Below are 54,832 nucleotides of genomic sequence, written 5' to 3' on the forward strand. Positions count from 1 at the left end.
ACGCGCTGCGCACCGCGCTGGTCACGGGTGACCTGCGGCCCGGCGAGGTGTACTCGGCGCCGGTGCTCGGCGAGCGGTTCGGCGTCTCCGCGACGCCCGTCCGGGAGGCGATGCAGCAGCTCACGCTGGAGGGCGCCGTCGAGGTCGTGCCCAACCGGGGGTTCCGGGTCGTGGAGCGGGGCGCGCGGGAACTGGCAGAGCTCACGGAGATACGGGCGCTGATCGAGGTCCCGGTGATGATGCGGCTGGCGCGGACCGTGGCGCCCGAGCGGTGGGCCGAGCTGCGCCCGCTCGCGGAGGGGACGGTGCGCGCGGCCTCCTCCGGATGCCGGGCCACGTACGCCGAGTCCGACCGTGCCTTCCACCGCGCGGTCCTCGCCCTGGCCGACAACGAGCAGCTGGTCCGGATCGCCGAGGACCTGCACCGGCGCACCCAGTGGCCCCTGGTCGGGCCCGCCCCGGGGGCCCGCGGGCGGGCGGAGCTGGTGGCCGACGCCCACGAGCACACGGCCCTGCTGGACGCGCTGATCGCGGGCGACGTCGACGTGGTCCACGCCCTGGTGACCGACCACTTCCACGGCGCCCCCTGACCGGGGGGCGGGTCCGGTTGTGTTACGCCGTCGCCGTGCCCGGGGCGGGTGGGGCAAGCTGGGCGGCGAGCCAGGTGGGGACGCCGCCCAGGAGACGGAAGAGGCGGCGGGCCTCCTCGCGGAGGCGGGAGGCCTCCGGCTCCGTCTCCGTGTCGGCGAGGGAGACCAGGGCCGGGGCCGTGCCGACGAGGTAGCCCAGCTCCTCGCGGATCCGCAGGGATTCCGCGAAGCCGTGCCGGGCCTCCGCCAACTCCCCCTCGCGCAGGGAGAGTCCGGCCAGATGGCGCCAGGTGCCGGAGAGCAGCAGCGGGTCGGCGTGCGCGGTGGCGCCCGCGTGGGCGCGCCGGTACGCGGCACGCGCGGCCTGCGGGGAGCGCGTGAGGTTCTCGGCGATCAGCCCGCGCCGGAAGTCCAGCAGCGCCCGCCCCGCAGCCCCGGGGGCGATCAGCGCCGCCGCCCGGCCGAGCGCGGCCCGCGCCTCGTCCGCCCGGTCCCGCACGGCGAACAGGGTGGCGGCGTAGGCCAGGTACCCGCGTTCACAAGCGGCGGCCCCCCGCTCGTCGTCGCTGTGCGCCAGCGCCTCGGCCGTCCGCAGCGCGTCCTCGGCGTCCTCCCACCCCGCAGCGGTGTACACGCACCGTTCCACCAGCAGCGACGCCCGCTGCAGCGCCGTCTCCGGGCCGGCCGGTTCGAGCAGGGCGGCGGCGTCGGCCCAGCAGGCACGGGAGCGCAGCCGCCACACCGCCGTCCGGAGGGGATCGTCATCGGCGGTCGTTCCGTCACCGGACATGGCGGTATGCGCCACGTTGCCCTCCCCGAGCACGCCATCGAGCTGTTGAGTGGTGGCCGCATCTCAGCACGAACAGCGGGGCCCGGCCAAGAGGGTGGGTGAAGGATTTCACAAAGTCGTCCGCCAGGGGCCCGAACCGCCGGAAGGGACGCGCCGGATCAGCTCATCCGCAGCGCCAGGAAGAAGTCCAGCTTGTCCTCCAGCCGCGACAGGTCACGGCTCGTCAACTGCTCGATGCGGCCGACGCGGTAGCGCAGCGTGTTGACGTGCAGGTGGAGCCGGGACGCGCAGCGCGTCCAGGAGCCGTCGCAGTCGAGGAACGCCTCCAGGGTGGGGATCAGCTCGGCGCGGTGACGGCGGTCGTAGTCCCGCAGGGGGTCGAGGAGCCGGGCGGTGAAGGCACGCCGTACGTCGTCGGGGACGAAGGGCAGCAGCAGGACGTGCGAGGCCAGTTCCTGGTGGCCGGCCGCGCAGACCCGGCCCTGCCGGGCCGCGGCCACGCGCCGGGCGTGCCGTGCCTCCTCCAGCGCCCCGCGCAGCCCCTCCGCCGAGTGCACCGCGGCGGAGACGCCCAGGGTGAGCCGCCCGTCGTCGTCCAGACCGGCGGTGAGCGGACCGCGTACGGACTCCAGGAGCGTGTCCGCGAGGACGCCCGTGCCGGAGCCGTCGTGCTCCTCACCGCCCACCGCGGGCAGCGGGACGAGGGCGACCGCCTCGTCGCCGGTGTGGGCCACCGCGATGCGGTCGGACTGCTCGGGCCCCGTCGACGCCGGGTCGACCAGGATCTCCTCCAGCAGCGCCTGGGCCGCCGCCCCGTCCTCGGCCTCACCGCCGTCCCATTCGACGCGGGCCACCACGACCTGCCAGTGCGGCGCGCTCCCGAGGCCGGGCAGCAGCACCGGCGCGGCCACCCGCAGCCGCGCCGCGATCTCGGCGGGCGCGGCGCCCGTCTGCACCAGCTCCAGCACCTCCTGCGCGAGCCGCCTCCGCACGGAGCGCGCCGCGTCCCGCCGGTCCCGCTCCACGGCGATCAGCTGGGTGACCCCGTGCAGCAGGTCCAGCCGCTCGCCGGCCCAGTCCCCGGCGTCCGCCTCGACCGCCAGCACCCAGTCCGACAGCACCGTCCCGCGCGCGTCCCCGGCCGCCGGCGCGGTGCGCCCGCCGCCGGACACCGGGAAGAGGCTGTACGTCGTCTGGCCCACGGTCACCCGGTGCGGTACGCGCCGGCCGCCGCGGGCGGCGGCCAGCTGCTCCGCGGCGAGCGTCGCGCACACCTCGGCGGGCAGCGCCGGAGCCGTCTCCCGCTGTCCGGCCGTCTTCGGCCCCGCGATCAGCCGTCCGGTCGGCGACAGCACCCAGGCGCGCAGGTCCAGGTCGGTGCCGAGCAGGTCCAGCACCACGTCGGGGCCGCCGCCCGCCGGGCCCGAGGTCATCATCCGGCGGTGCCGGTCCACCACCGCCGCCAGGTCCCCGGCACGCTCGCCGGACACCTGCCGGACGACGTGCTCGGTGACGGTCGCGAAGGCCACCGACTCGTGCACCGCGAACAGCGGCAGCCGGTGCCGCGCACAGGCCGCCACCAGGTCGTCCGGCACGTCGCCCAGCTCCGCCGTACCGGCCGCCAGCGCGGCCACCCCGGCCTGCACCAGGCGCCGTACGAAGGGCTCGGAGTCGGCGGCGTCCCGGCGCCAGGCCAGACCCGTGAGCACCAGCTCCCCGCCGGAGAGGTACCGGCTGGGGTCCCTGAGGTCGGTGGTCATCACGCCGCGCACACCGCGTTCCAGCTCGTCCGCGCCACCGAGCAGCTTCAGGCCCAGCGCGTCGGTGTCCAGCAGTGCGCGCAGCCGCATTGTCGTCTCCGTCGTTTCATGTCTCGATACCTGCGATGGACCGGGGGAGGGTCTTCCGGTGAGGGCCCGTCGGGTGGCTGATCAGCGATGTCGGCCGTGTCCTGGACCGTGGCCCCTGCTTTCCGGAGGAAGGTGAAGAGGCCGCGTGGGGCCTCTGTTCATACGAATCTACAAGATGCCCGCGTTGGCCAGCCAACTCCTTCATGGTTTCCGTGACTGACCAAGCGGGGCACACGGCGGTGTACTGGCCCCACCCCGAGTGAACCGCGCACCGACGAGCCGGGCCCGCCGCACACGGATTGGCTCAGTCCGAACGCCCATCGAGAGGAAGAAAAGAGCCGATCATGGAATTCCTACGCCCCGCCAGCTGGGAGGAGGCGCTCGCCGCGAAGGCCGAGCACCCCGCCGCTGTGCCGATCGCGGGTGGCACCGACGTGATGGTCGAGATCAACTTCGACCACCGCAGGCCCGAGTACCTCATGGACCTCAACCGCATCGGCGACCTGTACGCGTGGGAGGTGGCCGGGGACACCGTACGGCTCGGCGCCTCCGTCCCGTACACGAGGATCATGGAGGAGCTGCGCGCCGAACTGCCGGGCCTCGCCCTCGCCTCCCACACGGTCGCCTCCCCGCAGATCCGCCACCGCGGCGGAGTCGGCGGCAACCTCGGCACCGCCTCCCCGGCCGGCGACGCCCACCCGGCGCTGCTCGCCGCCGGGGCCGAGGTCGAGGTGGAGTCGGTGCGCGGAGCGCGCCGCATCCCCATCGACGACTTCTACACCGGCGTGAAGCGCAACGCGCTGGAGCCCGACGAGCTGATCCGCGCGGTCCACGTCAAGAAGGCCGGAGGACCCCAGCAGTACTCCAAGGTCGGCACCCGCAACGCCATGGTCATCGCCGTGTGCGCCTTCGGCATCGCCCTGCACCCCGGCACACGGACGGTGCGCACCGGAATCGGCTCGGCGGCCCCCACCCCCGTGCGGGCACGGGCCGCGGAGGAGTTCCTGAACGCGGCGCTGGAGGAGGGCGGCTTCTGGGACAACGGGAAGATCATCACCCCGTCCGTCGCCAAGCGGTTCGCCGACCTGTGCGCCGGCGCCTGCAACCCCATCGACGACGTCCGCGGCACCGCGGGCTACCGCCGCCACGCGGTCGGCGTCATGGCCCGCCGCACGCTGACCTGGACCTGGGAGTCCTACCGCGGCGCCGGCCGCACCACGGAGGGAGCCGCGTAATGCGCGTCGAGTTCACCGTCAACGGACAACTCCAGCAGGCCGACGACGTCTGGGAGGGCGAGTCCCTGCTCTACGTGCTGCGCGAGCGGCTCGGCCTGCCCGGCTCCAAGAACGCCTGCGAGCAGGGCGAGTGCGGCTCGTGCACGGTCCGCCTCGACGGCGTGCCGGTGTGTTCCTGTCTCGTCGCCGCCGGCCAGGTGGAGGGCCGGGAGGTCGTCACCGTGGAGGGCCTGGCGGACCACGCCGCGCAGCGCTCCCGCGGCGCCCGCGCGTGCGGCACCCCGCTGGACGAGGCCAGGGCCTGGCAGGCCAGGGGCACCGACCCGGGGGCCGGCGAGGACACCCCGCTCTCCCCGGTCCAGCAGGCGTTCATCGACGCCGGCGCCGTCCAGTGCGGCTTCTGCACCCCCGGTCTGCTGGTCGCGGCCGACGAGATGCTGGAGCGCAACCCCGACCCGTCCGACGCCGACATCCGCGAGGCCCTCTCCGGCAACCTCTGCCGCTGCACGGGCTACGAGAAGATCATGGACGCGGTCCGCCTGGCCGCCGCCCGCCAGTCCGAGGGGGTCTGAACATGCCCACCAACGGTGTTCCCACCAGGATCACGCAGGGCTCCGGGACCAGGGGCGGCATCGGCGAGTCCACCCTCCGCCCGGACGGCACCCTCAAGGTCACCGGCGAGTTCGCGTACTCCTCCGACATGTGGCACGAGGACATGCTCTGGGGCCAGATCCTGCGCTCCACCGTCGCCCACGCCGAGATCGTGTCCATCGACACCGGCGAGGCGCTCGCCGTGCCCGGCGTGTACGCCGTGATGACGTACGACGACCTCCCCACCGAGGTGCGGAACTACGGCCTGGAGATCCAGGACACCCCGGTCCTCGCGCACGGCAAGGTCCGCCACCACGGCGAGCCGGTCGCGATCGTCGCAGCCGACCACCCGGAGACGGCCCGCCGGGCCGCCGCCCGGATCAAGGTCGAGTACCGGGAACTCCCCGTCGTCACCGACGAGGCCTCCGCCACCGCCCCCGGCGCGGTCCTCGTCCACGAGAACCGCGACGACCACCACATCGGCCACGTGCCGCACCCCAACATCGTGCACCGCCAGCCCATCGTGCGCGGCGACGTGGCGTCGGCGCGGGAGCGCGCGGACGTGATCGTCGAGGGCGAGTACACCTTCGGCATGCAGGACCAGGCCTTCCTCGGCCCCGAGTCCGGGCTCGCGGTCCCCGAGGAGGACGGCGGGGTCCACCTCTACATCGCCACCCAGTGGCTCCACTCCGACCGTCGCCAGATCGCGCCCGTCCTCGGTCTGCCCGAGGACAAGGTACGCATGACCCTGGCCGGCGTCGGCGGCGCGTTCGGCGGGCGCGAGGACCTGTCCATGCAGATCCACGCCTGTCTGCTGGCGCTGCGCACCGGCAAGCCCGTCAAGATCGTCTATAACCGCTTCGAGTCCTTCTTCGGGCATGTCCACCGCCACCCGGCCAAGCTGTACTACGAGCACGGGGCGACGGCGGACGGCAGGCTCACCCACGTCAAGTGCCGCATCGTCCTGGACGGCGGCGCGTACGCCTCCGCCTCCCCGGCCGTGGTCGGCAACGCCTCCTCCCTCGGCATCGGCCCGTACGTGGTGGACGACGTCGACGTCGAGGCCGTCGCGCTCTACACCAACAACCCGCCCTGCGGCGCCATGCGCGGCTTCGGCGCGGTCCAGGCGTGCTTCGCCTACGAGGCGCAGATGGACAGGCTGGCGGCACGGCTCGGCATGGACCCGGTGGAGCTGCGGCAGCTCAACGCGATGGAGCAGGGCACGATCATGCCCACCGGGCAGCCGGTCGACTCCCCGGCGCCGGTCGCCGAACTCCTGCGCCGGGTCAAGGCCATGCCCATGCCCCCGGAGCGCCAGTGGGAGAGCAGCGAGGGCGCCGACGTGCGCCAGCTGCCGGGCGGACTGTCCAACACCACCCACGGCGAGGGCGTCGTACGCGGGGTCGGCTACGCGGTCGGCATCAAGAACGTCGGGTTCTCCGAGGGCTTCGACGACTACTCCACCGCGCGGGTGCGGATGGAGGTGCTCGGCGGTGAGCCGGTCGCCACCGTGCACACCGCGATGGCGGAGGTCGGCCAGGGCGGCGTCACCGTCCACGCGCAGATCGCCCGCACCGAGCTCGGCGTCGTCCAGGTGACCATCCACCCCGCCGACACCCGGGTGGGATCGGCCGGCTCGACGTCCGCCTCCCGGCAGACGTACGTCACCGGCGGCGCGGTCAAGAACGCCTGCGAGCTGGTCCGGGAGAAGGTGCTGGAGCTGGGCCGGCGGCGGTTCGGGTCGTACCACCCGGCCTGGGCGACCGCCGAACTGCTGCTGGAGGGCGGCAAGGTCGTCACCGACGGCGGCGAGGTGCTCGCCGACCTGGTGGACGTCCTCGGCGACGAGGCGGTCGAGGTCGAGGAGGAGTGGCGGCACCGGCCGACCGAGCCCTTCGACCTGCGCACCGGCCAGGGCAACGGCCACGTCCAGTACTCCTTCGCCGCCCACCGGGCCGTCGTCGAGGTCGACACCGAACTCGGCCTGGTGAAGGTGATCGAGCTGGCCTGCGCGCAGGACGTCGGCAAGGCGCTCAACCCGCTGTCCGTGGTCGGCCAGATCCAGGGCGGCACCACGCAGGGCCTGGGCGTGGCGGTGATGGAGGAGATCGTCGTCGACCCGAAGACGGCGAAGGTGCGCAACCCGTCCTTCACGGACTACCTCATCCCCACCATCCTCGACACGCCGTCCATCCCGGTCGACGTGCTCGAACTCGCCGACCACCACGCCCCGTACGGCCTGCGGGGCGTCGGGGAGGCACCCACCCTGTCCTCGACCCCGGCGGTGCTCGCGGCCATCCGCGACGCCACGGGCCTGGAGCTGAACAGGACGCCGGTCCGCCCGGAACACCTCACGGGCACGGTGTAGCCTCCGGCCTCCGGCTCACCCGCACCCTGCCCGCACCCGCCGCCGAGGAGACCGAGACATGCTGGACATCGCCGAGGAGCTGAACCGGTGGGTCGGGCAGGGCCGCGACTTCGCGGTCGCCACGGTGGTGGAGGTCGGCGGCAGCGCTCCGCGCCGGCCCGGCGCCGCGCTCGCGGTGGACGCCGACGGCACGGCGCTCGGCTCCGTCTCCGGCGGCTGCGTGGAGGGCGCGGTGTACGAGCTGTGCGCGCAGGCGCTGCGGGACGGCGAAACCGTCCTGGAGCGCTTCGGCTACAGCGACGAGGACGCCTTCGCGGTGGGCCTCACCTGCGGCGGGGTCGTCGACATCATGGTCACCCCGGTACGGGCGGCGGACCCCGTCCGCCCGGTGCTCGCCGCGGCGCTCGCCGCCGCGGCGAGCGGGGAGGCGGCGGCGGTGGCGCGGATCACCGGCGGTCCGCGGGAGCTGAGGGGCCGCGCGCTCGTGGTCCGCCCGGACGGCTCGTACGAGGGCGGCTTCGGCGCCCACCCGGAACTGGACCGTACGGTCGCCGCCGAGGCGGGCGCCCTCCTGGACGCCGGCCGCACCGGCACCCTGGAGATCGGTGAGCGGGGCTCGCGCTGCGGCGCACCGCTCACCCTCCTGGTGGAGTCCTCCGTTCCGCCGCCCCGGATGATCGTCTTCGGCGCGGTCGACTTCGCGTCGGCGCTGGTCCGGGTCGGCAAGTTCCTCGGCCACCACGTCACGGTGTGCGACGCCCGGCCCGTCTTCGCCACCCGGGCCCGCTTCCCGGAGGCCGACGAGATCGTCGTCGAGTGGCCGCACACCTACCTGGAGCGCACCTCCGTGGACGCCCGCACGGTCCTCTGCGTCCTGACCCACGACGCCAAGTTCGACGTGCCCCTGCTGAAGCTCGCGCTGCGGCTGCCGGTGGCGTACGTCGGCGCCATGGGTTCCCGCCGCACCCACCTGGACCGCGAGGCGCGGCTGCGCGAGGTCGGCGTGACCGACCCGGAACTGGCCCGCCTCAGGTCGCCGATCGGCCTCGACCTGGGCGCCCGCACCCCGGAGGAGACGGCCCTGTCCATCGCCGCCGAGATCGTCGCGAACCGCCGCGGCGGCAGCGGAGCCTCCCTGACCGGCGCCCACACCCCGATCCACCACGACGGGCCGGGCGCGCCCGCGGGCACGCCCGGCCCGTCGTGGTGCGACGAGATCAGCGCGGAACGCCCTACTTCAGGGTGACGGTGCCCGTGAGGATGCGGTGGTCGGAGCACAGGCCGACGGTGCAGTTCTCGGAGGTGACGAGGGAGTCGGCGCTGTAGCTGCCCGGGGACGCGAGCGCGGACTCGCGGACCAGGATGAGGTCGAGCTTCTGCGCGCCTCCGCACGGGGAGTTGGTGGCGCCGGCGTTCGTGGTCGGCTCGCCGTAACCCCAGCAGTTTCCGGGGTCGTTGTCGTCGAGCTCGCGGTAGGCGCCGACGTTGTTGTCGTTGTACTGCGTGTCCACCGAGGCCGAGTAGACCGGGTTCATGGACGGATAGTGGGGCTGGACGTTGAAGTCGCCCGCGATCAGGACCTTCTCGCCGGCTCCGTGCCAGCCTTCCAGCCGGTTCTTGATCTCATTGATCTGCGTGTACTTGACCGAGTCGACGGTGGTCAGGTGAGTTGCGCAGAAGCGCACCCCCGAGCCGTCGGCGAGCGGCGCGCACAGCAGGTTGCGGCGTTCGTACAGGCTTCCGTCGTCGGCGAGGTCTATCCGCGCCGCGGTGCCCAGCGGCCGCTTGCTGAAGATGGCGTTGCCGAACTCGTCCTCGTCCTCGCCGCAGACGCCGGTGTTGGCGGCGCGGCTCGGCTCGAAGCGGGCGAAGTTGGTCTCGTCCACAGGCCAGTTCTTCGCCCTGAGCTGCTCGACGAGGGCGTCGTACTGGCCCCTGCACAGTTCGTTGAACGCGGCGAAGTCCGCATCGCGGTTCACCATCGACGTGGCGGCCAGCGACACCATGTTGGTGTCGCTGCTGCCGCGGTGGAAGGTATTGCCCGCGACGTTCCACTGCCAGACGTTGTAGGTCCCCGCGCTCGAGGCCTGGGACTGCGCCGTGTCGGCCTGCGCCGTGGCCGTCGGCAGCAGCACGGCGAGGAGCGCGCCCGCCGTTGCCAGCCACGCCCTGCGGAACTGTCGCATGAGAAGAGTCCTCCCGTTGCACGGCCGTCCCCAAGTCCGGGACTTTGCCATGTGTTTGTCTTCTTGGCTGCGTCTGTATATCACGCGTTGATCACGCTGGCCCGGTAGTTTTCCGGTGCGGCGATTGCCGTAAGACGTACGGGAGTTGCCTTCGCCGTCGCGGGGTCACGCCTGCCGGAGCAGGCGGTTCACCGCGCGTCCGAAGACGAGGCGGCCCGCCCGGGAGAGTGCGGCGTCGCCGAAGGGGGGCAGGAAGCGGACCCGGATGTCCTCCCGCCACACCACGTGCGTCCGGCCGCCCGGACCCGGGCGCACCTCGATCTCGGCCCAGCCGGTGACGAACCGGCCGCGCTTCTCCAGGCGGCAGAAGCCCGGCGAGCCGTCCGCCGGGGGCCGCCAGACCGTCACTTCCATCGGGTCGTCGAAGGCGAGCGGGCCCAGGCCCGTCCGGGCGACGAAGACGGTGCCCTCGCCCGTGGGCGGGGGAGTGGTCACCCTGACCCGGGTCATCGGCACCACGGCGCCGTGGCGCGGCCACGTGGTGAGCCTGCGCCACGCCTCGTCGAGGGGGAGGGGCGCCGTGCGCCGGAGCTGGAAGAGGGCCACGGGAGGATCCTAGGCAATCCGGCACGTCCGGGTGCGGGCCACCCGCCCGGCACCACGGGTACGGCGCTCCCGGCTCCGCCTTGCCCGCGGCCGGCAGCCGGGGGACCGCGGTGTCCTCGGTACGGTCCCGTGGCGGGCGCACCAGGGGGCCGGTGCGGCGCTGTGGCTGCGCGTGGGAGCGCCCGAGCTCCTGGCGGGTACCGTCCGGCACCAGCTCCGTCGGGCGGCCGTGGAGCCCAGGTGGGGAGGGGGCCGGCCGTGTGAGGGCCGTCACCCGGTCGGACGCCCGGGTGTTTGGGACGACCGCGAACGCGGCACCCGCGTTCCGGTGGACCCCACACTCCCGCAGGGACGGAGCACAGCCGCGATGCGCATCCTTCGTACCGAGGCCCCCCTCCCCAGGAGGACGTCCGGATGACGTCGTACGCCGTCGTGATCCCCACCCTGCTGCGGGACTCCCTCGCCGACTGCCTCGCCGCGCTGGCCGCCGCGCACGGGCCGCGACCCGACGAGATCGTCCTCGTCGACGACCGGTCCGACCCCGATCCCGCACCGGACGCCGCCGCCCACGCCCTGACCGTCCTCGGCGACCTGCGTGACCGCACCACCACCGTCGTGACCGGCGGAGGCCGCGGGCCCGCCGCCGCGCGCAACACCGGGCTGCGCGCCGTCACCGCGCCCTGGGCCGTCTTCCTCGTCGACGACGTGCAGGTGGGGCCGTACTGGTGCGCCCAGCTCGTCCGGGACCTCGAGGAGGCGCCCCCCGACACCGCCGGCGTCCAGGGCGTCATCAGCGTGCCGCTGCCCGGCGGACGCCGCCCCACCGACTGGGAACGCGGCACCGCGGGCCTCGCGCGCGCCCGCTGGACCACCGCCGACATGGCCTACCGCACCGAGGCCCTCGAGCAGGTCGGCGGCTTCGACGAACGCTTCCCCCGCGCCTTCCGCGAGGACGCCGACCTCGCGCTGCGCCTCCTCGACGCCGGCTGGCGCATCCGCAGGGGCCACCGCCTCACCCGGCACCCCGTGCGCCCCGCCTCCCGCTGGGCGTCGGTGCGGCAGCAGCGCGGCAACGCCGACGACGCCCTGATGCGGCGCCTGCACGGCCCCGACTGGTGGGACAAGGCGGTCGCGCCGCGCGGCCGGATCCGCCGGCACGCGGTGATCACCGCGGCCGGCGCCGCCGCCTGCGTCCTGGCCGCGGCCGGACACCGCAGGGCGGCCACCGCCTGCGCGGCCGGCTGGGCCGCCGGCACCGCCGAACTCGCCCGCGCCCGCATCGTGCCCGGCCCGCGCACCCGCGACGAGGTGACCACCGTGGTGGCCACCAGCGTGGTCATCCCGCCCGCCGCGACCTGGTACCGGCTGGCGGGCGCCTGGCGCCACCGGAACGCCCCCGCCTGGCGCGAGGTGGCCCGGTGAGCCCGGTGAAGGCGGTGCTGTTCGACCGCGACGGCACGCTGGTGCACGACGTCCCCTACAACGCCGACCCCGCCCTGGTGCGGCCCGTCGACGGCGCCCGCGAGGCGCTCGACGCGCTCCGCGCGCGGGGCGTGCGCACCGGCGTCGTCACCAACCAGTCCGGCATCGGGCGCGGACTGCTCACCGACGCCGACGCCCGCCGCGTCAACCGGCGCGTCGAGGAACTCCTCGGCCCGTTCGACGTCTGGGCCATGTGCCCGCACGCCCCCGACGACGGCTGCCACTGCCGCAAACCCCGCCCGGGCATGATCCTCTGGGCCGCCGGCCGTGTCTGCGCGAGCCCCGCCGACTGCGTCGTCGTCGGCGACATCGGCGCCGACGTGGAGGCCGCCCGCCGGGCCGGCGCGCACGCCGTCCTCGTGCCCACACCGGAAACCCGCGCCCAGGAGGTGAGCGCCGCGCCCCACGTCGCCCCGGACCTGCGGACGGCCGTCCGCATGCTCCTGACCGCCCCGCCCTGGGACCGGCCCGGCGCGGCCGGCCCCGGGACCGGGCGACGGCCCGAGCGGAGGCCGATGTGAAGGCGCTCGTGACCCGGCTCGACAGCTTCGGCGACGTGCTGCTCGCCGGGCCCGCCGTGCGGGCGGTCGCCGCTCGCGCCGACACCGTCACCCTGCTGTGCGGGCCGCACGGGGCGCCCGCCGCGCGGCTGCTGCCCGGAGTGGACGAGATCCTCGTCTGGGACTCGCCGTGGACCGGCTTCCAGCCGCCCCGCGTCGACCGGGCCGACATCGACGGCCTCGTCGCCGCCGTCGACGCCGACAGCGCGCTGATCCTGACCTCCTTCCACCAGTCCCCGCTGCCCACCGCCCTGCTGCTGCGCCTCGCCGGCGTCGGCTTCATCGCCGCCGACAGCGAGGATTACCCCGGCTCCCTCCTCGACGTGCGCCACCACCGCGCCCCCCACGCCCACGAGGCCGAGGCGGCGCTGGACCTGGCCGAGGCCGCCGGCTTCCCCCGCGTCGACGACGGACGGCTGCGCGTGCTCCCGCCGCCCGCGGCCGGCCCGCTGACCGGCCCCGGGGAGTACGTCGTGGTCCACCCCGGCGCCAGCGTCCCGGCCCGCGCCTGGAGCCCCGGACGGTGCGCGCAGGCGGTACGCGAACTCACCGCCGCCGGACGCCGGGTGGTGGTCACCGGCGGGGCGGGCGAGCGGGACCTGACCGCGTACGTCGCCGGCGACGCGGCCGTCGACCTCGGCGGCCGCACCGGCGCCGCCGAACTCGCGGGGGTGCTCGCCGGGGCCGCATGCGTGGTCACCGGCAACACCGGCCCCGCCCATCTCGCCGCCGCCGTCGACACCCCCGTGGTGTCCCTGTTCGCGCCGGTCGTCCCCGCCGAACGCTGGCGGCCGTACGGGGTGCCGTACGTGCTGCTCGGCGACCAGGACGCGCCCTGCGCGGGGACCCGCGCCCGGCGCTGCCCCGTACCGGGCCACCCCTGCCTGGACACCGTGACCGCGCTCGACGTCGTCGCGGCGGTCGACAAGCTCGTGGAGGCGCCATGAGGATCCTGCTGTGGCATGTACACGGTTCGTGGACCACGGCCTTCGTCCAGGGCCCGCACACCTACGTCGTCCCCGTCACCCCGGACCGCGGACCCGACGGACTGGGCCGCGCCCGCACCTTCGACTGGCCCGACTCCGTCGTCGAGGTGCCCCCGGAGCGTCTCCGCGAGGAGGACGTCGACGCCGTCGTCCTGCAGCGGCCGCACGAACTCGCCCTCGTCGACCGCTGGCTGGGCCGCCGCCCGCCCCTGGTCTACCTCGAGCACAACGCCCCGCACGGTGACGTCCCCGACACCCGCCACCCCGCGGCGGACATCCCCGGCGTCACCCTCGTCCACGTCACCCACTTCAACCATCTGATGTGGGACGGCCGCGGCACCCCCGCCACCGTCATCGAGCACGGCATCGTCGACCCCGGCCCCCTGTGGACCGGCGAGCTGCCGCACGCCGCCGTCGTCGTCAACGAGCCGGTGCGGCGCGGCCGGACCACCGGCACCGACCTGCTCCCGGCCTTCGCCCGCGCCGCGCCGCTCGACGTCTTCGGCATGGGCACCGACGGCCTCGCCGGCCACCTCGGCCTGCCCGCCGGCCGCTGCCGCACGCACGAACTCACCCAGGCCGCGCTGCACGAGGCGCTGGCCCGCCGCCGGGTCTACGTCCACCCCGTGCGCTGGACCTCCCTCGGCCTCTCCCTGCTGGAGGCCATGCACCTCGGCATGCCCGTCGTCGCCCTCGCCACCACCGAGGTCACCGAGGCGGTACCGGCCGGCGCCGGCGTGGTGTCCAACCGCCTCGGCGTACTGACCGACGCCGTACGGGACTTCGTGGCCGACCCGGCGCACGCCCGCCGCACCGGCGAGCGCGCCCGCACGGCGGCGCTCGCCCGCTACGGGCTGCCCCGCTTCCTGGACGACTGGGAACGGCTGCTGAAGGAGGTGACCCGGTGAGCGCCGGCGCCCGCCCGCGGGTCCTGGTGCTGCGCGCCCTCGGGCTCGGTGATCTGCTCGCCGGGGTGCCCGCGCTGCGGGCGCTGCGGCGGGAGTTCCCCGGACACGAGGTCGTACTGGCGGCGCCCGCCGGGCTCGCCCCGGTCGCCGCCGCCACGGGAGCGGTCGACCGGGTGCTGCCGGCCTCCGCCCCCGGGCGGGCGGTACCCCGCACCCTCGACTGGACCGGCCCGCCCCCGGACGTCGCCGTGGACCTGCACGGCAACGGCCCGCCCAGCCACCGCCTGCTGCAGCGCCTGCGCCCCCCGCGGCTGCTCGCGTTCGCCCACCCGTCGACCCCGGAGATCGAGGGCCCGCCCTGGTACGCGGACGAGCACGAACGGGACCGCTGGTGCCGTCTGCTCCGCTCGTACGGCATCGACGCCGACCCCACCGACCTGCTGCTGGCCCGCCCGCGATCCGTGTCCCCCGCGCCCGGTGCCGTCGTCCTGCACCCCGGCGCGGGAGCCCCCGCACGCCGCTGGCCCGTGGAGCGGTACGCGGCCGTCGCCGGCGCCCTGCGCGGGCACGGGCAGCGGGTCGTGGTCACCGGGGGAGCGGGCGAGGAGGACCTGGTGGCGCGGCTCGCCAAGGAGGCCCGGCTGCCCGACACCGACGTCCTCGCCGGCGGCCTGCCCTTCGGCCGGCTCTCCGCGCTCGTCGCCGGCGCCCGCGCCGTCGTCAGCGGCGACACCGGCATCGCCCACCTGGCGGTCGCCCACGCCACCCCCACCGTCACCCTCTTCGGCCCGGTCCCGCCCGCCCGCTGGGGCCCGCCCGCGCAACCCCGCCACATCCCGCTGTGGCACGGCCCGGAGGGCGACCCGCACGGCCGGAGCCCCGACCCCGCACTCCTGCGCGTCACCCCCGACGAGGTCCTGCACGCCCTCGACCGGCTGCCCACCCGACCGGACCCCGCGCCATGACCACCCCCGACCGCCACCACCCCACCCGGCCGCACGCCCACGCCCAGGAGTCCCGCCCCCGCACTCCGGGGCGTCACCCCGGCCGAGGTCCTGCAGGCCTTCGGCGGTCTGCCGGTACGGGTGGAGCGCGCACCATGACCGTCCCCGGTCGCCGCCACCCCGCTCGGCCGCACGACTGCGGTCAGGAGTCTCCGGGGCGTCACCCCGGCCGAGGTCCTGCACGCCTTCGGCGGGCTGCCGGCATGGGCGGAGCGCGTGCCACGGCCGCTGCCGGCCGCGCCGGGTGGCCGCATGTCTGCGGGCAGGTGTGCCGGGTGAGGAGGTGCGCGTCATGACCGGTGCGCGGCGCGTCGGCGTCGTCATCGCCACCCGCGACCGCCGCGACCGGCTCGCGGTCACCCTCAGCCGGTTGCGCGAGCTGCCCGAACGGCCCGAGATCCTCGTCGTCGACAACGCCTCCACCGACGGCACCCGGGAGATGGTCGCCCGGGACTTCCCCGGCGTGCGCGTGCTGGCGCTGCCCGTCAACCACGGCGCCCTCGCCCGCAACCACGGGGCCCGCGCCCTGCGCACCCCTTACGTGGCGTTCAGCGACGACGACTCCTGGTGGGCGGCCGGCGCCCTCGCCCGGGCGGCGGAGCTGTTCGACGCCCACCCCCGGCTCGGCCTGATCGCCGGCCGCACCCTCGTCGGCCCCGCCGCCCACTCCGACCCGCTCAACGCCGTGCTCGCCGGCTCCCCGCTCGGTCCCGCCCCCGACCTCCCCGGCACCCAGGTGCTCGGCTTCCTCGCCTGCGGCGCCGTCGTCCGCCGCCGGGCGCACCTCGACGCCGGCGGCTTCCACCGGCTGCTGTTCTTCGGCGGGGAGGAGACCCTGCTCGCCTACGACCTGGCCGCCCGCGGCTGGGGCGTCACCCACTGCCCCGAGGTCGTCGCCCACCACCACCCGGCGCCCTCGCCCCGCCACGGCCGACCGGCGCTCCAGCGCCGCAACGAACTCCTCACCGCGTGGCTGCGCCGCCCCGTCCCGTACGCCCTCTCCCGCACCGCGGCCCTCGCGGCCGAGGCGCGCGCCGACCAGCAGGCCCGGCGCGCCCTGCGGGAGGCCCTCGCCCGGCTGCCGTCGGCCCTGCGCGAGCGCAGGCCGCTGCCCCCGCACGTGGAACGGGCCGCCCGCCTCCTGCAGCCGGAAGGGGCGACCGTATGAGCGACCCCCGCACGACCGTCGTGGTCATCACCCACAACAGGCGCCGGGAACTGCTCCGCACCCTGCGCCACCTCGCCGAGCTGCCCGAGGCGCCGCCGGTGATCGTCACCGACAACGGCTCCACCGACGGCACCGCCGACGCCGTCGCCCGCGACCACCCCGGCGTCCGTCTGGTGCGCCCCGGCCGCAACCTGGGCGCCGTCGGCCGCAATCTCGCGGTACGGGACGTCCGCACGCCCTACGTCGCGTTCTGCGACGACGACTCCTGGTGGTCGCCCGGGTCCCTGGCCGGCGCCGCCGACCTGCTCGACCGGCACCCCGCGCTCGGCACGGTCACGGCGCGGATCATCGTCGAACCGGACGGCACCGACGACCCGATCGTCCGCGAACTGCGGGACTCGCCGGTACCCGGACCGCCCTGGCTGCCCGGACCGGCCCTCGGCTCCTTCCTGGCCGCCGCGACCGTGCTGCGCACCGGCGCCTTCCGCACCGCAGGCGGCTTCCACCCGCGCCTGTGGCTCGGCGGCGAGGAGGAACTGCTGGCCGCCGACCTGGTCGCCGACGGCTGGTGGCTCACCTACGCCGATCACCTGACGATCCACCACCAGGCGTCCGAGGCACGGGACGCGACCCTGCGCCGGAGGCACGGCATCCGCAACACCCTGTGGTTCACCTGGCTGCGCCGCCCGGCCCGGCCCGCCCTGCGCCGCACCCTGAACCTGGCCCGTACCGTGCCGCGCGACACGGCCTCCCTGCGCGCCTTCGCGGAGGCGGCCGCGGCCCTGCCCTGGGTACTGCGGGAGCGCCGCGTCCTGCCCCGCGAGGTCGAGTCCCGGCTGCGCCTGCTCGAACCCGCCCAGCGCACCTCCACGGCCCGCCGCTACACCGGCTGAGACGCACCGCCCGCCCGCCGGCGCCGACCCGCGCGCCCGCCCGTGCTAACCGGTGCCCGCGCGTGTCGCCAGCACCTGCACCAGCCGGTCCGCTCCGTCCGGCACCCGCCCCTCACGGAACGCGTCCCGCATCTGCCGGGCGGCCACCCGGCCCGAGGTCAGACACCAGTCCCACCAGCGGTCCAGCCGCCTGGCGTCCACCTGTTCGGCGCCCACCAGCGCGGGCCACCCGCAGGCCCGGGCCTGCGCGGTCACCTTGGCGCCGCCCGCGACCGGGTCCACCGCCAGCACCGGCGTGCCGACCCGCAGCCCGAGGACCAGCCCGTGCAGCCGGTCGGTGACGACGAGGTCGAGCCGCGCCAGCACCGACTCCACCTGCGCCGGCGTCGCGCTCAGATGCCAGTCGCGGGTGTCCAGCCGGGTCTCCAGCTCCAGTCGGGCACAGTCCTTCCCGGCCAGCCAGCGCGTCACCCGCTCCGACACCTGTTCGTGCCGTCGCCGCGGCCCGTACTCGTGCTGCCCGTCGGTGAGGATCACCCCGACCACGGGCCGGGCGGGCACCGCGGGGGCGCGGGCCGCCAGGTCCTCGGAGGGCTCGCTGCCGGGGCCGTCCCGCGCCAGCACGCGGTGGAAGCCGCGCGCCGCCTCCCCGTCGGGGTCGATCACCGACGTCCCCACGGCGATCCGCACACAGTGCGCGAAACGCCGGTGCAGCTCCTCGACCTGCGGCCCGTGCAGCGGCCCGCACACGAACACCAGATGGGAGTAGTCACCGGGCCGTACGTCGTCGAAGTGCAGGTCCGCCGGCCGGAAGCCGGGGCTCCAGACGACGTCGTACGCCATTCCCGCGCCGCGCAGAACCTCCTCCACCCGGCGCAGGGCCAGCACGTCCCCGGCGGTGGCCTCGCCGTCGCGGAAGCTGAACCAGCCGGTCAGCAGGACCCTTCGGGGTCCCGAACGCTCTCGTCCGTACACGATGCGCACCGAGTGCCCCACTCCGGCGCGGGGCAATCGGCCCGGCGCGGGTCAGCCGGCGCGGGGCGCCGGAGCCGGCTGCCGCCTCACCGCCGGGTGGCCGGCCGGCGCCCGCAGCGCCTGGTCCCGGGCACGCTCGGCCACCTCGCGCGCCTCGGCCACGACGTCACCGCGCTCCCGCACCAGTCCGTCGTAGACCGTAGGCCGTCGGGGGCGGGGGGAGAGGATGTCATGGGGACTGCTCCAGCCTCCGTCGCGGACAGAACCTGACCGCGAGGGCGGCTAGCGTGCCGGTATGACGAAGACGAAGCGGGGCGCCGCCCCCGCGCCGGCCGGTGTGCTCGGCGCCCGGGCACTGAACCGGGCCACCCTCGCGCGGCAGCTGCTGCTGCGCCGCTCGCCGATGACCGCCGAGGAGGCGGTCGGTCACCTCGTCGGGCTCCAGGCGCAGAACGTCAAGCCGCCCTACTACGCGCTCGCCGCCCGCCTCGACGGCTTCACGCCCGAGGCGCTGTCCGGGCCGATGGCCTCCCGCGCGGTCGCCCGCCTCGTCACCCTGCGCTCGACCATCCACACCCACACCGCCGACGACTGCCTCACCCTGCGCCCCCTGGTGCAGCCCGCCCGCGACCGCGAGCTCAACTCGTTCCGCAAGGGCCTCGCGGGTGTCTGCCCGGACCGGCTCGCCGCCCTCGCCCGAGAACTCGTCGAGGCCGAACCGCGCACGATGGGTCAACTGCGCGAGGCCCTGCTGAAGGAGTGGCCCGACGCCGACCCGGGGGCCCTCGCCGTCGCCGCCCGCTGCAAGCTGCCCCTGGTGCAGATCACGCCGCGCGGACTGTGGGGCCGCTCGGGACAGGTCACGCTCACCACCGCGGAGCACTGGCTGGGCAGGCCCGCCGAGCCCGCCCCGTCGCCGGACGGCACCGTGCTGCGCTACCTCGCCGCCTTCGGACCGGCCTCCGTGAAGGACATGCAGGTCTGGGCCGGCCTGACCCGGCTGCGGGAGGCCTTCGAACGCCTCCGCCCGCGGCTGGTCACCTTCCGCGACGACAACGGCGTGGAGCTCTTCGACCTGCCGGACGCGCCCCGCCCCGACCCGGACAGCCCGGCCCCGCCGCGCTTCCTGCCGGAGTTCGACAACCTGCTCCTCTCCCACGCCGACCGCGCCCGCGTCGTACCGCCCGAATACCGGGGCCGCCACTGGCGGGGCAACATCGCCTACCGCACCCTCCTCGTCGACGGGTTCCTCGCGGGGCTGTGGCGGCTGGACGGGGACGCCCTCGTCATCGAGACGTTCGGCCGGCTCGGCAGGGACCGGTGGGAGGAGGTCGCCGCCGAGGGGGAGCGGATGCTCCGCGTCCTGCACCCGGGGACGGCGTACGACGTCCGCCCCGGGACCGTGCGGGGGTGAACCCGGACATGGAGAGGGGGCGCTGCGGGCTGCTCGTGGAAGCTCGCAACGCCCCCTGGTCTGCCACCTGAGGGGTACTCAGGAACTCGTGGGGTCTCCGGCGTCTCAGCCGTTGACCTGTGCCGTCACATCCGCGGAGAACGTGGTGAGCCGGGTGTAGACGCCCGGGTAGCCGGCCGCCGCGCAGCCGTCGCCCCAGGAGGTGATGCCCGCCAGCCGGCCGCCGATCAGCAGCGGTCCGCCGCTGTCGCCCTGGCAGGTGTCCACGCCGCCGGAGGAGTAGCCGGCGCACACCATGTCGCTCTGCACGTACCGGGTGCCGTAGGAGCCGCGGCAGCTGGTGTCGGAGACGGTCGGCACGGTCGCGGTGCGCAGCTGGTTGGAGGAGCTGCCGCCCGAGGAGGTGGTGCCCCAGCCGACGATGCGGGCGGTCGTGCCGGCCGCGTACACCGAGGTGTCCGAGGAGGACACGTAGGGCGCCGCGGTGTACGGCATCGACGTCGACAGGGTCAGCACGGCCACGTCGTCGCCCCGGGTGACGCTCCGGTAGCTGGGGTGGACCCATATCCTGCTGACCCTGGCGACGGTGCCGTTGGTGCCGTTGAGGTAGGTGCGCCCGCCGACGACGCGCACACTGCTCGTGGTCTCGCCGGCCATGCAGTGCGCGGCCGTGACGACCTTGGTGGGGGAGACCAGGGTGCCGCCGCAGAACTGGTTCTGGGAGGCGTCGGTGATCTGCATCATGAACGGGTACGCGGACGTCGTGGTCGTCGTACCGCCGACGATGGGCTGCGGGGCGGCGACGGCGGACGGGGCGGCGATCAGCGCCGTCGCGGCGGCGGCAGCGGCTGCCGCGACGAGGGCGGCGGCCTTCTTGGCAAGGGTGAACCCAGACATGGTTCTCCTCGTGGGGTTGCCGGTGGGGGTCGCACGGGGTGGGGGGTCGAGCACGAGGGCCTCGGGGCCGGTCCTCGTGTGCCCGGCGAGCGGCACGGCGTTCACGTTAGGACCGGGAGCGGGACCGCCCCAATGAGGGAACCCCCTAGGGCTGTTGGGCAGGGATAACCCTCGGTCGCCCGTCCCGGCCGGCGGCGGCGCTACTTCGTGCGGCGGCCCGCGGCCAGACGGACGATGTCGACGCGCGAGCGGATGCCCAGCTTGCGGTAGACCCGGGTGAGGGTCGCCTCCACGGTCTTGACGCTGATGAACAGCCGGGCGGCGATCTCCCGGTTGGTGGCGCCCTCCATCACCAGCGCGGCGACCTGCCGTTCCATCGCGGCCAGTCCGTCCAGGGCGCCCGCCGCCGCGGCGGGCACGGGCTCGGCCTCCGCGGGACCGGCGGCCACGGCCCGCTCCACCTGGCGCAGCCAGGGCAGCGCGCGGCAGCGCCGGAACAGCCGGGCGGCCTCGTCGTACGCGGCCGGCCCCGGACCCTGGGCGGCCCGCAGCCGGGCCCGCGCGAAGGCGGCCCGCGCCTCCTCAAGGCCGAAGCCCAGCTTGGCGAGCCGCTCCTGCGCCGACGTCAACTGCGCGTAAGCCGCCTGGTGTTCGCCGCGTGCCGCACGCACCAGGGCCTCCGCCCGGTCGAGCACCGCCAGCACACTCGCCCGGTTCAGGCGCAGCGCGTGCACCCGGGTGACGTTGATGAGTTCCTGCGCCTCGCCCGGCTCGCCGACGCGCACCAGCGCCTCGGCGAGGTCGCCCTGCCAGCGGCCCCGCGCCGGGTCGTTGATGCCCATGCCGTGCTCCAGCTCCCGCACCCGGCGCAGCGAGCGGACGGCGCCCTGCGCGTCCCCGGCCACCAACTGGGCGTAGCCCAGGGCGGCCAGGGCGAGGGAGAGGTACAACTGGTCGCCGTCCACCTCGGCGTGGTCCGCGGCCTCGCGGGCCAGCGTCAGGGCACGCTCCACGTCCCCGCCCGACGCCTCCGCGAGCGAGGCGAGCATGGCGGAGGCGCTCTCGCCGATCCCGGAGTCCCGGGCCAGCCGCAGGCTCTCCCGGCCCAGGTCCAGTGCCCGGCCGCAGTGCCCGGAGCGCAGCTCGGTGTCGGCCAGCAGCCGCGAGAAGTGCACCTCGCTCTCCACCATGCCGCGCCGCCGCGCCTCCCTCAGCAGCGAGGTGATGGCCGTACGGGCCTCCGGCAGCTGGTCGCTCATCAGCAGCCAGCGGAACCGCGCCATCGCGGCGCCGTTGTGGTGGCTGGCCACATCGGGGTCCTGCGGCTCCTGGAGCGCCCGCCGGATCGTCGCGGGGGCGTCCGGGTGGCCCATCAGGGTCTCGGTGGACGACTGGAAGGCCAGCGCCATCAGCTCGGTGCGCCGGTCCCCGCCCCGCGCCGCCAGCTCCGCGGCGTGCGCGGCCTCCTGGCGGGACTTGGCGAAGTCGCCGTCCACCACCACCTCCCGCCAGGCGAGCTGGTAGTGGACCAGGGCGAGCAGCCGGGGATCGTCCCCGGCGTCGGCCAGCACCTGCGGGAAGACGGCGTCGACCTCGCCGAGCGCCTGCCCGGCCGCCTCGATGACCACCATCCACGCCCGCACCCGCTCCGCGGGCACCGTCGCCCGGGTCAGCACCTCACGCGCTATGTCCCGGGCCAGGTCGACCTCGCCCGCGGTGATCGCGTCCTCCGCGGCCTGCAGCCGCCGCTCGTCGGGACCCGGCTCGCCGTCGGCCGGGGTGTGCCGGGCGGCCAGCAGTCCCAGCGAGGCGGCGACCGAGGGCGCCCCCCGGTCCCGGGCCAGGGCGGCGGCCTCCGCGAGCCGGGCCGCCACCTCCGGGTCGGGGCCGGTGGCGGCCAGCGCCAGGTGCCGGGCCCGCTCGATCGGGTCGGAGGCCGCCGTGGACAGCGCCGTGTGCGCGGCCCGCCGTTCCCCCGCCGGGGCCTCCGCGTACAGGGCAGCCGAGATCAGCGGATGCGCGAAGCGCAGCGCCGGCTCCTCCGGGTCCGTCACCAGCAGCCCGAGCGCCGCCGCCCGGGCCGTCTCGGCCTCGGCGTTCTCCCGGCCGGCCGCGTGCAGCAGGGCCAGGGTGGGGCGGGCGCCCGCGCTTGCCACCAGCAGGGTGCGCCGGGCGTCGTCGGACAGCATCTCCAGACGGCTGAGGACCAGGGCCCGCAGCGAGGTCGGCACCGGCAGCGGCTCGCCCGGCCGCGGGCGGGCCGGGCTCTCGGCGAGGGCGCGGCCCAGTTCGAGGGCGAAGAGCGGGTTGCCGCCGCTGGTGCGGTGGATGTCCCGGACCGTGGAGCGGGACAGACCGGTGTAGCCGCGGTGGTCCAGCAGCGCGGCGACCTGGGGCCGGGAGAACGGGCCCAGCCGCACCGCGAGCGTGTCGGGCGGGCAGGCCCGCAGATGACGGTCGTACTCCTCGCCGTCCGTGCGGACCGCGCACAGCATCCGCACCGGACTGTCGCCGAGCCGCCGTGCCGCGAAGCCGAGGAGCTCGGCGCTCGCGGGATCCAGCCACTGGAGATCGTCGGCGACGACGAGGACCGGTCCCTCGGCGGCCAGCGCGCGCAGCGTGGACAGCACCGCGAGACGCAGCGCCAGCCCGTCCCGCTGCAGGCTGGACTCGCCGCGCCCGGTGAGCGCCGACTCCAGCGCGGTGCGCTGGGCGGCGGGCAGCCGGGCGGAGACCCTGTCGAGGACCAGACCGAACAGATCGGCCAGCGCCAGGAACGGAAGATGCGATTCGGACTCCGTCGCCGAACAGCGCAGCACCGTCCCCGACGCACCGGCGTTTTCGGCCGCAAGTGCCCGCAGCACAGTCGATTTACCTATTCCCGCGGGGCCGTGCAGCAGCACGCTGCCCCCTCGGGCGAGCTGCTCGCGCGCCTCCGCGTAGAGCTCCTCCCGGCCTATGACCAGGTCGGGGCGGCACCTGGCAGGCTCCTTGAAGTCCCGTCGCACGGTCACCGCTCCCCTCCGTGTGGCGTGTCCTGGCCAATATTAGGCAACGGGTTCCTTAATTCCGGGCGGACCGTGTAGTGAGGCAAATTACAGCGGGCCGACCCACCGTAAATCCAAAGTCCAATCGGTGGTATTGCCCGCCATGGAAAACACCTCAAACCTATGGCAACCACCCGGTCCGGCGGGCCGCGACCACGGCCTGCCCCCGGGTCCGCACCCCCAGCTTGCGCATCGCCGACCGCAGGTACGCCTTGACGGTTTCGGCCGTCACGCCCAGCCGCTCGCCCGTCACGCCGTTGGTCGCCCCCGCCGCCACACAGGCGAGGACGTCCACCTCCCGGGGCGTGAGCCGCACCGTCACCGACGGGGCGGTCTCGGCGGTGAGCAGGGCGCACGCCTGGAGCAGCTCGGCCCGCAGCGCGGGGTCCGCGATCCGCGGGGCCAGCGCCCGCAGCGCCGCGTGCGCCTCACGCACCTGCTCCCAGGCCGCTCCGGACGCCCCGGCCGCCCGTTCCGGCCCGGTTGCCGCCGCCATCAACTCGGCCGCCTCCTCCCGCACCACCAGCGCCTGCTCCACGTCCCGCGCCGCCTGCACCGCCGCGCCGAGCGTGCGGTCGCCCAGGGGCTGGGCGGCGCGCAGGGCGCCGTAGAGCACCGCCCGCACCCGACGCCGCACCACCACCGGCACGGCGACGACGGAGCGCAGGCCCTCGGCGGCGACCGGGACGTCGTACTCGTGGCTGATCTGCCGCGAGACCGAGTAGTCCGTCACCGCGCACGGCCGGGCCAGCGCCGCCGCCTTCCCGCCCAGACCGAAGCCGGAGGTCACCGCGAGCGCGCTCAGCGCGGGCGTCGCGGTGCCGCTCAGCTCGCTGATGCGCACCTGCCGACGGCCGGGCTCCACCAGTCCGCCGAAGGCGACCGGCAGCCCGGTCGCGCACCGCAGCCGGGCCAGCGCCCCGCGGATCTCCACCGCGTCGCCCGTGCTCGTCGGGTCAGCCGTCACCTGTTCGCCCCCTCGTCGCGGCTCCTGTGCGGACGCACACCCCCGTTCGGGGGTAGTGAGACCTGCATCACGGATTACACGATGGCGGAGAGCCGCCCGGCAATGGTCCGGCACGAGGAGGAGACATGACGACGGCGACGGAGGCGTTCCGCGGGGCCCGGGACTTCCTGCTGGAACACCGCGAGGACTACGCCACCGCCCACCGGGACTTCGCCTGGCCCCGGCCGGAGCGGTTCAACTGGGCGCTCGACTGGTTCGACGTGATCGCGGACGGCAACGACCGCACCGCCCTGCACCTCGTCGAGGAGGACGGCGGCGAGCAGCGGCTGTCCTTCGCCGCGCTGGCCCGCCGCTCCGACCAGGTCGCCAACTGGCTCCGGCAGCGGGGCGTGGCCGCCGAGGACCGGGTGCTGGTCATGCTCGGCAACCAGGCGGAGCTGTGGGAGACCGCGCTGGCCGCGATGAAGCTGCGCGCCGTGGTGATCCCGGCCACCCCGCTGCTCGGCCCCGCCGATCTGCGCGACCGCGTCGACCGGGGCCGCGTCCGCCATGTGATCGTGCGCGCCTCGGACGCCGCGAAGTTCGACGGCGTGCCCGGCGACTACACCCGTATCGCCGTGGGGGAGGGGGCGGACGAGAGCTGGCTGCCCTACGAGGACGCCTACGGGGCCGCCGAGCACTTCGCGCCCGACGGGCCCACCCTCTCCGACGACCCGCTGATGCTGTACTTCACCTCCGGCACCACCGCCCGCCCCAAGCTGGTCGAGCACACCCACACCTCGTACCCGATCGGCCACCTGGCGACGATGTACTGGATCGGCCTGAAGCCCGGCGACGTGCATCTGAACATCTCGTCGCCCGGCTGGGCCAAGCACGCCTGGTCCAACCTCTTCGCCCCGTGGAACGCCGAGGCGACCGTCTTCCTGCACAACTACACGCGCTTCGACGCGCCCCGGCTGATGGCCGAGATGGACAAGGCGGGCGTCACCACCTTCTGCGCCCCGCCGACCGTGTGGCGGATGCTCATCCAGGCCGACCTGACGCAGCTGCGCACCCCGCCCCGCGAGGTCGTCGCCGCCGGCGAACCCCTCAACCCGGAGGTCATCGAGCAGGTCCGGCGGGCCTGGGGCCTCACCGTCCGGGACGGCTTCGGCCAGACCGAGACCGCCGTGCAGGTCTCCAACAGCCCCGGACAGGTCCTCAAGACCGGCTCCATGGGCCGCCCCAGCCCCGGCTACCGGGTGGAGCTCCTCGACCCGGTCTCCGGCGCGCCCGGCGCCGCGGAGGGCGAGATCGCGCTGGACCTCTCCGACCGTCCGGTGGGCCTGATGACCGGCTACCACGGCGACCCGGACCGTACGGCGGAGGCGATGGCCGGCGGCTACTACCGGACCGGCGACATCGGCTCCCGGGACGAGGACGGCTACATCACCTACGTCGGCCGCGCGGACGACGTGTTCAAGGCCTCCGACTACAAGATCAGCCCGTTCGAGCTGGAGAGCGCCCTGCTGGAGCACGAGGCGGTCGCCGAGGCGGCCGTCGTGCCGGCCCCGGACGAGCTGCGGCTGGCCGTCCCCAAGGCGTACGTCGTGCTCGCGGAGGGCTGGCAGCCCGGCCCGGACACCGCGAAGGTGCTGTTCGAGCACTCCCGTGAGGTGCTCGCCCCCTACAAGCGGCTCCGCCGCCTGGAGTTCGGGGAGCTGCCCAAGACCGTCTCCGGCAAGATCCGCCGCATCGAGCTGCGCGAGGCCACGGCCGCCGGTTCCGCGAACGAGTACCGCGAGGAGGACTTCCGGTGACCGCACCCCTGTCGTACGCCCACGGCACCGGCACGACGCCGCTGCTCGGCGACACCATCGGCGCCAACCTGGCCCGGACGGTCGCCGCATGGCCCGACCGCGAGGCCCTGGTCGACGTGGCCTCCGGACGGCGCTGGACCTACGCCGAGTTCGGGGCCGCCGTCGACGAGGTGGCGCGGGGACTGCTGGCGAAGGGGATCACCACCGGGGACCGGGTCGGGATCTGGGCGGTCAACTGCCCGGAGTGGGTCCTGGTGCAGTACGCCACCGCCCGCATCGGCGTCATCATGGTGAACATCAACCCGGCTTACCGGGCACACGAGTTGGAGTATGTGCTCAAACAGTCCGGGATCTCGCTGCTCGTCTCCTCGCTCGCCCACAAGGGCAGCGACTACCGGGCGCTGGTGGAGCAGGTGCGCGGAGCCTGCCCGGACCTGCGGGAGACCGTCTACATCGGCGACCCGTCGTGGGACGCGCTGACCGGGGCCGCCGCGGCGGTGCCGCCGGAGCGGCCCGACGAGATCGCCGCCGGGCTGAGCTGCGACGACCCGGTCAACATCCAGTACACCTCGGGCACCACCGGCTTCCCGAAGGGCGCCACGCTCTCCCACCACAACATCCTCAACAACGGCTACTGGGTGGGCCGTACCGTCGGCTACACGGAGCGGGACCGGGTCTGTCTGCCGGTGCCGTTCTACCACTGCTTCGGCATGGTCATGGGCAACCTGGCGGCCACCTCGCACGGCGCCTGCATCGTCGTCCCCGCCCCCTCCTTCGATCCGGCGGCCACGCTGGAGGCCGTCCAGCGGGAGCGCTGCACCTCGCTCTACGGCGTGCCCACCATGTTCATCGCCGAGCTGAACCTGCCCGGCTTCGCGTCGTACGACCTCACCTCGCTGCGGACCGGCATCATGGCGGGCTCGCCGTGTCCGGTGGAGGTGATGAAGCGGGTGGTCGCCGAGATGCACATGGAGCAGGTCTCCATCTGCTACGGCATGACCGAGACCTCCCCGGTCTCCCTGCAGACCCGCATGGACGACGACCTGGAGCACCGCACCGGCACCGTCGGCCGGGTGCTGCCGCACATCGAGGTCAAGGTCGTCGACCCGGCCACCGGTGTCACCCTGCCGCGGGGCGCCGCGGGGGAGTTGTGCACCCGGGGGTACAGCGTGATGCTCGGCTACTGGAACGAGCCGGAGAAGACCGCCGAGGCCGTCGACGCCGGCCGCTGGATGCACACCGGGGACCTCGCGGTGATGCGCGAGGACGGGTACGTGGAGATCGTCGGGCGCATCAAGGACATGATCATCCGGGGCGGGGAGAACATCTACCCGCGCGAGATCGAGGAGTTCCTCTACGCCCACCCGAAGATCGCGGACGTCCAGGTCGTCGGGATCGCGCACGAGCGGTACGGCGAGGAGGTGCTGGCCTGCGTGGTCCCGCGCGACCCGGCCGACCCGCTCACCCTGGAGGAACTCCGCGCCTTCTGCGCGGACCGCCTGGCCCACTACAAGATCCCCAGCCGGCTCCAGCTCCTCGACACCTTCCCGATGACGGTGTCCGGGAAGGTGCGCAAGGTGGAACTCCGCGAGCGGTACGCGGTGGCCGACTAGCGGCGCCCTCAGGCCCCGCCGGCGACGTCCAGCGCGCCGGCGGGGCCCTTCTCTTGACGGCTTCGGCAGCCCTCCCTACATTCATTCCAGATAGCAGAAAATGACTTCCACCATACGGAAGAAGCTCGCCGTAGGGCGCGACGGGAGTGCGAATCCGGCAGCCGAGGCAGGAGTACCCGATGGCTCGAATGACCGCTGCCCGCGCGGCAGTCGAAATCCTCGGACGCGAGGGCGTCACCGACGTGTTCGGCGTCCCGGGCGCGGCGATCAACCCCTTCTACGCGGCGCTCAGGGCATCCGGCGGCATCACCCACACCCTCGCCCGCCACGTCGAGGGCGCCTCGCACATGGCCGAGGGCTACACCCGCGCCCGCCCCGGCAACATCGGGGTGTGCGTCGGCACCTCAGGACCGGCCGGCACCGACATGATCACCGGCCTGTACTCCGCGACCGGCGACTCCGTCCCCATCCTGTGCGTCACCGGCCAGGCGCCCACCGCGGTGCTCCACAAGGAGGACTTCCAGGCCGTCGACATCGCCGCCGTCGCGGGCCCGGTCACCAAGATGGCGGTGACCGTGCTGGAGGCCGCGCAGGTCCCCGGCGTCTTCCAGCAGGCCTTCCACCTGATGCGCTCCGGGCGGCCCGGCCCGGTCCTGATCGACCTGCCGGTCGACGTCCAGCTGACGGAGATCGAGTTCGACCCCGCCACCTACGCGCCCCTCCCGGTCTACAAGCCCGCCGCGTCCCGCGCCCAGATCGAGAAGGCCGTCGCCATGCTGAACGCCGCCGCACGCCCGCTGATCGTGGCGGGCGGCGGTGTCATCAACGCGGACGCTTCCGAACTGCTCGTCCGGTTCGCCGAGTTGACCGGCACTCCGGTGGTGCCGACCCTGATGGGCTGGGGTGTCGTCCCCGACGACCACGAGCTCAACGCCGGCATGGTCGGCCTGCAGACCTCGCACCGCTACGGCAACGCCACCTTCCTGGAGTCCGACTTCGTCCTCGGCATCGGCAACCGCTGGGCCAACCGCCACACCGGAAGGCTCGACGTCTACACGGCCGGACGCACCTTCGTCCACGTCGACGTCGAACCCACCCAGATCGGCAGGATCTTCGCCCCCGACTACGGCATCGCGTCCGACGCGCGCGCCGCTCTGGAGCTGTTCGTCGAGGTGGCGGCGGAGCTGAAGGCCGGGGGCCGGCTGCCCGACCGCTCCGCCTGGGCGGCCGCCGCGCAGGAGAGACGCGCCACGCTGCAGCGCCGTACGCACTTCGACGACGTCCCGATCAAACCGCAGCGGGTCTACGAGGAGATGAACAAGGTCTTCGGCCCCGAGACCCGGTACGTCTCCGCCATCGGCCTCTCACAGATCGCCGGCGCCCAGCTGCTGCACGTCTACCGCCCGCGCCACTGGATCAACTGCGGCCAGGCGGGCCCGCTCGGCTGGACCGTGCCCGCCGCGCTCGGGGTGGCCAGGGCCGACCCGGAGGCGCAGGTCGTCGCGCTGTCCGGCGACTACGACTTCCAGTTCATGATCGAGGAGCTGGCCGTCGGGGCGCAGCACAGGATCCCGTACATCCATGTGCTGGTGAACAACGCCTACTTGGGCCTGATCCGGCAGGCGCAGCGGGCTTTCGACATCGACTTCCAGGTCAGGCTGGAGTTCGAGAACGTCAACTCCCCGGAGCTGGGCGTCTACGGCGTGGACCACGTCAAGGTCGCCGAGGGCCTGGGCTGCAAGGCGATCCGGGTGACCGAACCCGGCGACCTCGGCGCGGCGCTGGAGCGTGCCGGGAAGCTCGCAGCCGAGTTCCGGGTGCCGGTCGTGGTCGAGGTGATCCTGGAGCGCGTCACCGACATCGCGATGTCGGTGACCAACGACATCGGCGACGTCGTCGAGTTCGGGGAGCTCGCGACCGAGCCGGGACACGCGCCCACGTCGATCAGGACGCTGAAGACCTGACCCGCGCCACCCGGCCGGCGTGTTCGGCCGGGGTGCTCAGTCCGGACCGCCGCCCGCGCCGCAGCCGGTACCGCTGCCGCAGGCGTGGGAGCCGCCGCCCCCGTAGGCGCCGCCGCGCGACGAGGAGCGGAGCAGGCCCTTGTCCCGCAGGCTCACCCGGTCGGTCAGCCCCGCCCGGAGGGCGAAGCGCGGCACCACGACGCGCAGCGCCGCCTCGCCGTGCAGGGCGACGGCGAGCAGCCGCTGGTGGTCGGGCAGTTCACGCCGGCTCGCGGGCAGCGGATACGCCTTCCGCAGGGTCTTCAGCCGCCGCCGGGCGGCCCTGGTCGGCCGGAGCAGCGGATACCGCAGCATCCCCGCCTCCGCCAGGCCCACCCGCACCTCGGCCACCGCCCAGCGGACGACCGGGTCCCGGACCAGCTCCGCCGCCTCGGACGGCTCTCGCAGACAGTGGTAGACCGCGCTCTCCAGGTACGCCGCCCGCACCTCGCTCGTGACGGCGTCCGCAGGCCCCGCCGTGTCCCCGTCCGGCGGCTCCAGCCCGACCCCCGGCGGCGGGAGCGGGGGCAGGGCCCGGCCCGCCTCCCCGTCGACCGCCCGCAGCGTGCCCGGCGCGCCGGCCTCCACCGCGCCGCGCAGGTGCAGGGCGACCAGGGCCACCGTGACCGCGGCGCGCGGGCCACCGGCCAGCAGTGCTGTCTCGTGCGGCGTCCCCCCGACGCCCGCGGTGTCGGTCATGACACGGCACCCCCTCGTCAGGGGCCCGCCGCCCCCGTGCCGGCGGGTCCCGTGTGTGAGGAGTGTGCCCGCCCGCGCGGCCGGTCCAAGCCTTTCCGGCCGCCTTCAGAGGTTCATTTGAGGATCGCGTAGCCGGTGTACGGCCGATGCTGTAGGGACGCGCTCAGGCGGTGTGGTGCTCCGACAGTCCCGGCCAGTCGTCGGGGCCCCCGCCCTGCCACTCGATCAGGTCGGTCCCCTCGACGTCGGTGACGTACAGGTCGGCCAGCCGCAGGATCTCGGCCACGTCGTCGGCGTGCGTGGCGATGCCCAGTGTGTCGTCGTCGGAGGTGACCCGCCGCGAGCCGTCCAGGGCCGGGGAGTGCACCACGATGTGCGGATGCTCCGTGGGAGGTGCCATGCCCCCAGGCTGCTGCGCGCCGGACGGATCCGCACCCCGGAGGTCGGGAGGGGCGGGGGCCGTCAGACCCGCGCGCCGGACAGCCGCTCGACCGCGCGCAGCAGGGCGGAGTGGTCCAGACCGCCGTCGCCCTGGGCGCGCAGGCTCGCGACCAGCTGGGCGACCACGGCTCCGACGGGCAGGGCCGCGCCGACGGCGCGGGCGGCGTCGGTGACGATGCCCATGTCCTTGTGGTGCAGGTCGACGCGGAAACCCGGCCGGAAGTCCCGGTTCAGGAAGTTGTCCTTCTTGCGGGTCAGCACGGTCGAGCCGGCGAGACCGCCGTTCAGGACGTCGAGCGCCGCCGTCAGGTCCACGCCTGACCTCTCGAGGAAGACCACGGCCTCCGCGCACGCCTGGATGTTGACGGCGACGATCAGCTGGTTGGCGGCCTTCACGGTCTGCCCCGCACCGTGCGGGCCGCACCGCACCACGGTCCTGCCCAGCGTCCCGAAGACCGGCCGGGCCTCGTCGAAGTCCGCCTGCTCACCGCCGACCATGATGGACAGCACCGCCTCGACCGCGCCCGCCTCGCCGCCGGACACCGGGGCGTCCAGCACCCGGACGCCCTTCTCCTTCGCGGCGGCGGCCAGGTCGACGGAGGTCCGCGGGGTGATCGAGGACATGTCGATCAGCAGGGCCCCGGGGCGGGCGTTCTCCAGGACGCCGTCGGGGCCGTACGCGACGGCCTCGACCTGCGGGGACGCCGGGACCATCGTGATGATCACGTCCGCGTCCCGCACCGCCTCGGCGACCGAGCCGGCCGCGGTGCCCCCGGCGGCGGTCAGCCGGTCCAGCTTCTCGGGCTCCAGGGTGTGGCCGGTGACGTGGTAGCCCGCCTTGATCAGGTTCTCGGACATGGGGGAGCCCATGATGCCGAGGCCTATCCAGGCGATCTTGGGAAGGGTGCTCATCCGAGGGTGCCTTTCCGTACGGGGGTGTGATCAGCGGGGCAGCCAGCCGAAGGCCTCCGCGCTCGGACGGCCGCCCGGCTTGTACTCCAGGCCGACCCAGCCGTCGTAACCGGCCCCGCGCAGCCGGCCGAGCAGTGCCTCCAGCGGGAGCGAGCCGGTGCCGGGGGCGCCGCGGCCGGGGTTGTCGGCGATCTGCACATGACCGGTGATCGCGGCGTACCGGTCGATCACCGCGGGCAGGTCCTCGCCGTTCACCGCCAGGTGGTACAGGTCCATCAGGAAACGGGCGTTGTCCAGACCCGTGGCCGCGTTGACCTTGTCGACGACACCGACGGCGGCCGGCGCCGACACCAGCGGGTACCGGGGCGACTCGGGCCCGTTCAGCGCCTCGACGAGCAGGACCGCGCCGATCCGGTCGGCGGCACGGGCCGCGAGGACGAGGTTCTCCAGCGCGAGCGCGTCCTGCTCGGCCGGGTCCACGCCGTCGACGCGGTTGCCGTACAGCGCGTTGAGGGCCGTACAGCCGAGCGCCCCGGCGAAGCCGGCGGCCACCTCGACGTTGGCGCGGAACCGCTCCGACTCCTCGCCGGGCAGGGACAGCGCGCCCCGGTCGGGGCCGGGCAGTCGGCCGGCGTAGAAGTTGAGTCCCGTGAGCCGTACGCCCGCGTCCTGGACCGCTTCCCCCAGGGCGTCCAGCTCGGACTGCCGGGGGGTGGGGGAGTCGGCCCAGGGCCACCACAGCTCGACCGCCTCGAAGCCGGCCGCCGCGGCCGCCGCGGGGCGTGCCGGCAGCGGGAGTTCCGTGAAGAGGATCGACAGGTTGACGTCGAAGCGGTGGTCTCCGGCTGTGCTCCACACGGAACCGGACATCGGGGCCGCACCCCTTCCTTGTTTCCGTTATGCGGAATACAGTTTCTGTTGAATGGAAGTAAGGGAAGCGTGCCGCCGGGTGCCAGGGGTGTCAAGAGGGCGCGGTCGGGCCGGAGCGGGAGGCCGCGCTCCGGGGCCGGCGTCCCGGCGGAGTCCGTTAAGGTCGTCCCGTAGTGACGCTCCCGGCCGCGCGGCCGGGAGAACGGGCAGATCAGAGCCGGTTTCGTGGGGGCGCAGTGCGATTGAGAGTGGAGTTCACGACCGAGCCCTTCGACCTCGACGAGGCGCCCGCGCACGCGGTCGTCGCGCGGGAGGTCCTCGAGGCCGCCGTGCTGGACGCGGTGGACGTCGGACCGTTCGGCAACACCGCCGAGGGCGGCGCCGACGAGGTGCTCGGCGCCGTGGACGCGCTGCTGCGCAGGGCGCTTACGGCCGGCGCCACCCGGGTCTCGCTCCAGGTCAACGTCGTCGAGGAGGACGGCCGGTGAGCGGCGCCGGCGGCGAGGCCTTCATCGCCGCGGTGAAGCCGCTGGTCGACGCCATGGGCGGCGAGATGCTCCCGCCGGACGAGGCGGGCGCCGACGACGTGGTGCTCTCCTGGCAGGGCGCCGGCGTGGTCGCCGTACGCCTGCCGCAGCTCGCGGACTCCCTGGACCACATCCTCGCCGCCCTGGAGCGCGGGCAGGGCAGGCCGCTCGCGGAGCTGGACCGCAGGACCAAGCAGGAGATCGTGCGCGGTCTGGAGGCGCGGGGCGCCTTCGCCGTGCGGCACGGCGTGGAGACCGTGGCGAGCGCGCTCGGCGTCAGCCGCTTCACCGTCTACAACTACCTCAACCGCGAGAAGGGCTCCTGACCGTCCGGGGCGGCGGGCGCGCTCCACCGTTTGTCACACGGAATTTTCAACAAACTGTTGACGTGCCGTGCGTGGCGGCGTTCACTGTCGGCACGCCCGTTCAGCACGAAGGCCGTTCGCGGCCGCGGAGGCTTTCCGTGACGTCGACTTCCCCGTCCCCGGGCCTGGCCCGCTTCAATGCCCTGGAGGAGCAGGCGGCGCTCGCCGCGCTCCACGAGGTGTGCGCCTGTGGGGCGTGGGCCCGGCGACTGCTCGCCGCCCGCCCGTACGCCACCGCGGACGACCTGTACGCCGCCAGTGACGCCGCCACGGCCGGTCTGGACGCGGCGGATCTGCGGGAGGCGATGGCCGGTCACCCGCCGATCGGCCGGCCCCGTCCCGGGGACCCGGCCTCCGCCCGGGAGCAGCGCGGCATGGCCGGCGCCCCCGAGGCGCTCAGGGCCGAGATGCTCGAACTGAACCTGGCCTACCAGGAGAGGTTCGGGCACGTCTTCCTCATCTGCGCCACCGGCCGGACCGGCGAGCAGATGCGCGACGCCGTGCGGGAACGCCTCGGCAACCCGCCGGAGCGGGAACACGGGATCGTCCGCACCGAACTGGGGAAGATCAACCGCATCCGGCTGGCCCGCCTCGTCGACGCCCCAGAGGACTGACGCACATGAGCACCGACACCACCGCCTCCGTGTCCACGCACATCCTGGACACCAGCGCCGGCCGCCCCGCCGCCGGCGTCGCCGTCGCCCTCGCCGCCCGCCCGGGCCGGGAGGCCGCGTGGCAGCCCCTCGGCGGTTCCGCGACCGACGCGGACGGGCGGTGCAGGGACCTGCCGGCGCTGCCGGAGGGGACGACCCAGGTACGGCTCGACTTCGCCGTCGAGGCGTACTTCGACACATCCGCGAGGAAGCAGGCCGAGGCGGAGCAGGACGCCCCCGCGAACCGGGACGGCGGCGCCGGAGTGTTCTTCCCCGAGGTGACGGTCACGTTCGCCGTCGTACCGGGCGAGCACTACCACGTACCGCTGCTGCTCAACCCGTTCGGCTACTCCGTTTACCGAGGGAGCTAGCTCCATGCCGACCACTCTGGGACAGAACCAGTACGGCAAGGCCGAGAACCGAGTCGTCAGGATCACGCGGGACGGCGCCACCCACCACATCAAGGACCTGAACGTCTCCGTCGCCCTCTCCGGCGACATGGAGGAGGTCCACTACTCCGGCTCCAACGCCAGCGTCCTGCCGACCGACACCACCAAGAACACGGTGTACGCGTTCGCCAAGGAGCACGGCATCGAGTCCGCCGAGCAGTTCGGCATCCACCTCGCCCGCCACTTCGTCACCTCGCAGGAGCCCATCCGCCGGGCGCGCATCCGCATCGAGGAGTACGCCTGGGAGCGGATCGGCACCCCCGGCGAGGGTGAGCACTCCTTCGTGCGCAAGGGCCAGGAGACCCGGCTCGCCCAGATCACCTTCGACGGGGAGGAGTGGGAGGTCGTCTCCGGTCTGAAGGACCTGACGGTGATGAACTCCACCGACTCCGAGTTCCGGGGCTTCGTCAAGGACGGCTACACGACGCTCCAGGAGACCCGCGACCGCGTCCTCGCCACCTCGGTCTCCGGCCGCTGGCGGTTCAACTGGACGGGCGACGGGCAGCGGACGCCCGACTGGGACACGTCGTACGAGGAGATCAGGAAACACTTGCTCCAGGCCTTCGCCGAGACCTACTCCCGCTCGCTCCAGCAGACCATGTACCACATGGGCGCGCGGATCATCGACCACCGCGACGAGATAGACGAGGTCCGCTTCTCCCTCCCGAACAGCCACCACTTCCTGGTGGACCTCGAACCCTTCGGCCTGAAGAACGACACCGCCGACGGAGCGGTGTACTTCGCCTCCGACCGCCCCTACGGCCTGATCGAGGCCACGATCCTGCGGGACGGCTGCGAGGCGCGGATACCGGTGGACCTCACCAACCTCTGACCGCACCGCATCTGAAGGACGGACCATGGCAGCAGCCCGGCGCATCGTCATCGAGAACTGCGCGGTCGCGACCGTCGACGCGCACGACACCGAGTACGCCTCGGGGCATGTCGTCCTCGCCGGCGACCGCATCGAGTCGCTCGGCGCCGGCACCGCCCCCGAGGGCCTGGAGAACGTCGTACGCCGGATCGACGCCACCGGTCATCTGGTGACCCCCGGCCTGGTCAACACCCACCACCACTTCTACCAGTGGATCACCCGGGGCCTGGCCACCGACCACAACCTCTTCGACTGGCTCGTCGCCCTCTACCCCACCTGGGCGCGGATCGACGAGCCGATGGTGCGCGCGGCGGCCGAGGGCTCCCTCGCGATGATGGCCCGCGGCGGCGTCACCACCGCGATGGACCACCACTACGTCTTCCCGCGCGGCACCGGCGACCTGTCCGGCGCCATCATCGGCGCCGCCCGTGACATGGGAGTGCGCTTCACCCTCGCCCGCGGTTCCATGGACCGCGGCGAGAAGGACGGCGGACTGCCCCCGGACTTCGCCGTGGAGTCCCTGGACGACGCGCTCGCCGCCACCGAGGAGACGGTGCGCCGGCACCACGACGCCTCCTTCGGCGCCATGACCCGGGTCGCCGTCGCCCCCTGCTCCCCCTTCTCCGTCTCCACGGAACTCATGCGGCAGGGAGCGGAGACGGCCCGGCGCCTCGGGGTGCGCCTGCACACCCACGGCTCGGAGACCGTGGAGGAGGAGAAGTTCTGCCACGAGCTGTTCGGCATGGGCCCGACCGACTACTTCGAGTCCACCGGCTGGCTCGGCGAGGACGTGTGGATGGCGCACTGCGTCCACATGAACGACTCCGACATCGCGGCCTTCGCCCGTACCGGAACGGGTGTCGCGCACTGCCCGTCCTCCAACGCCCGCCTCGCGGCCGGCATCGCCCGCGTCCCCGACATGCTCGCCGCCGGCGTCCCGGTCGGCCTCGGGGTCGACGGCACGGCGTCCAACGAGTCCGGCGAACTGCACACCGAACTGCGCAACGCCCTGCTGGTCAACCGCCTCGGCGCGCACCGGGAGGCCGCCCTGAACACCCGGCAGGCGCTGCGGCTCGGCACGTACGGCGGAGCGCGGGTGCTGGGCCGGGCGGACGAGATCGGCTCCCTGGAACCGGGCAAGCTCGCCGACCTGGTGCTCTGGCGGATGGACACCCTCGCCCACGCCTCCATCGCCGACCCGGTGGCCGCGCTGGTCCTCGGCGCGGCGGCCCCGGTCACCGCGTCCTTCGTGAACGGCCGGCAGATCGTGGAGGACGGCCGGCTGCTCACCGCCGACGAGGACGCCATCGCCCGCTCGACCCGCGCGGAGGCCCGGCGGCTGGCCCGGATCGCCGGGCGGGACTGAGTCCCCGGACGCCACCGGCCGGGAGGGACGGCTCCCGGCCGGTGACCGCCGGTCAGGCCGAGCGGGCGGCCGCCACTTCCTCCCGCAGCCGGGGCAGCATGTCGTGGTACACGCCCGGACAGAGGGTCTCGCCGTAGTCCTTGTGGCCGTAGATCTGCGCTGAGGGGATGCCGTACCGCACGCAGGTGTAGGCGCACAGGGTCACCAGGACGTCCCACTGGGCGTCCGGCGGCCGCGCGCCCGCGTGGTACGCGCCCTCGCAGGCGATGCCGACGGCCTGGGTGTTCTGCCCGGAGGTGTGGGAGCCCAGCACGAAGTTCCGGCCTCCGGTGAGCGCCTGCAGGCTGCCGTGCCGCCCCTCGGTGATCCAGCCGCCCCGGCTGACCAGGAAGTGGTAGCCGGTGTCGACCCAGCCGTTCTTGTCCAGGTGCAGGTCCTGCACCCAGTGGGCGTGCGCGTGGGCCTGGGCGCGGGAGTAGTCGGTGGAGTTGGTGCTCACCGTGTGGTGGACGATGATCCTGCTCGGCCGGTACTGGAGGAGGCTGATGGTCCCCTGGGGGGAGCGGGCGCCCCAGGCCGAGGTGGAGTCGATGTCCGGCTCGACGGCGTCGGCGCCGGCGCCGCTCGCGCGGGCGCTGCCCGGCAGGGCGGTGGCGGCGGCCAGTCCGGCCGCGCCGGCGAGCAGCAGGCGGCGCCGCAGGGTGTTCTCGGGATGCACGATCACTCCTCGGGGACGGAGGGGGTGGGGGGAGGCGGTGGAGCCGGCGGGTCGGCCGCCGGCTCCACCGCGTGATCGCGTACGTGCCTACGCCGTCACGTGTTGTTGGCGAGCGCCAGCAGCCGGTCGCGGGAGCCGTTGAACTGGTTGCGGTCCACGTTGCCGGCGACACCGCTGACCGAACCGGTGCTGGTGTACTGCCACACGGTCCAGGTGGGGAAACCGCTCGGGATGGTCGGCGACGCGGCGGAGGTCCAGTGCGCCACCCACAGCGGGCTCTTGCTGTACATGCCGGTCCAGTTGCCGGTGCAGGTGTTCCACCAGCCCGCGGTCGTGTAGATCACCGTGTCCCGGCCGGTGCGCGACTTGTAGGTGTTGTAGAAGTCGGTGATCCAGGTGCGCATCTGGGTGGTGGACAGGCCGTAGCACATTGCGCCGTACGGGTTGTGCTCGATGTCCAGGACGCCGGGCAGGGTGAGGTTGTCGCGGGACCAGCCGCCGCCGTTGTTGACGAAGTAGTTCGCCTGGGTGGCGCCGCTGGAGACGTTGGGGCGCGCGAAGTGGTACGCGCCGCGGATCACCCCCGCGTTGTACGCGGCGGGGTAGTTGCTGTTGAACCGGTCGTCCTTGTAGCTGTTGCCCTCGGTCGCCTTGATCCAGGCGAACTGGATGCCCGAGTTGCGCACCGAGCCCCAGTTGATGGCGCCCTGCCAGTGCGAGACGTCGATGCCCTGGACGCCGCCGGTCGGGGCCAGGGCCCCCAGCGACGGCGCCTGGGCCGGGGCGCTCCCGTGGACGCGGGCGCCCACGCCCATGTAGGCCTCGCCGGGCTGGACGTGGACCCGGTCCCGGTCGGGCCCGGGAGCGGCGTTCGCGCCGCCCGCGGTGGTGGCCGTCAGCGCGAGGGCGGCGCCGAGGACGCCGAGCGCCGTGGCCATCCGTCTGCGGGGACCGGCCAGGGTACGGGGGAGAGAGAACATGGGGCTGCCTCCTGGACACACGTGGGGATGAGCGAAGGAGGTGACGTCGGCCGCTGCCACCTGGCAGTTCCGTGCTTTTGACGTGCGCGCGTCATTAGTTACTCACGGGGAATCTACGCGTGTAAAGAGCCGTCGGTTCTCTCTGTGGTCTGGTCCTCTGCCGGAGCGGATGGCCTGGACACTTGGCTCCCGGCGGCGAAAACTTTCAACGCTGAAAGCTGGGCTAGAGCCCGAACAGGTCCGGCTTGACCGCCAGTTCGCGGAAAATGTCCTGCGGGTCCGGCACCAGCTTGCGCTTCGTCAGGTCCAGCAGCCCGCCGACCGCGGTGATCTCGGCGGCGACGGTGCCGTCGGCCCTGGTGATCGTCTGCTCGATGGTGAAGACCTTGCCGCCGCTCCAGGCGAAGACGCAGCTCACATCGGCCTCGTCACCGGCGAGCAGTTCCCGCTTGTAGCGGATGGTGGTCTCCAGCGCGACCGGTCCCACGCCCTGGGAGATGAGCCCGGACTGGGTGATCCCCGCCTCCTGGAGCAGCGACCAGCGCGCGTGCTCCGCGTAGTTGAGGTACACGGCCTGGTTGAGGTGGCCCTGTACGTCGGTCTCGTATCCGCGCACGGTCACACGGACGGAAAACGGCTCGCTCACTGCGTCTGTCCCCTTCACGCCTGCTCGGTTCGGTGCATCGTCCACCGATCTTGGCACGCGCCTCACACCCGGCGCGGCGAGGCCAGCAGATAGCGCGCCCGCGTCCTCGGCTCCGTGTACGCGCCGACCTGCCAGCCGGCCCCCTCCAGGGTGGCCGCACAGGCCCGCAGCGACTCGCCGTCCGGTGCGTACACGGCGACCGCCTCCGGCTGCGGGGTCTCCCGCACGCGGTAACCGCCCTCACCGTCGGTGGCCGGGCGGTGTCCGGCGGCCTCCAGGGCGAGCGCGGCGGCCTGCACCAGATGCGAACGCTCCCAGCCGCAGGGCCGGTCCGTCGCCCCGTCGGGATTGGTCATCCGGCGCAGCTCCAGCATGCCCTGCCAGGCGCCGCGCACCTCTCGGAGCCGGGCGGGGCCCGACTCCGGCGCGGGGTGTTCGCCGCCGACGCGCGCGGCGAACACGCTGGTCGCGGCGGGTGCCGTCACCGGCTCGGGCGCCGCCTCCGCCTCCGCCTCACGCGCCCGGTGTCCCGCCGGGGTCAGGAAGTGGTCGTGCGGCGGCCTGGGGTGCCGGAAGGCGAGCCCGCGCTTCACCAGCGCGGCGAGCTGTGCCGGCGTACCCCGCAGCCGCCCGGTGCCGGGATCGGCGGCGTCGACGATGCGGCGCTGCGCGGCGGTGAGCGGTCGGGTCATCGTCGTCCGGAGGCGTACGGGAGGAAGGCGGTCCACTGGTGGGGGGCGAAGGTCAGGCGGGGGCCCCGTATGTGCTTCGAGTCGCGGACGTGGATGGTTCCGGGGGTGAGGGCGACCTCGACGCACTCGGGGCCGTCGTTCGTGCTGTAGCTGCTCTTGTGCCATACCAACTCGGTGCTGTCACCGTTCAAGGGCGTCAGACTCATGTCTCTCCCAGCAGTTTCTCGATGTAGGCCAGTGACTTTCGAGGCGTGAGGGCCTGGGCCCGGATGATCCCATAGCGCAGTTCGAGGATCTGGATCTCCCTGCGGTCCGAGGTCAATCGGCTGACGAGCTGGATGTCGCTGTGCCCCACAGTGGCGCCGTCCTTGAGCCGCAGCAGGTGGAAAGGGCCATCGAGCCCGCTGTTGTCCTCGGAATCCAGCGGCAGTGAGGCTTTTCCATCATCGGCCTGAGCTGGCCAAATGCAGGGTGAGGACGGCTTGGATGAGGCTGGTGATCCGGGTGGTCGAGCATCGGATCTTGCGAAGGAGACGCCAGGACTTGAGGGTGGCCATGGCCTGCTCGACGAGTGCGCGGATCTTCGCGTGGGACCGGTTCACCGCCTGCTGACCGGTGGACAGGGTCTCCCACCGCCCCCAGCACGGGGTGCGGACCGTACCGCCGGCACCCCGGCTTCGGCCGGCTGCTGTGGGCCTCACCGGTCTTGCCCGGAGCTGTCCACGACGTTCGCGCGGCTCGCGAACCATGGCATCGTCGACGCCCTCGCCGAGGCTGGCATCGCATGCTGGGCCGACAAGGGCTAGGATCGGCGAGGACCTGCACGTTCATCCCGTGCCTCTTGTGCTTCCCCGAGTAGTAGGGCCGGTCCGCGGCGATCCGGTCGATCGGCAGCAGGGTCCCGTCCAGCAGCACGAACGCCTTCGACGACGCCGTCCGGACTGCCTCCGCAAGAGTCGGCGCGAGAGCGGCCAGGATCTCGACGGCCTCGGTGATGTACCGGTACGCGGTCGTGGTCCCGATGCCGAACCCGGCCGCGAGCTGGGCATACGGGTGGCCGTTGCGGAGGTGGGCGAGGGTGAGCAGGGCCTGACGGCCGGCACTCAGGCGCCGCCATCGGGTACCGAGCTCCTGGCGGCGCCGGCGGAGTTTGGCGGACAGGAAGCGCAGGGCAGAACTGGACACGTCGACGCCCGACGGGTAGACAAGCACACGAAGCCTCTGGTGGAGCCGGATTTCTTGGTCGAAAACCCATCTACCAGGGGCTTCACCTGTCTGTCACCCCAACTGCCCCTCCAGCCGGACAGGTTGGAAAGAGCTCAGTACCTGGATGTCGACGTTCCGCATCTGGCCGACCTCCAACAGCCGTTCGAGCTGGCGCCGCAGGACCATCTTGCCCCCAGCCGGCCGTCGCAGCGCAGCCTCACCATGCACAACTCGTTCACAACTGCTCCACTGCGGATGAACGGGCGCATGCCAGAGCATCGGAGAATGCTGCATTTATTCCAGCAGGCCGGACGTTGATACCGGCGGGTACTTCTGGGTTCAGGGGCACGGAGAGTTTGACCTGGCTTCCGATCGGCTCCATCCGTTGATCAGAGCCAACATGGGCGAGATTCCTGCTGCGGCGAGCCCTGGCGGCGGTAAGTTCTTTGGCTCGCATGTCGAGGTTCAGGCGGCCACTATCATGAGGATTCTGGCCAAACAGTCGGGATCCGGGGGTTTGACTGGCCGGCTGATGGTTTCAAAGCCTGGCGGGCCATGCGGTTTCTGCGCGCCAAACGTGGCAGGAATGTTGCCGGGGAGCTCATTGCTGGCGGTTTGATCTCAGCGCGGGCAAGTTTTCAGTGAGGTACCCTTCTGATGCATTCGCCAAGGCGTGGCCCAGTTGCCGCGCCTTGGCTGCTTTCCTAAAGGCCACTATGCTGGCCTTATGGATATGAGCGGCGATAAGTTGAATCCATGCGCGATCATCGATCTCACCGACTGGGCTGAACTCGAGAATGCCGACGGGTCGGCCTTCCCGGTTACTCCGACCAAGCTGCACGACTTGGCGTCGGGTGACTTTTCCAAAGTGACGAGTTCACTTAACCACCTGTATGACGCTCTTCTCAACGACGGAGTCGTCTACTCTGCGACCGCGCCGGCTTTCAGGTATGTCGCCGCACTTCTGGGCGACCGCGAAAGTCGAGCCGCTCTCACTCCTTCATGGGATGGGGGGAAATTCCCACTCCGAAGCAAGCTCCTTTCATGGCTGGCCGACGTGGCCTTCGATGTCAGTATTGAGCAGGAGCAGCGCATTCGAGAGTTGGGGGCGTATTCGCCGACCGAGCCATTTCCCGATTTCTTGAACATCAGGAGTATCTACCCGGAAGCTTATCCGGGCGTCGCCTCCTACTTTGATGACTCTGATCCGAGAGTGGTTGAGGCGGCTCTTGTCGCGGCCGTTCGATTTCTGGAGTCCCCGGCATTGGCGATGCACCGCAGGAGGTTGACTTCTTTGCTGGAGAACGTTCTAGCGCAAAGCTCCAGCGAACGGCATAGAAGTTTGGCCTCCGAGGCGTTGGCGTCTTGGGAGCAAGGGCGCATGTTGATGGAACCCCTTACCGATCCACTCCCCTCCGACGGGCGCGGGAAGGATTACAATTCGCACGGCAAACGGGGATCAGTTGACGAGCCGCCGTTTTAGCCTCGATCTTTCGTGAGGGCCCGCCGATGGGGTCGGTGGACCCTTTCGCTTTCTGGAGCTGATGGTGGGCAGGCCGGTGGCCCGGCTGTCGCGTCGGGTGCCCTGGCCTACCGCAGGACGGGGCAGTTGGCGGATGTGTATTCGTCCGCGATGTTGAACACGCTGGCGCAGTGTGGGCATTCGGCCTTGCCGAAGAGGTGGGCGATTCCGTCGGCGAGGGTCTCGTGCCCGTCACGGACGGCGGTCTCGTGCATCCACCGGCCGATGTCGGGGAGTTCCTCGGAGGACGCCGGCCGCAGGCAGCGACGGTCCACGTCGCCCAGGTGCCAGTCCCGGATCGCTGAATAGCGCCCGTGGTCCCCGATGGCGATCGTCACTTCCACGGCGCAGTGGGGGCAGGCCAGGTGGTAGAAGTCGTCCGCGAAGTCCCCCAGGACGGCACTCCAGTGGTACTCCTCCTTGGCCGCGAGCGAATCGAGGAAGGTCGCGAGGTAGTCGACCGGCCGCGATTGCAGGTGCCGGTCCAACAGCTTGCGGAACTCCGAGATCGTGTCGGCGCAGTCCGCTAGCAGATCGTCGCAGCCGTGGTGTCCTGCCGCGCGTCGCAGGACCGCTCCGGCCAGTCCACGCGCCCGTGCGCTCCTCGCGGCGAGACGCACCAGGCGCGGCAGGGCGGCAAAGCCGGCGGGGAAGACGAGGTCGTGTTCGAGGACCAGCCGGTATCCCAGTTCCTCCCATGCTGCGGCGTTGTCCTCGAGCTCCACTCGTTCCAGAAGCGCGGGGACGCGATCGACATCCCCGTAGCAGTCGTGCATCTGCGTCCAGTTCACCACCTGGGCATTAAAGCGCCCCATGGCAGCCGGGGTGGACGCCTCCGGGCGGTCCGGCGGCCTCCAGGGCGAGCGCCGGCGGCCTGCACCAGATGCGCGCGTTCCCAGCCGCAGGGCCGGTCCGTCGCCCCGTCGGGGTTGGTCATCCGGCGCAGCTCCAGCATCCCCTGCCAGGCGCCGCGCACCTCCCGGAACCGGGCGGGGCCCGACTCCGGCGCGGGGTGCTCGCCGCCGACACGCGCGGCGAACACCCCGGTCGCGGCGGGTGCCGTCACCAGTTCGGGCGCCGCCGCGTTTGCCTCCGTCTCGCACGCCCGGTGTCCCGCCGGGGTCAGGAAGTGGTCGTGCGGCGGCCTCGGGTGCCGGAAGGCGAGCCCGCGCTTCACCAGAGCGGCGAGCTGTGCCGGCGTACCCCTCAGCCGCCCCGTGTCGGGATCGGCGGCGTCGACGGGACGGCGCTGCGCGGCGGTGAGCGGTCGGGTCATCGTCGTCCGGAGGCGTACGGGAGGAAGGCGGCCCACTGGTGGGGGGCGAAGGTCAGGCGGGGGCCTCGTATGTGCTTCGAGTCGCGGACGTGGATGGTTCCGGGGGTGAGGGCGACCTCGACGCACTCGGGGCCGTCAGCGGTGCTGTAGCTGCTCTTGAACCACTCCAGTGGGCGACCGTGCTCCGTGGAGGGGTTGGTCATCATGTCTCTCCCAACACTTTCTCGATGAAGGCGAGCGACTCACGAGGGGTGAGAGCCTGGGCTCGGATGGCGCCGTAGCGGACCTCGCAGATCTGGATCTCCTTGACGTGCGAGATCAGCCGACTCGTGAGCTGCACTTCGTTGTGAGCCACCGTAACCCCCTCCTTGAGCCGCAGGAGTTGGAACGACCCGTCGATACCGGCGTGGTCCTCGCGGTCGGTGGGCATCACCTGGATCTCCACGTTCCGCCGGTGACCGATCTCCAACAGGTGTGCGAGCTGCTTGCGCATCACCATTCTGCCCCCGAGCGGACGGCGCAACGTCACCTCTTCCTGGACGAAGTTGAAGACCGGCGCGGGCTGCTGATCGAAGATCTTCTGGCGTGCCAGGCGCCCCTCGACGAGCTCGTCCACCTGTTCCTCGGAGAACGGGGGTCGCCTCATGACGTAGAGATTTCTCGCGTACTCCTCGGTCTGGAGCAGGCCGTGCACGACCGAGTTGGCGTAAGCGCACAGCTCGACCGCCTCTGACTCCAGTTTCGCGTGGTCCCGCACCTTCTTGGGGAACCGGGCCTTCGCCACATCGTGCTTCAGCCCCGAGATCAGCCCGCTCGCTTCGAGCACCCGGTCCGCCGCCTCCAGGAACTCCTCCGCCGGAGCCCTGCGCCCGCGCTCGACGGACGACACCTGCTCCTCGCTGTACCTGATGGCCGTGGCGAGACCGGCCTGGGTCATGCCCTCCCGCTCCCGGCACATCTTGATGACCCTGCCGACGGTCCGCAGAACGGCCGCCGACTCCTCGTCCGCGCCGTAAGGTTCCACGCTCATGCCCTCACACCTCCATGTGCCACCCGTGCCCAACTCGCCGCCTGTACGAGGCGTCACGCGTCGCGACCCGGACAGACCCGGACAGCATCCGCACGGTCACCCTGCATACCGGAATCATCACTGCGCGGAGTAAGGCCGACCGGCCCATGAACGTAGATATCGCCCCGACCGCACGCTGCGACCCTCCTCGTCGAGGCGCTGGCCTCCCACTGGGGGACGCCCGCCGGCGACCCGTACACCAAGACGGTGTGGTGCGAGGTCGCCCTGTGTTGAGCGGTGGGATCAGGAGTTCTTGCGGTTCCACTCCCAGCTCCAGATCGCGGAGAGGCGGTGGTCCTCCTCGTAGCCGGGGCGGGAGAGCGAACCCAGGCGTTCGACGGCCTCCGCGGTGCGTGGGTCCTCCCGGCGCAGGAGGGCGTAGGCCGCGTTGAGCCGGACCGGGAAGTCCTCCTCGTCGAGCAGGGCGTACAGGGCGTCGGCGACGTCCGCCGAACGGTCCGCACAGCGTGTGACGGTCTCGGACATCCATGCCCGTACCCGCGCCACCGGATCGCGGAGCAGCGCGACGACGGCGTTGGTGACTTCGGGGCTGCCGTCGCACGTGCTGCACAGTGCCCCTCCGGCTGCCGCGCGCACGTTCCCGTCCTCGTCGGTGGCGAGTTCGAGCAGCGTGGTTCGGGCTTCCGCGCCCGGGAGGGGGGAAGGGTTTCCCCAGACGACCAAGAGGTCCGGGACCTTGGCCCGGACGCGCGGGTCCCGGTGCCGGGCGTACCGCAGCCCGATCGCGGTCGATTCCGGGCGCTCCGTATCGCCCAGGAGCCGCAGCAACTCGGCGAGGACCTCGGGGGCCTCCTCCCCGTCCGTGGCCCAGGAGACGAGCAGGTCCTCCGTCTCCCTCTCGTAGGAGTTGCGCCAGCTCGCCTCGGGCCACATGAAAGTCCAGAGGACATCGAGGGCGAAGAGGCGTGACAGGGGGGCGGGGGCGTGGCGGTACGCCGCCACGGCGGACCACGTCTCCTTACTGCGGCGTCGGCTCAGGACCCACCGCACGGACGACCAGTCGACATGGTCCGGATCGCCCTGGGCCAGAGCACGGGAAGCCAGCTCGTCGACGGGCGGGAGGACGCGGAAGGCCCATTCGAGGTCCGTGAGGATCGCGCCGTGCCCGGCGCGGACCGTCGAACCGTCGAGCGTCAACTGCGTGACGTGGCAGTACTCGTCGTCCATGACCCGGACCCGGTGCGCGGGCTCGGACGTGCCCGTCCTGTCCCGCAGTTCGACCTCCGCGCCCCGTTCGTACCAGCGCCGGGCCCTGGCGAGCAGCTGCTCCCTCTCGGCCTCCGGCAGCCGCAGCCGGGGCTCCCGGCCAAGAAGGGCCGTCACCACCGAGGGGGAGCCACCGTCGATCGCCCGCACCAGCGGCGTGGTCCCGTCCGGCAGGCTCCGGTCCGGATCCGCGCCGCCCTCCACCAGAGCGTCCGCCACGGCGACGTCGTACGTGGCGACCGCCCGGCACAGCACCGGCAGCCCGTCGTCCGCGAGTGTGTCCGGATCCGCTCCCGCCTCCAGCAGCCGGGTGACGGCCTCCGCGGCCCCGCCCCCGACCGCCGCCACGAGCGCCTTGCCGCCCATGTCCGCCCCCCATGACGCTCCACCACTACCGGATGCTAACCCGTGAACTCCGCTGCTCGGCTGCTCGGTTGTGCCGGATGAGTCCGTGGGAGGAGACGCTGGGAGCCGTGCCGGACGAGGGGCTCCTCCGGGCGGGTCGTCAGGTGCGGGAGAACGGCGCCCAGCCGGAGATCTCGAATCCGGCGCCCTCACGCCGGATCTCGAAAGCCCCGTGGCCGGGCAGATGAGCGGGCAGCACGAGGGCGTTGTGGTCGGCCGCGTAGGCGTACATGCGTGCCCGGCTGGCGCGGGCGGCGTCCTCGTCCTCCTCGAAGCAGCTGTTGAGGTGGGGCTCGTGGACCTGGATCGCGCCGTGCATCAGGTCTCCGGCGAATACCGCGCGGTCGCCCTTGGAGTCGAGGTGGATGACCGAGGATCCCGGAGTGTGCCCCGGGGCCGGTTCGAGCCGGAGGCCGGCGTCGATGACGTAGGAGTCGTCCCAGGTTTTGACGAGCCCCGCGTCGATCACCGGCTGGATGCTGTCCTCGTAGACGTTCTGGTTCCCCCGGCCGAACTTGGTGCGGTGCAGGTTGTCGGGATGCCAGTACGTGACGTCGGACTGCGGCATCAGGTACGTCGCGTTCGGGAAGGTGGGCACCCAGTCGCGTCCGTCGAGCCGGGTGTTCCAGCCGACGTGGTCGTCGTGCAGATGGGTGTTGACGACAAGGTCGACATCCTCCGGCTCGATGCCGGCGGCGGCGAGGTTCTCCAGGTAGTCCGTGTTCAGGTACGACCAGATCGGCTGCAGCGGACGGTACTTGCCGTTGCCCGCACCGGTGTCGATCAGGATGACCCTGCCTTCGCTGCGCAGCGCCCAGGACTGGGTGGCGACGCGCGTCAGGTCGGTGCGGGCGTCCCAGTGGTCCGGGTCCAGCAGCGCGGCGTGGCGCTGCCATTCCTCCGGCTTGCTGCCGGGGAAGAACACATCGGTCGTCATCGGTGAGATGTCCGAGAACTCGATGACGCGGGTGATCTCGACGTCCCCCAGTTCCATCGTGGTGACCCGGGATGCCGTGGAGACGGTCGCCTCCACGGGCGAAGACGGCGCGGGCGGGGTAGTGGGCATGTGTCTACCTCGTTCGTCTGCGGTGTCCAGGGCCGGGCCGCGATGCGTACGGCGGTGCCGTGGACGGCGGGTGAGCAGGGGACGCGGAGCGGCTTTCGCCGTGATCCGTGCGATCGACTCTGAAGGCCCCGGGCCCAGGTGACCAGACCCGCTCCTGCCTACCCCTGACAGGTGCAGGCGACGGACACGGCCGCCGCGCATACTTGCCGCCATGGACCGCAGATCACCGCTCGGTGAGTTCCTGATGGCGCGGCGGGCACGACTGGGCCCGGACGACGTCGGCCTGCCCCGGTACGGGGACCGGCGCCGGGTGCCCGGACTGCGCCGGGAGGAACTCGCGATGCTCGCGGGGGTCAGCGCCGGCTACTACACCCGGCTCGAACAGGGCCAGTCGCTCAACGCCTCGGCCGAGGTCCTCGACGCGATCGCGACCGCCCTGCACCTGACCACGGCCGAGCGGGAGCACCTGCACGTCCTGTCGACGACGACGAGGCACCGGACCGGGCCGGCGGCACCTCCCGAGGAGCACGCCTCCGCCGATCTGCGGACGCTGCTGGCCGCCATGGGGCACGTGCCCGCACTCGTCGCTGGCCGCCGCAACGACGTGCTGGCCTGGAACAGAGCCGGGCACGCCCTGCTCGCCGGACACGTGCCCCTCGCCGCGCCCGACGACCCGGTCACCCGGCCCAACCTGTCCCGGCTGGTCTTCCTGGACGCGCACACCCGCGCCCTCTACGGCGACTGGTCCGCCAAGGCCCGCGCCGTGGTCGGCAACTTGCGCGTCCTGACGGCCCGTAACCCCGAGGACGCCTGTCTCGCCGCGCTGGTCGGCGAGCTGGCGATCCAGAGTCCGGAGTTCGCCGCGCTGTGGGCCGAACACACCGTCGAGCCCTGTGGCCGCGACGTCTACGACCTGGCCCATCCGGTAGTCGGGGACCTGACCGTCACGCAACAGACGTTCCACGTCCCGCGGGAACCGCACCAGTCCCTCGTCGCCTTCACCACGGAGCCCGCATCCGCCTCCTCCGCGGCGTTGACAGTGCTGCAACAGGCTTGCGGCATCGGCAAGGGTGCGGGACCTAACCCGTGAACTCGGGCCGTTCATAGGGCGTCCACCAGCTCAGCAGGCCCCAGACCCCGAGTGCGAGCGCGCCCGCCGCGATCGCGGCCGCGAGCCACGGGCGGCGCAGCACGCGCAGGGTGAGCAGCCAGGCGGTGAGCGGGACGAGCGCGCCGCCCGCGGCGATGAGGGGCAGGTCGACGTAGAGGACGCTCAGGTCCCGGTGCATGCCCTCGAATCCGCCGTGGACGCTGACGCGGGCCCTCGGCGCCCAGGCGAGCACCGCGGCCACGGCGCCGACGGCCGCCAGGAGGATGCCCGCGCAGCCAAGTCTCTCGTCCCTCATACCTTGATCGACGCGGCCCGTACCCCGGTGGTTCCGGGCCCTACTGCCGGTATCCGCTCAGGAACCGCCCGATCCGGCCGATCGCCGCCTCCAGGTCCTCCGCGTGGGGGAGGGTGAGGATGCGGAAGTGGTCGGGGGAGGGCCAGTTGAAGCCGGTGCCCTGGACGACCTGGATCTTCTCCCGCAGCAGCAGGTCGAGGACGAACTTCTCGTCGTCGTGGATCCTGTGCACGGCCGGGTCGATGCGCGGGAACGCGTACAGCGCGCCCTTCGGCTTCACGCAGCTCACGCCGGGAATCTCGTTCAGCTTCTCCCAGGCCACGTCCCGCTGTTCGCGCAGCCGTCCGCCCGGTGCGGTGAGCTCGTGGATGGACTGGCGGCCGCCGAGCGCGGCCTGGATGGCGTACTGGGCGGGCGCGTTGGCGCACAGCCGCATGGAGGCCAGCATGGTCAGGCCCTCCAGGTAGTCCTTCGCGTGCTGCTTGGGGCCGGTGACCACCAGCCAGCCGGAGCGGAAGCCCGCCACGCGGTAGGTCTTGGACAGGCCGCAGAAGGTGAGGACGACCAGGTCGGGGGCGAGCGCGGCGGCCGAGTGGTGCACGGCGTCGTCGTAGAGGATCTGGTCGTAGATCTCGTCGGCGAGCACCATCAGGCCGTGGCGGCGGGCCAGGTCGAGGATGCCCTCGACGATCTCCTTCGGGTACACCGCGCCGGTGGGGTTGTTGGGATTGATGATGACGACCGCCTTGGTGCGGTCGGTGATCTTCGACTCCATGTCGGCCAGGTCCGGGTACCACTCCGCCTGCTCGTCGCACAGGTAGTGGACCGCCTTGCCGCCCGCGAGGTTCGTCACCGCGGTCCAGAGGGGGAAGTCCGGTGCCGGGATCAGGACTTCGTCGCCGTCCTCCAGCAGGGCCTGTACGGCCATCGAGATCAGCTCGGAGACGCCGTTGCCGAGGAAGACGTCGTCGACGTCGACCTCCAGGCCCAGGGTCTGGTAACGCTGGGCCACCGCGCGGCGGGCGGAGAGGATGCCCCGTGAGTCGGTGTAGCCGTGTGCCCGGGGGAGCATCCGGATCATGTCCTGGAGGATCTCCTCCGGCGCCTCGAACCCGAAAAGGGCCGGGTTGCCGGTGTTCAGGCGCAGCACGCTGTGCCCCGCCTCCTCCAGCGCGTTGGCGTGCTCGATGACCGGACCGCGGATCTCGTAACAGACCTCGCTGAGCTTGCTCGACTGCCGGAACTCCATGCGCCGCTTCCCCTCACGTGGTGTTGCTTGGTTTTACCAAGTGAACGCTTGGAAAGTCCAACAACATGTCTAGACTGCGTCGCATGTCACCTCGCCGAAGCTACGACCAGTACTGTTCCGCCGCCCGCGCGCTCGACGCGGTCGGCGACCGCTGGACCCTGCTGATCGTCCGGGAACTCCTCGCGGGACCGCGCCGCTACACCGACCTGCACGCGGACCTGCCCGGTGTCAGCACGGACGTACTGGCCTCCCGGCTGAAGGACATGGAGCGCGACGGCCTCACCACCCGGCGCAGGCTGCCCCCGCCCGGCGCGGCATACGTCTACGAACTCACCGCGCGAGGCGAGGAGTTGCTCCCTGTCCTGCAGGCCCTCGGCGCCTGGGGCGAGGCGGAACTGGGGGAGCGGCGCCCCACGGACGCGGTGCGCGCCCACTGGTTCGCGCTGCCCCTGCTGCGGGCCCTGGGGGGGGAGACGGGGCTCGTGGAAGTCCGCCTTGAGGAGGGCCTGTTCCACCTGCGCGCCGGGGCGGACGGCGGCGCCGTCCACGGCGACGGCCCCGCCCCGGAGGAACCCGACGCCCGGCTGTCCCTGGACACCGGTACCTGTACGGCGATCAGCCGCGGCGAACTGTCCCTGGCCGGCGCGGTGCGCGCGGGACGGGTCGGGGTGACGGGCGACGGCGCGCTCGCCAAGGCCCTGCGGGAGGCGTGAAGGGAAAGCCGGAAGGCCCTGCGGGGAGGCGTGAGGGAAAAGCCGGAAGGCCCGCACGGGGCGGGCCTTCCGGGAGGGTGTCACGCGTGCGGCGGCACCCCGGGCGGGCGTCCGGAGCCACGGGTCAGGCGGTAGCCGGCGACACCCGCCAGGGCGGCCAGCGCGCCGCCCACGGCGGTCCAGATCCAGCGGTCGGACCACCAGCCCGAGGTCCAGCCGTCCTCCGGCTCCAGATCGGCCAGGACGGCGGTGGGCGAGTCGTCGTCCTTCGCCTCGTCCGCCTCGGCGCGTACCGCGATGCCCGGCACCAGCGGTTCGGACAGAGTGCCGTCGACCGCCGCCGCGCCGCCCATGTCCGCGGAGTCGACCCGCAGTTCGGCGTCGACCGCCTGACCGAGGTCGGCCGTCGACAGGCGCAGCGCGGTGAGCCGGACGTAGTACGTGCCGGGCAGCGGGTCGTTGGCCCACGGCTCCGACCAGGCGCGGACCGTGCGCAGCACGCACGTCAGCTCCACCGAGGGCGCGTCCGCCGCCGCGGTGCGGGTCGCCGCGCCGTACTGGCAGGCCTGACGGCGGCGCAGACCGTCGTACACGTCGATCTGCCAGGTCTCCGCCGCGTGGCTGTCCGGCAGCTTCACCGTCGCCTCGACGGTGGGGCGCTGCCCGGCGTCCGCCGGGAACGACCAGTACAGGTAGTCGCCCGTGGAGGCGCGCGCGGTGGCGGTCTGCCCCTGCTCGACCTCCGTCGCCGTACGGAACGAGGTGCCCGCGCGGGTGGGCGCCCCGTCGTCGGCGGACGCCTCCGGGGAGGGCGAGGAGTCGGCCGCGGCCGGTGCGGCGGCCAGCCCGAGGGCGAGCAGGGCGGCGCCCAGTACACGTATGGCACGCATCAGTTGGTCCTCCAGACAGCGAACCGCCAGCGTGACAGCCAGCCCCAGAGCAGACCGGCGACGAAGCCGGTGAGGATCAGCGCGCCGAGCAGCCACCAGCCCCGGCCCAGGCCGAAGGAGGCCACGTCGCTCGACCCGCCGGGACCGTCCACGACGTCGACCGTCAGCTCCAGCGGAAGACCGGGGGTGGTCTTCACCCCGGCGTCTGCCGAGAAGGAGTTGGTCACCGCCAGGCACACGACCTCGGCCGCGGGTTTGGCGCCGTCGTCGTCGTCCCGCTCGGGCTTGGGGTACCGCAGCCCGGTGGACAGCACGTCCGTACGGCCGTTGCCGGTGGCCTCGCCGCGCACGATCTCCCGGCCGTGCACCGTGACGGCCCGCAGCAGCACGCCGTAGTCCGGACGCACCGCCCGGTCCGCCGCCACACTGACCGAGGCGCGCAGTTCCTGTCCGGCCAGCAGCTCGACGCGGTACCAGCGCTGCTGCCCGAACTCCTCGCGGTCGGTGAAGAGACCCGACTCGAGCACCGGGGCCTTGGCGCAGGAGCCGGCGCCCTCCGTGGCGACCGGTGTCACCACGGGCTCGGCCGCGCGGTCCACCAGCTCGTTCACCCGGTCGGTCAGCTCGTCCTGGTGCTCGACGGAGGTGTACGTCCCGCCGGTCGCCTCGGCGATGCAGCTGAGCTGCCGGCTCAGCTTGGCGTTCGGCACCAGGCCCAGGGTGTCGATGGTCAGGCCGATGCCCCTGGCCGCGATCTCCCGGGCCACCTCGCAGGGGTCGAGCGGGGCGCAGGTGTCCTCGCCGTCGCTGATCAGCACGATCCGCTTGGAGCCGTCGCCGCCGTCGAGATCGTCGGCCGCCTTCAGCAGGGCGGGGCCGATCGGGGTCCAGCCCGTCGGGGCGAGCGTGGCCACCGCCGTCTTGGCCTCGGTGCGGTTCAGCGGGCCGACCGGGTAGAGCTGCGCGGTGTCCTTGCAGCCCTCCTTGCGGTCGTCGCCTGGGTAGTTCGCGCCCAGGGTGCGGATCCCGAGCTCGACCTCCTCCGGCGTGGCGTCCAGCACCTCGTTGAACGCCTGCTTCGCCGCCGCCATCCGGGACTGGCCGTCGATGTCCTTGGCGCGCATCGAGCCGCTCACATCGAGGAGCAGGTTCACCTTCGGCGCGCTCTGGCCCGTGGGTTCACCGGCGGCCGCCCCGGCCGGGAAGGCGAGCCCGGCCGTCAGGGCGGCGAGCAGGGCACAGGCGCCTGCCACCGGCCGTTTTCTTCTGATCATCGGCGGATCCTATTGATCAGAGGCACCGGGCTCCAAAACGGGGCGTCACCGCCCGTCGTACATAAGGGGATTGGGAAGTTCCGCCCACTGGTCCCCCGCCGTACGCGGCGACAGCCGCATCAGCGTCAGCGCCTTCGCCGGAAGCGGCTCGCCGAGCAGCGCGGCCAGGTCCGGGGTGGGCGGCAGATGCGGCACCGCGCTCTCCAGCGCCGCCCGCAGCGCCGCCCCGGAGCCCGCGGTCCCCGCCAGCGCGCCCGCCACCAGCGAGCCGAACAGCTTGCGGCGCAGGGCGCGTACGTCGTCCGTGACCATGCGCGCGGGAAGCTGCGCGGGGAGCCGGACGCCGTGCCGGGCGAGACGGGCGGGACCGACCCGGAGATCGGCAAGGTCGCGGTAGACCAGCCGCACCGGGGCCCCCTCCGGCGACAGCACCACGAGCAGGTTCTGGCCGTGCGCCTCCAGCGCCACCCCCAGCTCCAGCAGCCGCAGCCCCACCGTGAGCGCGAGCCGGGCGAAACCGCTCAGCCAGTCGGGGGAGCGGGGCAGCCCCGTGGTCGCCAGCGCCCCCACCGGGACGACGCGCTCCCCGGGGCCCGCGTACTCGCCCGGGGACTCCCGCAGCACCGCCGCGAGATCGGGCGACCCGGCCGCCACCGCGCCCAGCGTGCGCGTGACGTGCAGCAGCCCGTCCGTCCGCGCCGCCACCGCCTCCCCGAACTCCGACAGCGCCGCCGACGCGGCCACCGAGCCGAGCGAGATGTCCCGCACCGAGGACGTCAGCCGCGCGCTCAGCGCCGTCTTGACGTGCGGCCCGTCCGGCAGCGCGAGGGTACGCAGCGCCATCAGCGGATGCGCCGCGAGCTCCCGCTCACCCGTCCGCTTCAGCACCTGCGCCGCCTGCCAGGGATGCACCGGGACCAGGACCCGCCCCGGCTCCCGCAGCCACCCCGGCCACACCCCCGTCAGCAGGCACTCCGACTCCGGCACGGGCACCAGCCCCAGCCCCACCACGGGCCCGTGCTCCGGCCCGTAGGCGAGCTGATCGGCCACCGAGAAGCCCGGCCGGGAACGGCAGTTGGGGTGGAACGGATGCCCGTCGACCACCCGCTGCTCCCACTCCCACTCCCGGTCCCGGGCCGGCCACCTGGCCGGCCGCACCCGCTGCCCCGCCCGCGACAGCGCCAACGAGGCGACACCGTGCCCGAGTTCGGCGGCGAAGACCGCCGAGTGCGGTACGGCGAGATCCGTCATCAGCCGCGCCGGATCGTCGTACCCCGCCTCGTCCAGCCGTACGGCGGTGACGTACGCGGCGGTCGCATACGGGTCCGCGTGCGGGCCGTGCAGCCGCCGGCCGTCCGCCAGCCACAGGGTGAGCCCCTCGCGGCCCTCCTCCCGCCGGGCGACCCAC

General features: G+C 73.1%; 53 protein-coding genes and 5 pseudogenes (2 of these 58 only partly in view). 26 read left to right on the plus strand and 32 right to left on the minus strand.

Features of this window, described 5'->3' with window-relative positions; all coding sequences use genetic code 11:
* Positions 1 to 590: the 3' portion of a GntR family transcriptional regulator gene (locus CNQ36_RS26485; protein WP_121547818.1), read on the plus strand. It extends 211 nt beyond the left edge of the window; only the last 590 of its 801 coding nucleotides appear in the window; its start codon lies beyond the left edge, outside the window; its stop codon occupies positions 588 to 590.
* Between the two features lie 22 nt (positions 591 to 612).
* Here the strand turns inward: CNQ36_RS26485 and CNQ36_RS26490 are convergent, their stop codons facing one another.
* Together CNQ36_RS26490 and CNQ36_RS26495 are read right to left on the minus strand one after the other, a co-directional pair.
* Positions 613 to 1,380 carry a hypothetical protein gene (locus tag CNQ36_RS26490; protein WP_040908394.1) on the minus strand — a complete coding sequence of 256 codons (768 nt, stop codon included), beginning with the start codon at positions 1,378 to 1,380 and terminating at the stop codon, positions 613 to 615.
* A gap of 158 nt (positions 1,381 to 1,538) precedes the next feature.
* Complete coding sequence (locus CNQ36_RS26495) at positions 1,539 to 3,230, minus strand: PucR family transcriptional regulator (protein ID WP_121547819.1); 1,692 nt, start codon at positions 3,228 to 3,230, stop codon at positions 1,539 to 1,541.
* A 344-nt stretch (positions 3,231 to 3,574) separates the two neighbouring features.
* Here CNQ36_RS26495 and CNQ36_RS26500 point away from each other — a divergent pair, with 344 nt between their 5' ends.
* The 4 genes from CNQ36_RS26500 to CNQ36_RS26515 are packed head-to-tail and all read left to right on the plus strand — an operon-like array spanning position 3,575 to position 8,670.
* Entirely contained in the window at positions 3,575 to 4,465 is an 891-nt protein-coding gene (locus CNQ36_RS26500) for an FAD binding domain-containing protein (RefSeq protein WP_004923230.1), read from the plus strand.
* A complete protein-coding gene (locus tag CNQ36_RS26505) occupies positions 4,465 to 5,037 on the plus strand; it encodes a (2Fe-2S)-binding protein (RefSeq protein ID WP_121548606.1) in 573 nt (190 codons plus the stop codon). Before CNQ36_RS26500 ends, CNQ36_RS26505 begins: the two co-directional genes overlap by 1 nt.
* A gap of 2 nt (positions 5,038 to 5,039) precedes the next feature.
* Entirely contained in the window at positions 5,040 to 7,424 is a 2,385-nt protein-coding gene (locus CNQ36_RS26510; RefSeq protein WP_040905833.1) for a xanthine dehydrogenase family protein molybdopterin-binding subunit, read from the plus strand.
* Positions 7,425 to 7,482: 58 nt separating this feature from the next.
* Positions 7,483 to 8,670, plus strand: coding sequence for an XdhC family protein (locus CNQ36_RS26515; RefSeq protein ID WP_121547820.1), 1,188 nt, complete (start codon positions 7,483 to 7,485; stop codon positions 8,668 to 8,670).
* Here the strand turns inward: CNQ36_RS26515 and CNQ36_RS26520 are convergent.
* A complete protein-coding gene (locus tag CNQ36_RS26520; protein WP_206278513.1) occupies positions 8,657 to 9,610 on the minus strand; it encodes an endonuclease/exonuclease/phosphatase family protein in 954 nt (317 codons plus the stop codon). The genes CNQ36_RS26515 and CNQ36_RS26520 overlap by 14 nt on opposite strands.
* 165 nt (positions 9,611 to 9,775) lie before the next feature.
* Positions 9,776 to 10,216, minus strand: coding sequence for an SRPBCC family protein (locus CNQ36_RS26525; RefSeq protein ID WP_121547821.1), 441 nt, complete (start codon positions 10,214 to 10,216; stop codon positions 9,776 to 9,778).
* 414 nt (positions 10,217 to 10,630) lie between these two features.
* On the opposite strand from CNQ36_RS26525, the gene CNQ36_RS26530 reads away from it, so the two are divergent.
* The 7 genes from CNQ36_RS26530 to CNQ36_RS26560 all read left to right on the plus strand — a co-directional run bounded on the left by CNQ36_RS26530 (position 10,631) and on the right by CNQ36_RS26560 (position 17,217).
* Positions 10,631 to 11,638 carry a glycosyltransferase family 2 protein gene (locus CNQ36_RS26530; protein ID WP_121547822.1) on the plus strand — a complete coding sequence of 336 codons (1,008 nt, stop codon included), beginning with the start codon at positions 10,631 to 10,633 and terminating at the stop codon, positions 11,636 to 11,638.
* Positions 11,635 to 12,219, plus strand: coding sequence for a D-glycero-alpha-D-manno-heptose-1,7-bisphosphate 7-phosphatase (locus tag CNQ36_RS26535; RefSeq protein WP_121547823.1), 585 nt, complete (start codon positions 11,635 to 11,637; stop codon positions 12,217 to 12,219). The genes CNQ36_RS26530 and CNQ36_RS26535 overlap by 4 nt, the downstream gene beginning before the upstream one ends.
* Positions 12,216 to 13,205 carry a glycosyltransferase family 9 protein gene (locus CNQ36_RS26540; RefSeq protein WP_121547824.1) on the plus strand — a complete coding sequence of 330 codons (990 nt, stop codon included), beginning with the start codon at positions 12,216 to 12,218 and terminating at the stop codon, positions 13,203 to 13,205. Before CNQ36_RS26535 ends, CNQ36_RS26540 begins: the two co-directional genes overlap by 4 nt.
* Positions 13,202 to 14,152, plus strand: coding sequence for a glycosyltransferase (locus CNQ36_RS26545; protein ID WP_121547825.1), 951 nt, complete (start codon positions 13,202 to 13,204; stop codon positions 14,150 to 14,152). Before CNQ36_RS26540 ends, CNQ36_RS26545 begins: the two co-directional genes overlap by 4 nt.
* Positions 14,149 to 15,117: a glycosyltransferase family 9 protein gene (locus CNQ36_RS26550; protein ID WP_121547826.1), complete on the plus strand. Its 969-nt coding sequence runs from the start codon at positions 14,149 to 14,151 to the stop codon at positions 15,115 to 15,117. Before CNQ36_RS26545 ends, CNQ36_RS26550 begins: the two co-directional genes overlap by 4 nt.
* Before the next feature lie 331 nt (positions 15,118 to 15,448).
* Positions 15,449 to 16,324, plus strand: coding sequence for a glycosyltransferase family 2 protein (locus CNQ36_RS26555; RefSeq protein WP_121547827.1), 876 nt, complete (start codon positions 15,449 to 15,451; stop codon positions 16,322 to 16,324).
* Complete coding sequence (locus CNQ36_RS26560; RefSeq protein ID WP_121547828.1) at positions 16,321 to 17,217, plus strand: glycosyltransferase family 2 protein; 897 nt, start codon at positions 16,321 to 16,323, stop codon at positions 17,215 to 17,217. Before CNQ36_RS26555 ends, CNQ36_RS26560 begins: the two co-directional genes overlap by 4 nt.
* 45 nt (positions 17,218 to 17,262) lie before the next feature.
* Here the strand turns inward: CNQ36_RS26560 and CNQ36_RS26565 are convergent, their stop codons facing one another.
* Both CNQ36_RS26565 and CNQ36_RS35615 read right to left on the minus strand, forming a co-directional pair.
* Positions 17,263 to 18,192, minus strand: coding sequence for a polysaccharide pyruvyl transferase family protein (locus CNQ36_RS26565; protein WP_121548608.1), 930 nt, complete (start codon positions 18,190 to 18,192; stop codon positions 17,263 to 17,265).
* Positions 18,193 to 18,243: 51 nt separating this feature from the next.
* Entirely contained in the window at positions 18,244 to 18,375 is a 132-nt protein-coding gene (locus CNQ36_RS35615; RefSeq protein WP_266104751.1) for a hypothetical protein, read from the minus strand.
* Positions 18,376 to 18,487: 112 nt separating this feature from the next.
* Between CNQ36_RS35615 and CNQ36_RS26570 the strand changes: the two genes are divergently transcribed.
* Positions 18,488 to 19,606, plus strand: coding sequence for a winged helix DNA-binding domain-containing protein (locus CNQ36_RS26570; protein WP_121547829.1), 1,119 nt, complete (start codon positions 18,488 to 18,490; stop codon positions 19,604 to 19,606).
* Between the two features lie 105 nt (positions 19,607 to 19,711).
* Here the strand turns inward: CNQ36_RS26570 and CNQ36_RS26575 are convergent, their stop codons facing one another.
* The 3 genes from CNQ36_RS26575 to CNQ36_RS26585 form a co-directional block, all read right to left on the minus strand.
* The gene (locus CNQ36_RS26575; protein ID WP_121547830.1) at positions 19,712 to 20,503 is read right to left on the minus strand and encodes a S1 family peptidase; all 792 of its coding nucleotides are present in this window, start codon (positions 20,501 to 20,503) and stop codon (positions 19,712 to 19,714) included.
* A 200-nt stretch (positions 20,504 to 20,703) separates the two neighbouring features.
* The gene (locus CNQ36_RS26580) at positions 20,704 to 23,517 is read right to left on the minus strand and encodes an ATP-binding protein (protein ID WP_121547831.1); all 2,814 of its coding nucleotides are present in this window, start codon (positions 23,515 to 23,517) and stop codon (positions 20,704 to 20,706) included.
* A gap of 154 nt (positions 23,518 to 23,671) precedes the next feature.
* Positions 23,672 to 24,484, minus strand: coding sequence for a helix-turn-helix transcriptional regulator (locus CNQ36_RS26585; RefSeq protein WP_410177137.1), 813 nt, complete (start codon positions 24,482 to 24,484; stop codon positions 23,672 to 23,674).
* A 158-nt stretch (positions 24,485 to 24,642) separates the two neighbouring features.
* Between CNQ36_RS26585 and CNQ36_RS26590 the strand changes: the two genes are divergently transcribed.
* From CNQ36_RS26590 to gcl, 3 genes are all read left to right on the plus strand, one after another.
* A complete protein-coding gene (locus tag CNQ36_RS26590; protein ID WP_121547833.1) occupies positions 24,643 to 26,316 on the plus strand; it encodes an AMP-binding protein in 1,674 nt (557 codons plus the stop codon).
* Positions 26,313 to 27,929: an AMP-binding protein gene (locus tag CNQ36_RS26595; protein ID WP_121547834.1), complete on the plus strand. Its 1,617-nt coding sequence runs from the start codon at positions 26,313 to 26,315 to the stop codon at positions 27,927 to 27,929. The genes CNQ36_RS26590 and CNQ36_RS26595 overlap by 4 nt, the downstream gene beginning before the upstream one ends.
* A gap of 179 nt (positions 27,930 to 28,108) precedes the next feature.
* A complete protein-coding gene (gene gcl / locus CNQ36_RS26600) occupies positions 28,109 to 29,893 on the plus strand; it encodes a glyoxylate carboligase (RefSeq protein ID WP_121547835.1) in 1,785 nt (594 codons plus the stop codon).
* A 36-nt stretch (positions 29,894 to 29,929) separates the two neighbouring features.
* Here the strand turns inward: gcl and CNQ36_RS26605 are convergent, their stop codons facing one another.
* The 4 genes from CNQ36_RS26605 to CNQ36_RS26620 all read right to left on the minus strand — a co-directional run bounded on the left by CNQ36_RS26605 (position 29,930) and on the right by CNQ36_RS26620 (position 32,854).
* Positions 29,930 to 30,631, minus strand: a complete 702-nt coding sequence (locus tag CNQ36_RS26605) for a TIGR04222 domain-containing membrane protein (RefSeq protein WP_121547836.1) — start codon at positions 30,629 to 30,631, stop codon at positions 29,930 to 29,932.
* Positions 30,632 to 30,794: 163 nt separating this feature from the next.
* Positions 30,795 to 31,031 carry a hypothetical protein gene (locus CNQ36_RS26610; RefSeq protein ID WP_163013372.1) on the minus strand — a complete coding sequence of 79 codons (237 nt, stop codon included), beginning with the start codon at positions 31,029 to 31,031 and terminating at the stop codon, positions 30,795 to 30,797.
* Between the two features lie 62 nt (positions 31,032 to 31,093).
* Positions 31,094 to 31,984, minus strand: coding sequence for a 2-hydroxy-3-oxopropionate reductase (locus tag CNQ36_RS26615; protein ID WP_121547837.1), 891 nt, complete (start codon positions 31,982 to 31,984; stop codon positions 31,094 to 31,096).
* 30 nt (positions 31,985 to 32,014) lie between these two features.
* Entirely contained in the window at positions 32,015 to 32,854 is an 840-nt protein-coding gene (locus tag CNQ36_RS26620) for a TIM barrel protein (protein WP_121547838.1), read from the minus strand.
* Between the two features lie 236 nt (positions 32,855 to 33,090).
* On the opposite strand from CNQ36_RS26620, the gene CNQ36_RS26625 reads away from it, so the two are divergent.
* The 6 genes from CNQ36_RS26625 to CNQ36_RS26650 all read left to right on the plus strand — a co-directional run bounded on the left by CNQ36_RS26625 (position 33,091) and on the right by CNQ36_RS26650 (position 37,085).
* A complete protein-coding gene (locus CNQ36_RS26625; protein ID WP_004923174.1) occupies positions 33,091 to 33,342 on the plus strand; it encodes a YkoF family thiamine-binding protein in 252 nt (83 codons plus the stop codon).
* Entirely contained in the window at positions 33,339 to 33,707 is a 369-nt protein-coding gene (locus CNQ36_RS26630) for a helix-turn-helix domain-containing protein (RefSeq protein ID WP_004923171.1), read from the plus strand. Before CNQ36_RS26625 ends, CNQ36_RS26630 begins: the two co-directional genes overlap by 4 nt.
* Before the next feature lie 137 nt (positions 33,708 to 33,844).
* Entirely contained in the window at positions 33,845 to 34,360 is a 516-nt protein-coding gene (gene uraD, locus CNQ36_RS26635) for a 2-oxo-4-hydroxy-4-carboxy-5-ureidoimidazoline decarboxylase (RefSeq protein ID WP_121547839.1), read from the plus strand.
* A gap of 5 nt (positions 34,361 to 34,365) precedes the next feature.
* Positions 34,366 to 34,770, plus strand: coding sequence for a hydroxyisourate hydrolase (gene uraH, locus CNQ36_RS26640; RefSeq protein ID WP_004923159.1), 405 nt, complete (start codon positions 34,366 to 34,368; stop codon positions 34,768 to 34,770).
* 4 nt (positions 34,771 to 34,774) lie between these two features.
* Positions 34,775 to 35,680 (plus strand): factor-independent urate hydroxylase, encoded by a 906-nt coding sequence (gene pucL / locus CNQ36_RS26645; RefSeq protein WP_121547840.1) that lies wholly within the window; start codon positions 34,775 to 34,777, stop codon positions 35,678 to 35,680.
* Positions 35,681 to 35,705: 25 nt separating this feature from the next.
* On the plus strand, positions 35,706 to 37,085 hold the full coding sequence (locus CNQ36_RS26650; protein ID WP_121547841.1) for an 8-oxoguanine deaminase: 1,380 nt from the start codon (positions 35,706 to 35,708) through the stop codon (positions 37,083 to 37,085).
* A 52-nt stretch (positions 37,086 to 37,137) separates the two neighbouring features.
* Here the strand turns inward: CNQ36_RS26650 and CNQ36_RS26655 are convergent, their stop codons facing one another.
* From CNQ36_RS26655 to CNQ36_RS35395, 8 genes and pseudogenes are all read right to left on the minus strand, one after another.
* Entirely contained in the window at positions 37,138 to 37,803 is a 666-nt protein-coding gene (locus CNQ36_RS26655; protein ID WP_121547842.1) for a peptidoglycan recognition protein family protein, read from the minus strand.
* A gap of 95 nt (positions 37,804 to 37,898) precedes the next feature.
* Positions 37,899 to 38,783 carry a lysozyme gene (locus tag CNQ36_RS26660; RefSeq protein WP_121547843.1) on the minus strand — a complete coding sequence of 295 codons (885 nt, stop codon included), beginning with the start codon at positions 38,781 to 38,783 and terminating at the stop codon, positions 37,899 to 37,901.
* Positions 38,784 to 39,006: 223 nt separating this feature from the next.
* On the minus strand, positions 39,007 to 39,429 hold the full coding sequence (locus CNQ36_RS26665; RefSeq protein ID WP_121547844.1) for an acyl-CoA thioesterase: 423 nt from the start codon (positions 39,427 to 39,429) through the stop codon (positions 39,007 to 39,009).
* A gap of 62 nt (positions 39,430 to 39,491) precedes the next feature.
* Positions 39,492 to 40,121 carry a hypothetical protein gene (locus CNQ36_RS26670; protein WP_121547845.1) on the minus strand — a complete coding sequence of 210 codons (630 nt, stop codon included), beginning with the start codon at positions 40,119 to 40,121 and terminating at the stop codon, positions 39,492 to 39,494.
* Positions 40,118 to 40,327, minus strand: a complete 210-nt coding sequence (locus tag CNQ36_RS26675) for a DUF397 domain-containing protein (protein WP_121547846.1) — start codon at positions 40,325 to 40,327, stop codon at positions 40,118 to 40,120. Before CNQ36_RS26675 ends, CNQ36_RS26670 begins: the two co-directional genes overlap by 4 nt.
* Positions 40,324 to 40,551, minus strand: a pseudogene (locus tag CNQ36_RS26680) (Scr1 family TA system antitoxin-like transcriptional regulator); the annotation flags it as partial. The pseudogene CNQ36_RS26680 and the gene CNQ36_RS26675, both read right to left, overlap by 4 nt.
* Positions 40,552 to 40,564: 13 nt before the next feature.
* Positions 40,565 to 41,333: pseudogene (locus CNQ36_RS26685) on the minus strand (transposase family protein).
* Positions 41,334 to 41,441: 108 nt separating this feature from the next.
* A pseudogene (locus CNQ36_RS35395) lies at positions 41,442 to 41,555 on the minus strand (Scr1 family TA system antitoxin-like transcriptional regulator); the annotation flags it as partial.
* Positions 41,556 to 42,054: 499 nt separating this feature from the next.
* On the opposite strand from CNQ36_RS35395, the gene CNQ36_RS26695 reads away from it, so the two are divergent.
* Positions 42,055 to 42,810: a hypothetical protein gene (locus CNQ36_RS26695; RefSeq protein ID WP_228313090.1), complete on the plus strand. Its 756-nt coding sequence runs from the start codon at positions 42,055 to 42,057 to the stop codon at positions 42,808 to 42,810.
* Positions 42,811 to 42,917: 107 nt separating this feature from the next.
* Here CNQ36_RS26695 and CNQ36_RS26700 read toward each other — a convergent pair whose 3' ends face one another.
* The 4 genes and pseudogenes from CNQ36_RS26700 to CNQ36_RS26715 all read right to left on the minus strand — a co-directional run bounded on the left by CNQ36_RS26700 (position 42,918) and on the right by CNQ36_RS26715 (position 45,155).
* Complete coding sequence (locus tag CNQ36_RS26700) at positions 42,918 to 43,664, minus strand: hypothetical protein (protein WP_163013373.1); 747 nt, start codon at positions 43,662 to 43,664, stop codon at positions 42,918 to 42,920.
* 28 nt (positions 43,665 to 43,692) lie between these two features.
* Positions 43,693 to 44,125: pseudogene (locus tag CNQ36_RS26705) on the minus strand (hypothetical protein); the annotation flags it as partial.
* Positions 44,122 to 44,328 (minus strand): DUF397 domain-containing protein, encoded by a 207-nt coding sequence (locus CNQ36_RS26710; RefSeq protein ID WP_121547848.1) that lies wholly within the window; start codon positions 44,326 to 44,328, stop codon positions 44,122 to 44,124. The pseudogene CNQ36_RS26705 and the gene CNQ36_RS26710, both read right to left, overlap by 4 nt.
* Entirely contained in the window at positions 44,328 to 45,155 is an 828-nt protein-coding gene (locus CNQ36_RS26715; RefSeq protein WP_121547849.1) for a helix-turn-helix domain-containing protein, read from the minus strand. Before CNQ36_RS26715 ends, CNQ36_RS26710 begins: the two co-directional genes overlap by 1 nt.
* A 183-nt stretch (positions 45,156 to 45,338) precedes the next feature.
* On the opposite strand from CNQ36_RS26715, the pseudogene CNQ36_RS35740 reads away from it, so the two are divergent.
* Positions 45,339 to 45,428: pseudogene (locus CNQ36_RS35740) on the plus strand (ATP-binding protein); the annotation flags it as partial.
* Positions 45,429 to 45,437: 9 nt separating this feature from the next.
* On the opposite strand, the gene CNQ36_RS26725 reads toward CNQ36_RS35740, so the two are convergent.
* Positions 45,438 to 46,787 carry a HEAT repeat domain-containing protein gene (locus CNQ36_RS26725; RefSeq protein ID WP_121547850.1) on the minus strand — a complete coding sequence of 450 codons (1,350 nt, stop codon included), beginning with the start codon at positions 46,785 to 46,787 and terminating at the stop codon, positions 45,438 to 45,440.
* A 139-nt stretch (positions 46,788 to 46,926) separates the two neighbouring features.
* Positions 46,927 to 47,820 (minus strand): MBL fold metallo-hydrolase, encoded by an 894-nt coding sequence (locus CNQ36_RS26730; protein WP_121547851.1) that lies wholly within the window; start codon positions 47,818 to 47,820, stop codon positions 46,927 to 46,929.
* Positions 47,821 to 48,103: 283 nt separating this feature from the next.
* Here CNQ36_RS26730 and CNQ36_RS26735 point away from each other — a divergent pair, with 283 nt between their 5' ends.
* Positions 48,104 to 48,982, plus strand: coding sequence for a helix-turn-helix domain-containing protein (locus CNQ36_RS26735; RefSeq protein ID WP_121547852.1), 879 nt, complete (start codon positions 48,104 to 48,106; stop codon positions 48,980 to 48,982).
* Here CNQ36_RS26735 and CNQ36_RS26740 read toward each other — a convergent pair.
* Together CNQ36_RS26740 and CNQ36_RS26745 are read right to left on the minus strand one after the other, a co-directional pair.
* Positions 48,972 to 49,298 (minus strand): hypothetical protein, encoded by a 327-nt coding sequence (locus tag CNQ36_RS26740; protein ID WP_121547853.1) that lies wholly within the window; start codon positions 49,296 to 49,298, stop codon positions 48,972 to 48,974. The genes CNQ36_RS26735 and CNQ36_RS26740 overlap by 11 nt on opposite strands.
* A gap of 40 nt (positions 49,299 to 49,338) precedes the next feature.
* Entirely contained in the window at positions 49,339 to 50,547 is a 1,209-nt protein-coding gene (locus tag CNQ36_RS26745; protein WP_121547854.1) for a pyridoxal phosphate-dependent aminotransferase, read from the minus strand.
* 83 nt (positions 50,548 to 50,630) lie between these two features.
* Here CNQ36_RS26745 and CNQ36_RS26750 point away from each other — a divergent pair, with 83 nt between their 5' ends.
* Entirely contained in the window at positions 50,631 to 51,260 is a 630-nt protein-coding gene (locus CNQ36_RS26750) for a winged helix-turn-helix transcriptional regulator (RefSeq protein ID WP_121547855.1), read from the plus strand.
* A gap of 80 nt (positions 51,261 to 51,340) precedes the next feature.
* Here the strand turns inward: CNQ36_RS26750 and CNQ36_RS26755 are convergent, their stop codons facing one another.
* The 3 genes in view from CNQ36_RS26755 to CNQ36_RS26765 are tightly spaced (at most 45 nt apart) and all read right to left on the minus strand, a layout consistent with a single transcriptional unit that may run on beyond the window.
* On the minus strand, positions 51,341 to 52,150 hold the full coding sequence (locus CNQ36_RS26755) for a hypothetical protein (protein ID WP_121547856.1): 810 nt from the start codon (positions 52,148 to 52,150) through the stop codon (positions 51,341 to 51,343).
* Complete coding sequence (locus CNQ36_RS26760; protein WP_121547857.1) at positions 52,150 to 53,424, minus strand: VWA domain-containing protein; 1,275 nt, start codon at positions 53,422 to 53,424, stop codon at positions 52,150 to 52,152. Before CNQ36_RS26760 ends, CNQ36_RS26755 begins: the two co-directional genes overlap by 1 nt.
* A gap of 45 nt (positions 53,425 to 53,469) precedes the next feature.
* Positions 53,470 to 54,832, minus strand: the 3' portion of a protein-coding gene (locus tag CNQ36_RS26765; protein WP_121547858.1) for an IucA/IucC family protein. Its footprint extends 152 nt past the window's final position; the window shows 1,363 of its 1,515 coding nt (coding positions 153–1,515); its start codon lies off the right edge, out of view — the gene reads right to left on this strand; the stop codon is at positions 53,470 to 53,472.

This window comes from Streptomyces fungicidicus, assembly GCF_003665435.1.
Classification (GTDB): Bacteria; Actinomycetota; Actinomycetes; order Streptomycetales; family Streptomycetaceae; genus Streptomyces; species Streptomyces fungicidicus.

Excerpts from the sequence above, each read along its gene's own strand:
- CNQ36_RS26670 (WP_121547845.1), bottom strand. The coding sequence starts at position 40,121 with ATGACCCGACCGCTCACCGCCGCGCAGCGCCGCATCGTCGACGCCGCC.
- gcl (WP_121547835.1), top strand. The coding sequence starts at position 28,109 with ATGGCTCGAATGACCGCTGCCCGCGCGGCAGTCGAAATCCTCGGACGC.
- CNQ36_RS26590 (WP_121547833.1), top strand. The coding sequence starts at position 24,643 with ATGACGACGGCGACGGAGGCGTTCCGCGGGGCCCGGGACTTCCTGCTG.
- CNQ36_RS26660 (WP_121547843.1), bottom strand. The coding sequence starts at position 38,783 with ATGTTCTCTCTCCCCCGTACCCTGGCCGGTCCCCGCAGACGGATGGCC.
- CNQ36_RS26695 (WP_228313090.1), top strand. The coding sequence starts at position 42,055 with ATGGATATGAGCGGCGATAAGTTGAATCCATGCGCGATCATCGATCTC.
- CNQ36_RS26570 (WP_121547829.1), top strand. The coding sequence starts at position 18,488 with ATGACGAAGACGAAGCGGGGCGCCGCCCCCGCGCCGGCCGGTGTGCTC.
- CNQ36_RS26510 (WP_040905833.1), top strand. The coding sequence starts at position 5,040 with ATGCCCACCAACGGTGTTCCCACCAGGATCACGCAGGGCTCCGGGACC.
- CNQ36_RS26760 (WP_121547857.1), bottom strand. The coding sequence starts at position 53,424 with ATGATCAGAAGAAAACGGCCGGTGGCAGGCGCCTGTGCCCTGCTCGCC.
- CNQ36_RS26530 (WP_121547822.1), top strand. The coding sequence starts at position 10,631 with ATGACGTCGTACGCCGTCGTGATCCCCACCCTGCTGCGGGACTCCCTC.
- CNQ36_RS26700 (WP_163013373.1), bottom strand. The coding sequence starts at position 43,664 with ATGGGGCGCTTTAATGCCCAGGTGGTGAACTGGACGCAGATGCACGAC.
- CNQ36_RS26560 (WP_121547828.1), top strand. The coding sequence starts at position 16,321 with ATGAGCGACCCCCGCACGACCGTCGTGGTCATCACCCACAACAGGCGC.
- uraH (WP_004923159.1), top strand. The coding sequence starts at position 34,366 with ATGAGCACCGACACCACCGCCTCCGTGTCCACGCACATCCTGGACACC.
- CNQ36_RS26740 (WP_121547853.1), bottom strand. The coding sequence starts at position 49,298 with ATGAGGGACGAGAGACTTGGCTGCGCGGGCATCCTCCTGGCGGCCGTC.
- CNQ36_RS26545 (WP_121547825.1), top strand. The coding sequence starts at position 13,202 with ATGAGGATCCTGCTGTGGCATGTACACGGTTCGTGGACCACGGCCTTC.
- CNQ36_RS26745 (WP_121547854.1), bottom strand. The coding sequence starts at position 50,547 with ATGGAGTTCCGGCAGTCGAGCAAGCTCAGCGAGGTCTGTTACGAGATC.
- CNQ36_RS26620 (WP_121547838.1), bottom strand. The coding sequence starts at position 32,854 with ATGTCCGGTTCCGTGTGGAGCACAGCCGGAGACCACCGCTTCGACGTC.
- CNQ36_RS26500 (WP_004923230.1), top strand. The coding sequence starts at position 3,575 with ATGGAATTCCTACGCCCCGCCAGCTGGGAGGAGGCGCTCGCCGCGAAG.
- CNQ36_RS26490 (WP_040908394.1), bottom strand. The coding sequence starts at position 1,380 with ATGTCCGGTGACGGAACGACCGCCGATGACGATCCCCTCCGGACGGCG.
- CNQ36_RS26675 (WP_121547846.1), bottom strand. The coding sequence starts at position 40,327 with ATGAGTCTGACGCCCTTGAACGGTGACAGCACCGAGTTGGTATGGCAC.
- CNQ36_RS26710 (WP_121547848.1), bottom strand. The coding sequence starts at position 44,328 with ATGACCAACCCCTCCACGGAGCACGGTCGCCCACTGGAGTGGTTCAAG.
- CNQ36_RS26495 (WP_121547819.1), bottom strand. The coding sequence starts at position 3,230 with ATGCGGCTGCGCGCACTGCTGGACACCGACGCGCTGGGCCTGAAGCTG.
- CNQ36_RS26715 (WP_121547849.1), bottom strand. The coding sequence starts at position 45,155 with ATGAGCGTGGAACCTTACGGCGCGGACGAGGAGTCGGCGGCCGTTCTG.
- CNQ36_RS26615 (WP_121547837.1), bottom strand. The coding sequence starts at position 31,984 with ATGAGCACCCTTCCCAAGATCGCCTGGATAGGCCTCGGCATCATGGGC.
- CNQ36_RS26515 (WP_121547820.1), top strand. The coding sequence starts at position 7,483 with ATGCTGGACATCGCCGAGGAGCTGAACCGGTGGGTCGGGCAGGGCCGC.
- CNQ36_RS26730 (WP_121547851.1), bottom strand. The coding sequence starts at position 47,820 with ATGGAACTGGGGGACGTCGAGATCACCCGCGTCATCGAGTTCTCGGAC.
- CNQ36_RS26555 (WP_121547827.1), top strand. The coding sequence starts at position 15,449 with ATGACCGGTGCGCGGCGCGTCGGCGTCGTCATCGCCACCCGCGACCGC.
- CNQ36_RS26750 (WP_121547855.1), top strand. The coding sequence starts at position 50,631 with ATGTCACCTCGCCGAAGCTACGACCAGTACTGTTCCGCCGCCCGCGCG.
- pucL (WP_121547840.1), top strand. The coding sequence starts at position 34,775 with ATGCCGACCACTCTGGGACAGAACCAGTACGGCAAGGCCGAGAACCGA.
- CNQ36_RS26725 (WP_121547850.1), bottom strand. The coding sequence starts at position 46,787 with ATGGGCGGCAAGGCGCTCGTGGCGGCGGTCGGGGGCGGGGCCGCGGAG.
- CNQ36_RS26610 (WP_163013372.1), bottom strand. The coding sequence starts at position 31,031 with ATGGCACCTCCCACGGAGCATCCGCACATCGTGGTGCACTCCCCGGCC.
- CNQ36_RS26575 (WP_121547830.1), bottom strand. The coding sequence starts at position 20,503 with ATGTCTGGGTTCACCCTTGCCAAGAAGGCCGCCGCCCTCGTCGCGGCA.
- CNQ36_RS26755 (WP_121547856.1), bottom strand. The coding sequence starts at position 52,150 with ATGCGTGCCATACGTGTACTGGGCGCCGCCCTGCTCGCCCTCGGGCTG.
- CNQ36_RS26505 (WP_121548606.1), top strand. The coding sequence starts at position 4,465 with ATGCGCGTCGAGTTCACCGTCAACGGACAACTCCAGCAGGCCGACGAC.
- CNQ36_RS26520 (WP_206278513.1), bottom strand. The coding sequence starts at position 9,610 with ATGCGACAGTTCCGCAGGGCGTGGCTGGCAACGGCGGGCGCGCTCCTC.
- CNQ36_RS26650 (WP_121547841.1), top strand. The coding sequence starts at position 35,706 with ATGGCAGCAGCCCGGCGCATCGTCATCGAGAACTGCGCGGTCGCGACC.
- CNQ36_RS26735 (WP_121547852.1), top strand. The coding sequence starts at position 48,104 with ATGGACCGCAGATCACCGCTCGGTGAGTTCCTGATGGCGCGGCGGGCA.
- CNQ36_RS26605 (WP_121547836.1), bottom strand. The coding sequence starts at position 30,631 with ATGACCGACACCGCGGGCGTCGGGGGGACGCCGCACGAGACAGCACTG.